This window comes from Larkinella fluvii (genome assembly GCF_051857545.1).
Lineage (GTDB): Bacteria > Bacteroidota > Bacteroidia > Cytophagales > Spirosomataceae > Larkinella.
This window is the reverse complement of sequence record NZ_JBPZHB010000007.1, coordinates 456,883-514,553: the sequence shown is the minus strand read 5'-3', so window position 1 is coordinate 514,553 and position 57,671 is coordinate 456,883. Positions and strand designations below refer to the sequence as shown.

The following is a 57,671-nucleotide window of genomic DNA, read 5'->3' as shown; positions in this document are numbered from 1 at the left end:
TTGGTGCTGTAGTGCAAATTGCCCGCCCAGTTCTTTAGTTTTTCATCCGCCATCCAGTTTGCCAAGGTTGAAAGTGAGGGTGTCGCCAGGAGAGACGACGACAGTTTGAGAAAGGTTCGTTTTTTCACGGTGACGGGTTTTAGGAGTCAGGAACAGGTCCTTTTTTGCCCGCATTTTCCGGCGGGATGTCTACAAAAGACAAGGTGCCGGTTTTCATACTGACCCGCCGAGCGTGGGAATTATACCGTAAACTAACGTTCGGAATTAATCTGCCAAAATGGAAAATTCCGGGCGGTATTCTGCGTATACTGGCAATATTTTTGACCATTTTTGATCGACTAATCAACGAAACGATGAAAGTAACGATTGAAACGACTCCTAAAGAAATAGAGATTATTCAGACGACACTAACCCGGCTGGTGAACGAGCTGAAAGGCAAACCAGACGTTCTGGCAAAATGGGGACTGAACCAGATCGACCTCGGCCGGATTGAGCGGTTTCGGGACACGATTCGCACGGCCCCGCAGACGGAGTGAGCGCATGTACTGAGCTACCCGAATGAAAACCAGCCGGTTGGTGTGACTTCCTGAGGGATGTTTCGTCTTATGAGTATGAAAATGCTCATGTTACTCATTTTGCTGATACCGGGACTTAAAGTACTGGATTACGCCTATACACAATCCGTAGAGTTGGATGCCAAACCGGATTCGGTAACAACTACTGCTTGGTCTGCACATACCGATGTTTACTTGCACATGCCGGCCGAAAGCAACCGCGAAAAAAAGGCAACTGTCTCGAAACCGTCAGACCGGGGCAAGTGGGTAACGAAGGGAGTGGTTGTATCGCTGGTCATTTTGCTCGCCGTTGGATTGGTTCGGGGACGATCGCGGTAAGAATGACCGGGTAGCTGGAAGTATAGGTAATTTATATGAGAATTCTTTTGTTTTATTTAACTTGTCTTCACGCAATCAAGCTATTGTTTTAGTTATTGCCGTGAATAAATTTTTCCTAAACTCCTATGGCTGAATACCAAACCCCGAAAGACCGTGCGTATACGAACACGCTCCTTTCGTCTGCTCCCAAAGAGTCTGCTGCCTTCTTAAACCTGAAATATACGGCTGAACGCAGCGATGGCGTCATTCCCGTCAAGTACCGGGAACTGATGTCGGTGGCCGTTGCGCTAACCACCCAATGTGCCTACTGCATTGAATCCCACATCCAAAATGCCGTTAAAGCCGGTGCCACGCGCGAAGAAATTGCCGAAACCGTGTTCATCGCAGCCGCGATCCGTGCTGGCGGTGCGGTTGGAAACGGGCTGATGGCGATGCGGCTTTTTGAAGAAGCGAGTGCGGGCAAGGAGTGAGCAAGTAATTGAATTTTTACGACTGAAGAGACGGTATACACCTTGTCTCTGAGTTTAGATTTTTTCAACATCCTTTATTGGGTATGACATAAATCACGTTGCCCGAAACAGACAAGTTGAAGCCATAATTCTCTGTAGGAGGAAGGATGTTGTTGCCATGTTTTGCTCCTGTCAGATGACCGAAATATACCATCTGAGCAACCACGTACTAAATACTTACCCATTTGTTTGATGGATAAAATTTGCGGTGAAGATTCAAGTAAGCCTACTTTTTTCATGAATGAACTACTCCAGGAAGGTTGAAGGCCTTCACTGAAGGCATTCCAGGTTTTTCCCTGGTTCGTTGATCTAAAAAGGCTGTTGCTGGAAACGATGAAAACGGTGCCTCCGGCCGCAGGCAGCCCTTTGCTAATGTCCTGCCAGGTTTGTCCGCCGTCCGTAGGTTTGAAAATGATGTCGACAATCCCCGCTGATTTACTCTCTTTTGGTGGTTTCTTTTATGCCTCCTTTTCTTTTAGCACAAAAGAATTTAGTAGAAGTGATACCAGCAGGATAGCCGGAATAAATACAGCTAATTTTTTCATTTTTCCATGATTTAAAGTAAAACCCTATTTCAACAAACCTACCAATCTTTGTGCTGAGATGCGTTGAAGGGTACGGTCCATACTTACTTGTTAGCGGACAATTAGCGGACAACATTTGTACGATTTCGGACACATATTTACTATTTATTATGATATTGGTCTGAAAGATAGCTAGTTATGTAATTGGCACTTTATTTGTTCAACAAGTATTAAAGAAATATGCTTTTTTAGCCCTTTTGGTATGAGTCGAACTTATCTGGGTGAATTTGAAGAGTTGGTCTTACTCGCCGTGGCCCTCTTGGAACAACAGACCACGGGGGCCTATGGCGTCACGATTGCCGATGAACTTCAGCAACGCACCCACCGCACCACGTCTGTAACGGGTGTGCATGTGGTCTTGTATCGCCTGGAGGAAAAAGGCCTCGTTGGCTCGGAATTAGGCGGAGCTACCCTCGCCCGGGGCGGACGGCGCAAACGGCTATTCACCCTGACGGCCGCTGGGCATCAAGTGTTGCGGGAGATGCGTCAACTGCGGATGGGTTTTTGGGAAGCCTTACCCACCCCTTTCTTTTCCTAAGCCATGAACACGCCTTCACCTGACCCAACTCCTCAGCCCCGGCGGCCGCCCCGCTGGGCCGACCGCCTGCTCCGCTGGTTGACGCCCGCTGAGCTGCTGGAAGAGTTGCAGGGGGATCTTGAGGAGCAGTTTGCCCAGCGGGTCGACCAGATCGGCCCCGGACGGGCGCGTTGGTGGTATGGCCTGGAAGCTCTAAAAGTCATTCGGCCCTATTACCTACGGCGTCGAGTAACCAGGCTGGCCTACGGGCTGAGGGGGCTCGTTCCGAAGCGACCTGCTACCTCCCGCCCTTACTTTACCCCTGACCATCCCTCGCCATCCCTAATCAATCCTGACATGATCCGAAACTATCTCAAAATCGCCCTGCGCAACGGATGGAAACACCGCCTGTTCTCGTTCATCAACATCGTTGGGCTGGCCGCCGGTATGCTCGTGTGCCTGGTAGTGCTAACTCAAATCAAAGGAGCCTTCGACTACGATGACTTTCACCCGAACCGCGCCCGCATCTACCGGGTGCTGACCGACGCGGTGGATGACCAGCAGAACCAGGCCGCGTTTGCCACCTCGCCCCTGCCCCTAGCCGACGTGCTCCGGCGCGAGTGGCACTTTGTGGAGCAGGCAACCCGCGTTGTACGGCTCAAAGGCGAGATAACCGTCCACCAAAAACACTTCGACAAGGTGCTCACGCAGGCGGTCGACGGCGGGTTCTTCCGGCTGTTCGGCTACCCCCTCGCGGCTGGTCAGGCGGCTACGGCTCCCAATACGGTGGTGCTCACGCACGAAACCGCCGAACGATTCTTTGGCCGGGCTAATCCGCTGGGGCAGCGGCTGGACCATGCCGAGGCCGGGCCCCTGACGGTGGTGGGGGTGCTGGCACCCCTGCCCACCAAATCGCACCTCCGGTTCGACGCGCTGGTGTGCGTATCATTGGCCCACCAGGAACGTTTCCGCCAGTCGCTGGCCGACTGGCGGCAGTACGGCATCGGCTATACCTACGTGCTGCTGAAGGCGGGCACACCCGCTCAAACCCTGCAAACCGCCTTGGCGAGTCTGGCCCGGCGCGTTGTCCGCGACGGAGCAGTCAGCTCAAGCCCGGCCACCCAACGGGATGAGCGGGCGTACAACTTTCGGGCCCAGCCGCTCATGGCCCTGTCGCCCAGCTTCGAGACGCTTCGTTTTCCGACCTACGAGCCACAGCTCGATGGCCTGCTCTTCGAGTCGGGCATCGGGCTGCTGACGCTGCTGCTGGCGGCTTTTAACTACGTGAATCTGACGCTGGCCCGCTCGCTGGGTCGCGCCCGCGAGGTGGGCATCCGCAAGGTCATGGGCGCGTTGCGGAGTCAACTGCAGGGGCAGTTCATGGCCGAGTCGGTGCTGTTGTCTATTCTGGCGCTGGGGCTGGCGTGGGTGGGCCTGCAGGTTGTTGAGCCAATGGCGACCTTGCAGAAGTATTTTATCGGTGGCGTTGCGCAGGACGGGCGGCTGTGGACAGTCTTCGTCGGGTTCGCCCTGGGGGCGGGCCTCCTGGCGGGGTGGGTGCCCGCCAGGGTGCTGTCCCGTTTCGAGCCGGCGGTCGTGCTGCGCAGCCGCACCGGGCTAAAAGTGCTGCGGGGGTTATCGGTCCGTAAATCGTTGATCGTGACTCAGTTTGCCATTACGCTGATCGCGGTTATTTTCCTGCTGACGTTCTACCGGCAGCAGCGGTTCATGGTCGAGGCCGATTATGGGTTTCGTCGGTCGGGAATTATAAATCTGCCGCTGCAGGAGGTGCCCCTGCAGCGGTTAAAAAACGAATTGGTGGGTTTGGCGGGCGTAGAGCACGTTTCGCCCACCTCGTCCATGCTGGGACATTACGGCGGAGAATGGGTGATGCTTCGATCGCAACGGCGCGGCCCCGACTCGGCGCGTGCCTCGCTGATTGCCGCCGACGCCGAGTTTGCGCCCGCCATGCAACTGAGCCTGCTGGCGGGGCGCAATCTGCCCGCCAATGACCCCAACGGTCGGTTTGTGCTGCTCAATGAAACGGCGGTACGGAAACTGACTGGCCGCGAGCCGGTGGATGCGCGCGCGATGGTCGGTCGTCAGTTGTGGCTCAATGACTCCACCGTTGTGCAAGTGGCAGGCATCCTGCGCGACTTTAAGTTTATGACGTTGGGCGAGCCGGTGTATCCGCTGGTGCTGCGGCAGCAGCCGGCGCAATTCCGCTACCTCAACGTGGTGGTGGTAGCGGGCCGCGAAGCCGTCGTGCTGGCTGCGGTTCAGCAGCGGTGGCAACAGCTGCACCCCTACGAGAAAACCTTCGGCGGACAGTGGTACGACGAGTACCTGGAGCAGCGCCATGGCCACCGCGACGAGCTGAATCTGGTGAGCCTGCTCATCGGCCTGGCCCTGTCGATTGCCGGGCTGGGGCTGCTGGGCATGGTGACCTACCAGACCGAAACGCGCACCAAAGAAGTGGGCATTCGCAAGGTGATGGGGGCCACCGTGACCCAGGTGGTGGGCTTGCTCTCGTGGGATTTTGTGAAATTGCTGGGGCTGGCCGCCCTGATTGCCTTGCCTGCGGGCTACGGGTTGGGGCTGCTCTTTTTGTCCAACTTTGCCTACCGCGTCAGTATTGGTCTGGAAACTCTGGGTGTTTGTGTAGCCGTGTTGCTGGTGTTGGGCGGAGCGACCGTGGGCTGGCGCACCTACCGGGCCGCGCTGACCAACCCCGCCGACAGCCTGCGGGCCGAATAAAGTGTCCGCATCACTGGTCGGCCTGCCCCTCAATAAAGGATCGCTGAAGGCAATAGCTCGAAGTCTAAGGGTTAGTTAGGGTTCTGGTACATACCAGAATGGAATCATCACCAGTTCATCGGCTTCTTTTTTTCGGGGGTCTTGGAGGGCCACGCGCAGCAGGTTACGGCCTGTTTTAAGATTGCCCGGCACTAATACGGTTTGCCAGCCGCGTTGCTCCTGGATCCCGGCTTGGGTAAACAGCAGGTTAGGCTGGGCACAGACTGAATCGTTGACGGTGATGCGAATCAGCTTGTTGATCTGCTGGTTGCTCCAGGAAGCATACTGCTGCCGACGCGCTTGCCTCGACAGCGTATCGCTCCAGACTGGTTCGGGTGCAACCTGCCTGAGCAGCTTGTCGAGCGATTTGGGATAGGCAATGAACAAGCGTAAGTACGGTTCCCGAATCACGTCTGACTGGATGGAAGCTACACCAATAAACGTACCCTCAGGACGCTGGTTGTCATAGGCCGTCGGTTCGATGTAGAGACTGTCGATTCGGGCCGAGTAAAGATGTCGGCTGTTGAAAAACGACACCCGCCCGTTGGTCCGTGAGATATCGTTAAAGTATTCGAGGAAGAACACTACAAAAAATACCAGCATGAAAATCGCTGCCGTCTGAAATAATTTGCCGGGCCGGATATTACTGTAAAACGTATTGGTAACATAGGAGGTATGTTTGTACATGCCCATCAGCATCAGTTGCCCCACCTTCATCAGCCGGTAGTTGAGTTGCATGCCCTTGGGGGTTTGTTTTACTTTCTTCTGATTCAACAAGATAATGGCTACGTAAAACACGGCAATCAGCGTGCCTAAAGCAATTTTGACTCCAAACCAGACGTTGGCGGGTACGTTGGGTTGAACAACCAGGTAGATTAGTAAGCCCAGCACGTAGAGTAGGGCTACCACCACCAGCAGGAACACGAACTGAAAAGCGAGGGCAAACACGATGTTGCAGCGTTTGTCGAGCCAGAGAATGTAGCGGTCCAGTGGGCCAAGCTCGTCGGCAAGGCGTCGCTGCGCATAAGGCGTAGAGAAGGGAATACGGTCGTAGTGGATGCCTGACGGAAAAACGGCCAGCAGACCTACCAGACCCACCCAAAACGCCCGCATCACAAAATTGGCCAGAAAAGCCGCAAACAAGACGTGACAGGTGGCCCGAATCAGGCTGTAGGCCAGTGACGGCAACATAGCCGCTGCATCATCGGTGTGGGTCATGTAATTATACCGGAGGTAGCTGAAGGCCGACTCCAGCAGATCGGGCAATTGCAGGATGGCGAACATGGCCACCCCGGAGATGGCTAATTCGAGGTTCCAGCTCTGAGTGGTTAATTCACGAAGCTTGTCTTGCTCGTCAGGTGTAAGTGGTGAAGCAGGCGGTGGGGTGTTATCAGACATGAATGATCGTGTGTGCTGATGGGTTACAATCTATGTTATATAATCATCTTTATCGTAGCCAAATTACGAAAACTTCAAGCTAAATACGCGTTGATACATCATTTCATTAAACGCCTGCTCGGGCACCGCCCGCGGCTCCATAGCTCTTCCTGGCCTAATCCAATTTGAAGGAAAACCCCTGACTGGGGAGGGTGAAATGACTAACCACAGCAATCGCTACGCTGACATCAGCCACCACAGCGCCGAAAGCGAGTGGGCCAGGTTCGGGCTATCGGTGCAGACCGATCTAAAACAAAGGGGAGACAACTTGCCAATCACATATTAGGAACCAAGAAAGTGCCATTGCAGCGCGTATAGGCACTTTCTTGAAATATTCGTGGTCCCACCGGGAATCGAACCCAGATCTAAAGTTTAGGAAACTTCTATTCTATCCGTTGAACTATGAGACCAGAAAAAACCTGGAAGGTCTTTCGGACCTTTCAGGTTTGAATATTCGTAGTATACGCAAAAATGCTTAGAAATCTGTTATTTACCAAAATTACCGGTATCATCGGCCTCCTCGGCCCAGTTGCCCAGCGGCACCTCCAGCCAGTTGGGGTAGATGGCGTAATGCTTCTCTTTCACCATGGCATACAGCAGGTTACGCAGCTCTTCGATGTTCTCGCGCGTCTCCGCCGAGATGAAAACAACGTGCTCCGCTTTTTGCGTTAAATACGTCTTTTTCAAATAATCGAGGGCGGTTTGTTTCCGAATCGCCACCGGCAGATCGTCGTCAAAATCGTCCTCCTGGTGCATCCACTCGTCGCGGGGTTCAAACTGGTCTATTTTGTTGAAAACCAATACCGTTGGTTTTTCTCCCGCCGGACCACCGACCCCGATTTCCGTTAGAATATCGTTGACGATCCCAATGTGTTCTTCGAACGACGGATGGGAAACATCCACGACATGCAACAAAATATCGGCTTCGCGCACCTCATCGAGCGTCGATTTGAAGGCTTCGACCAGCGTCGTAGGCAACTTGCGAATAAAACCGACGGTGTCGGTCAACAGAAACGGGATATTACCCAGCACGACCTTGCGAACCGTGGAATCGACCGTGGCAAACAGCTTGTTTTCGGCAAACACCTCCACTTTGGCGAGCGTCCGCATCAGCGTCGACTTGCCTACGTTGGTGTAGCCCACCAGCGAAACCCGCACCAGCCGGTCTCGTTCCTTGCGCCGGGTGTAGCTCTGTTTATCAATTTTTTCCAGCTTTTCCTTCAGAAACGCGATCCGATCCTGCACAATCCGGCGGTCGGTTTCGAGTTCCTTTTCACCCGGACCCCGCGTTCCCACCCCGGCTTTCATCCGGCTTAAGTGGGTCCACATCCGGGTAAGTCGGGGATACATATATTGATACTGAGCGAGTTCAACCTGCAATTTCGACTGGGCGGTTTGTGCCCGCATCGCGAAGATGTCCAGAATCAACAGACTCCGGTCCAGCACTTTGACGTCGGTGAAAGCCGCTTCCAGGTTTCTAACCTGCGAGGGCTTCAAATCGTCGTCAAAAATGACCATATCGACCGGGTTGTCAATCACGAACGTGCGAATCTCTTCCAGTTTGCCTTTTCCCACATACGTTCGGGTATCGGGCTGGTCGAGTTTCTGGATAAACGATTTGACGGTAATGACACCCAGCGTCTGGGCCAGAAAGGCCAGTTCGTCCAGGTATTCCTGGGTTTTTTCGGCCGACTGCTTCTGCGTTACCAGGGCCACCAGCACCGCAGTTTCGGGCTGTTTGTGATTTTCAATCATAGAGGAAACTAGTTAGGAAGGTACTGAACGGATCACAGCACCGATTCGACGCACGAATCGCCGATCCCGGGTCCAATAACCTTAAATTACGTGAGAATAAAGAATATAACCGTGGAATACACAAACGGTTTTTAGCGGAAGCGGAAGGGGCCGAAATCGGCAAATAGGTTCATGGGCGTACTACCTTTAAGCGGTACAAAGTTACGCTTTTATTCTCAAAAAAATAATACGTTTTCCTCAAACTTTCTTTTTTGGCTAAAATCTTTCAGTACATTTGCAGTCTCAAAGCGAAAAGCCCATGAACACCCTCACCCGCTAAGGGTCCCCTCCACGTTTCCTTCAATCGTCCTGTCTGACCGACCGACGATCTGACATTTCCTTATTCAAGCTGTGTATTACCCGGCGATTCCGTCGCCTGTTTCCCATTTTCATGCCATGACGAAATTTTTTCGCCTGTTACTAGCCGCTTTGCGCGGTACAGAAAATCATTATACGTCCGGTAGCATCAACCGGGCCATTTTCATGCTGTCGGTCCCGATGGTTCTGGAGATGGTGATGGAGTCTCTTTTTGCGGTCGTCGATGTCTTTTTTGTTGCCAAAATCAGTACGGAAGCCGTTGCCACCGTGGGCCTGACCGAGTCGGTTCTGACCATTGTCTATTCCATCGCCATCGGGCTGAGTACGGCCGCTACGGCCCTGGTGTCCCGGCGTGTCGGCGAAGGCAACGCCCGCGAAGCCGGCAAATCGGTGGCGCAGGTGATTCTCGTTTCCATCGGAATTGCCCTGGTCATCGGCATTCCGGGGGCGGTTTTTGCGGAAGATATTTTGCGGTTGATGGGCGGCAACGAGCAGCTTATTGCCAACGGCTCCGGTTTTACGCGGCTGATATTCGCTAGTTCACCCGCCATTATCCTGCTGTATACCCTGAGCGGGTGTTTGCGGGGCGCGGGGGAAGCTTCCACGGCCATGCGGTCGCTCTGGATTGCCAACGGACTCAACATTGCGCTTTGTCCCATTTTTATCTTCGGCTGGGGTCCAATTCCCGAGATGGGCGTGGTCGGTTCGGCCATTGCCACTACGATTGGACGCTCGGCGGGGGCGGTTTACCAATTGTATAGTCTGATGCGCAACGGCCGCATCGTTCAGGTCGCTGCCACGGATTTTCGGCCGCATACCGGCATCATCCGCAACTTGCTGGGCATTGCCGCCGGCGGAACGGCGCAGTTTCTGGTGGGTTCGGCGAGCTGGGTTTTCCTGACGCGGATCCTCTCAACCTTCGGCAGCGATGTCGTTGCGGGCTATACGATTGCCATCCGGATCATGATTTTCACGATCATGCCGTCGTGGGGCATGGCGAACGCGGCTGCAACGCTCGTTGGTCAGAACCTCGGCGCGGGACAACCCGAGCGGGCCGAAACCTCGGCCTGGCGGGCGGCTTTCTGTAACATGCTGTTTCTGCTGGGGGTCGGTATATTGTTCTACACCGGTGCCAGCGAAATTGTCGGCCTGTTCAACCGCGACCCGAAGGTGGTGGATATTGCGGTGCAGTGCCTGCGGATTTTCTGTCTGGGCTACGTTTTTTTCGCCTACGGCATGGTCATCAGCCAGGCGTTGAACGGAGCCGGGGACACCCGAACGCCAACGCTCATCAACGTAGTCTGTTTCTGGGTGATCGAAATACCGCTGGCGTACTTGCTGGCGAATACATTTAACTGGGGGCCGGAAGGCGTGTTCTGGTCGGTGGCCTTCAGTGAATCGTTGCTGGCGGTGATTGCAGTTTTGGTTTTCCGCCGGGGACGCTGGAAATTGGTGAAGGTGTAACAGGATTCGGTCAGCGGTTTTTCAGCAAAAACTGCTGACCGGCCTTCCCGCTAACCCACTACATACGCAAAATCTGTAAATAGGTCAGTTTCAACTCCTGTAGGTTCGCAGCCATGGGCGCTCCGTCGAATGCCTCCAGCGGCAAATCGGTTCGTTTTCCTTCCCGGTCGATCAGGAACGCCGAAATCATCTGAAAACCAGCAGTATACAATTGGTTGACGAGTTCTATTTGATGGTCGATCTCCGTTGAAAAGAGCTTAACCGTGAACTTCTCGCCGTGCGACGACAACAGGGAGATGTAGAGCCACATGAAAGAAAGGGTAGGATGGTATCACTAAAACCTGACAAATTTGAAGCCACGGCGGTCGGTAAACGGAAATAGTGAGTGAATGGTCCCTGGATACATAAATATTTGGCGTGGTGAGGAGTCAATCCTGTGTAGTTACAATCAAAGCTGTATTATTTTACGAAAAACCAGTCTTTTCCAATGAACCTTCGGTAAAACCTGATTTTTACAAACTTTTCCCTAAACTTGCTGCATTGTTCACCAGTTTCGAAACCCCATCCTGCATTTTTTGGGACCCATGAAAGATTACATTCGCCCGATTAATCGCCTGCTCGTCGCCAACCGGGGCGAAATCGCCATCCGCATCATGCGGGCCGCTACCGAGTTAGGAATCACTACTGTCGCCGTTTACACCTACGAAGACCGGTATTCACTTCACCGTTACAAAGCCGATGAAGCCTACCAGATTGGTCGCGACGACGAACCGCTGAAACCCTATCTGGACATTGAAGGCATCATCAAGCTGGCGAAACACAAAAAAATCGATGCCATTCATCCGGGCTATGGCTTTTTGTCGGAGAACGTGACGCTGGCGCGCCGGTGCCGGGAAGAAGGCATCATTTTCGTGGGTCCGACGCCGGAAGCCATGGAAGCGCTGGGCGATAAAGTCCGGGCCAAAAACTTGGCGACCAAAGCCGATGTGCCGATGATTCCCGACAGCCGGATCGATATATCAGACTACACCATCGCTATTTCCGAGGCCAAACGAATCGGTTTTCCGGTAATGATCAAAGCCGTTGCCGGTGGGGGAGGTCGTGGCATGCGTGTGGTTCGGGAAGAAGGGGAATTTGAAAAATCTTTCAATGAAGCCCGCAACGAAGCGAAGAATGCGTTTGGGGATGACACGATTTTCCTGGAAAAATTCGTCATTGATCCCAAACACATCGAAGTGCAGTTGCTGGGCGATACGCACGGAAATATTGTCCACCTCTACGAACGGGATTGCTCGGTTCAGCGTCGTTTTCAGAAGGTTGTCGAAGTAGCACCTTCGTTTGGTCTGAAGCAGCAAACGAAAAATAAACTGTACGAATATGCCCTGAAAATTGGGCGACAGGCCAATTATTCCAATGCCGGTACGGTGGAATTTCTGGTCGATAAACAGGAAAATATCTACTTCATCGAAGTCAATCCGCGGATTCAGGTCGAGCACACCATCACGGAAGAAGTAACCGGGATTGACCTGGTGCGGACGCAGATTCTGATTGCGATGGGGTATAAATTGTCGGACAACGGTATTTACATCAACCACCAGGACGAAATACCGCTGAACGGCTACGCCATCCAGTGCCGGATTACGACCGAAGACCCCGCCAACGGGTTCCGTCCCGACTTCGGCACCATCATTGCCTACCGCAACGCGGCCGGTTTTGGTATTCGGCTCGACGAAGGCAGCTCGTATCCCGGCGTAAAAATTTCGCCGTATTTCGATTCGATGATCGTGAAGGTTTCGGCCCGGGGTCGAACGCTCCGGGGAGCTACCCAACGGCTCAAACGGGCATTGGTCGAATTCCGGATTCGCGGGGTAAAAACCAACATCCCGTTCCTGCTGAACGTGATCGATCACCCGATTTTTCAGGCGGGTGATGCCCGGGTGTCGTTCATCGAAAACCACCCCGAACTGTTTGACCTCCGCAAACCGAAAGACCGCTCGACGCGTGCGCTGAATTACCTGGCTGATGTGATCGTCAACGGGAATCCGGAAGTGAAAGTGAAACCGGGATCGAAAGGGCCAACCCAAAAATTCCGGACGCCGGTTATTCCGATTTTTGACCGGTTTGGCGACTATCCGAAAGGAAACAAAGACCGTTTGACGGAACTAGGACGCGATAAGTTCGTGGAATGGGTGCGCGATCAGAAACCGGTTTTGTATACCGACACCACCTTCCGCGACGGCCACCAGTCGCTGCTCGCAACGCGGGTCCGAACGAAAGATTTGATGAATGTGGCCGAAGGTTTCGCCAAAAACCACCCGGAATTGTTCTCGATGGAAGTCTGGGGGGGCGCGACGTTCGACGTAGCCATGCGGTTTTTGCACGAAAATCCGTGGACGCGTTTGAAGAAATTCCGCGAAGCCATGCCGAATATGCTCCTGCAAATGCTGTTTCGCGGTTCCAATGCAGTGGGCTATTCAGCTTATCCGGACAACCTGATTGAGAAATTCGTGGAAAAATCGTGGGAATCCGGCATCGACGTTTTCCGGATTTTCGACTCCCTGAACTGGGTTGAAGCCATGAAAGTCAGCATCAAAGCTGTTCGCGAACGCACCGATGCGCTGGCCGAAGCCGCGATTTGCTATACCGGCGACATGCTGGCTCCCGATCAGAAGAAATACACCTTACAGTATTACCTCGATATGGCCCGGCAGTTGGAAGATGAAGGGGCTCATTTGCTGGCCATCAAGGACATGGCCGGTTTGCTGAAACCGCTGGCCGCCGAGGTGCTGGTGCGGGAACTGAAGCAGGCCGTTAACATCCCGGTTCACCTGCACACGCACGACACCTCGTCGATTCAGGCGGCAACGTATCTGAAAGCGGTCGATGCCGGAGTCGATATTGTGGATTGTGCGCTGGGCGCTTTGTCGGGGCTGACGTCACAACCCAATTTTAACTCGGTGGTGGCGATGTTGCAGGGCCATGAGCGCGAAAGTGCGATTAACCTAAATTCGCTGAATGCCTATTCCAACTACTGGGAAGATGTTCGGGAATGGTATTATCCGTTTGAGTCGGGCATGAAGGCCGGTAGTGCGGAGGTCTACCAGAACGAAATTCCGGGTGGGCAATACTCGAACCTGAAACCGCAGTCGATTGCACTGGGGCTGGGCGATAAGTTCGAAACGCTGAAGAAAAACTACGTGGTTGTCAACAAGATGTTCGGGGATATTGTCAAGGTGACACCATCGTCGAAAGTGGTGGGCGACATGGCGCTGTTCATGACGTCCAACAACCTGACGGCGGAGGATGTCATGAAGAAAGGCGCATCGCTTTCATTTCCGGAATCGGTCAAAGGCTTTTTCAAAGGCGAACTAGGGCAGCCCTACGGCGGTTTTCCGCCCGAACTTCAGGAGATCGTTCTGAAAGGCGAAGAACCGCTGACCGGTCGTCCGAATGAAAAACTGAGCCCCATTAATTTTGAGGAAGACTTCAAAACGTTTGAGGAGAAGTTTCCGATGAACGAGGGCTTTCTGGATTACCTCTCGTATCAGATGTATCCGAAAGTCTACGAAGAATATTACAAGGCCGTTCAGGAACACGGCGACGTCAGCATCATTCCAACCCCGGCCTTTTTGTACGGTTTAAAGGAAAACGAGGAAATCCTGATCGAGATCGATGAGGGCAAAAATATTCTTGTGCGGCTGTTGTATGTGTCGGAACCCGACGAACATGGTAACCGGATGGTAACGTTTGAACTCAACGGCCAAAGCCGCCAGGTTCAGGTGCGCGACCGGTCGCAGAAAGTCGAGTTTGAGGCCAATGCCAAAGTCAGCAAGGATGGCGACGTGGGTTCTCCGTTGCAGGGTCGTCTGACCAAAATTCTAGTCAAACCGGGTGATGTCATCGCCAAAAACCAGCCATTGTTCGTCATCGAAGCCATGAAAATGGAAAGTATCGTGGCCGCGCCGAAAGCCGGAACCGTCAAACAGGTGATCCTGAAAGAGGGCACGGTGGTGGTGCAGGACGACTGGGTTGTGGAATTGGCGTAACAGGAAAATAAAAAACAATCCCGTCGGGATGATTCATTTTGTCACAAACGCGTCCGCAGAAATCCAAACAACCCGGTAGGGTTGCCCGGCCGAATTGTTACAAAATGGAGCATCCCTGCGGGATTCATCTCTTTGTAAGAAGGTACGGTTTCTACAAGAAGGAACATTCCTACGGGATTCATCTCATTTGTAAAAGGGTACGGTTTCTACAAGAAGGAACATTCCTACGGGATTTATTTTCCTGTAAGCGGGCACGGTTCCGCTAAAGCCCCTTTAGAGGGTTGGGGGTAACTTATCCGAATGACCAAGCGATTTTTCCGGATTGACCACATCCCGGATCAGTTGCTTTAACTCCTTGATCTCCGGAAACCGCCCTGCTTCCTTCCGGTCGAAAATTTTCTTGCCATCAATCTGAACCGAAAACCGCCCACTGATTTCCGACGGGTGGAGCATTACACCGTGAACATCTTCGGTAAACGTGGTTAATATTTCCTGCGCCATCCAGGCCGAGCGCATCAGCCAGCCACATTTTGGGCAGTATTCGAGGGTAACAATGGGTTTCATTCTCTTTTCTCGGTTGGATTTTTGTGAACATCCCGAAAGCGTAACATGTCGCTCAACTGCTGTTCTTTGTCGTTGTCAAAACCACACGTTGAGGTGAACTCTTTCGGATTCTGATAGGTTCCAAACAGCATGTCCCACCAGACAATATCGCCGTAATTGTTGGTGTGTTTATTGTACTCGTGGTGAATCCGGTGCATTTCGGGGCGCTGAAAAATATAACCGATCCAGCGGGGTGTCTTTACGTTGGTGTGGTAAAAAAACTCACCCAAGGCGGTGCAAAGCGTGTAAATTGCACCAGCTTCGGGACTCAAGCCCAGTAACGTATACACCAGCAAACTGCCAATCACCGAGTTAACCGTCATTTCCAGCGGGTGTTTGTAAAACGAGGTAATAACTTCGATCCGTTGCGGACTGTGGTGAATCTGATGGAAGTGCGTCCAGAGAAAATCGACCGTATGCCGCCAGCGGTGCCACCAGTAAAATACAAAGGTAGCGATGAAATAGGCGATGATTCCACCCCAAACCGGATTGACATGGTCGGACAACGCGAACAGCGAATGGCTCGACAACCACTGTTCCCATGTATAACCCGCCAGCAGAACCACCAGCAACTGAATGAAATTAACCGCCAGGACGCGGATGGTCCAGGTCGGAACCGGCGGTAATTTCCAGCCGGGGAAAAACCGTTCGAGCAGAAAGCAGAAAGCGAAGGTGACAAAAATAACCGGTAGCATGGCCGTAGCGGGGTTTGGTGAACAGCCAAAGTAACCCACTGCCAGTCTGTGAAAAATTGATAAATATCAAATTCGGTTCGAGCCATTCAGGCTATATTGGCCCGTAACCGACTCACGGTTTCCGGTGACAAACCCAGGTGGGAGGCAATGTGTTTCAACGAAACCCGCCGAAATATATCCGGAAAATCAGCCAGCAACTGCGTATATCGTTCCTGAGCCGACTGCATCCGGAGATTCTGCGTCCGTCGTTCGCTCAGCAAATAATACCGTTCGGTCAGTAAGCGTCCAACTTTGTTAAATTCGGGGAAGACGTCGTACAACCGCTGAAGCTGGTCGTACGTTATGGACCATAACACGCTGTTTTTCAGTAATTCAATGTATTCCTGAGCGGGTTGTCGGGAATAAAAGCTAACGATGGAGATAATGAAATCCGACTCCTTCATAAACCAGGAGGTTACTTCCCGGTCGTCTTTCAGGTAATACCCGCGGGCGCCCCCTTTTTCGATGAAGAAAATCCGCTCGCTCACCTGTCCGGGTTGCAGCAGCCAGTGCCGCCGGGGCAGTTCGTGCCGCCGGAGCGTTTGCCGCAACGCGCTTTCCAAGGGTTCGGAGATGGGTTGCAGATGCCGGATGGCACTCAATAAGGTTTCCATTTCGGTAGATTGACCCAACGAAGGGATTTTTAAACAAAGATTGCAAAAATCATTTCTTTCCTCGTACTTGGTTGTTGTTAAATCACTTACGATCATGGAAAACCAACCCTACAACAACCCGCTGCCTCCGTCATCGGTGCCCCCCCTCAGTCCTTCCGACGAGCGCCTGTGGGGAATGCTGGCCCACCTCAGTGCTTTAGCCGGTTTTATCATCCCCTTTGGCAACGTCATCGGCCCCGTGGTGGTTTGGCAGATTCAGAAAGACAAATCGGCGTTCGTCGATTATCACGGCAAAGAAGCCGTGAATTTTCAGATTACGATGACGATTGCATTTTGCATTGCCCTGCTGTTGATCATTGTCGTCATTGGTCTTCCCATTCTGATTGTGTTGGGCATCCTGAGTCTTGTTTTCTCCGTGATTGCCGGGGTGAAAGCCAATAATGGCGAATATTACAAGTATCCGTTCACCTTTCGCTTTATTAACTGACCATTCGGTCGCCGATGTTTTTTTCGGGTAACGGGTTTCGTATTTTTGCTGGAAATTACGACACCAAGTCACCTTCAATGATCTCTACCTATTCTGGCCCGCCAACCGCGGTGAATAAATTTGTGCCTTTATCCGACGTTTTGCCCGGCCACGGTTTTTTGAAAATGGCCCGTCGATTGGCGGGATTGTGCTTATTTCTCTTTCCATATGCCGTCCAGGCACAGCCGAAACCGCAACCCTTGGGCACCTGGTTTATCGGCACGGTTCAACTTCCCGCCCGCGAACGGGGCTGGGGCGGTTTTGTCGAGGGTCAGGTGCGGTCAAATACCCTCTTCGATCAGGTCAATTACTACGAAGTAAAAGGAGGAATCAGCTACGATTTAGGCCCGGCTTTTTCGGCGATGGTGGCCACCGGTCGGTATCATACCTATAATTTCCGGGATCTGGCCGACGGCCCGCAGATTCTCGAAACCCGCCTGTGGGAACAGATTACGATGAGCCAGAATGTCGAGCGGTTGAAGTTCGAACACCGTTACCGGGTCGAGCAGCGGTGGTTTGGGGAATCGACACCGGAAAACGTGGCGATTCAGGGCCGGTTCCGCAACCGGGTTCGTTACCGGATGAACCTGATGATTCCGCTGAATGCCATGACCATCCAACCCAAAACCGTGTTCGTATCAATTTACGATGAACTGTTTCTGAACTTCAAGGCACCCCATCTCGAACGAAACCGGGTTTATGCCGGCCTGGGTTACCAGATCGACCGCAACTGGATCATTCAGGCGGGCTGGGTCAATCAATACGACCAGGCTCCGGTCAATATTGGCGATAAAAATAACGTAGTGCTATCGGTTATGTATCGTCTCCACCGCAAAAATGGCGAGCGGGTGCGGCTGCCGACGCAAATGGACTGACGGTTTACGGTATTCAGTATTCAGTTTACGGTGGCTGACGCAAGAGTAAGAAAGCATGCGTCATCCACCGTAAACCGTAAACTGAATACCGTAAACCAGTTCAAAACCACGGTCGGCGGACTTTGAAGGATCGTTTCATCCCGCGAATGAGCAGGAAAGCACCGAGGACGCCAAAGATGATGGCCAGGATGGTGATGTTCAGAATGGCAAAAACGATGGCGACACCAATAACTGGGATCGATGCCTTGAGTTGCCACGGGATGCGTTGCCACCAGTTGAGTTTCTTCCGGGGTTTCAGACCCAGAATTTCCCGCAGCGTTTTCTTCTTGCCGGTTTTAGGCCGGGGTTGTGGTAAGGCATTCGTTTCGGATGTGCTCAATCCTTGATTGACCAGCGTTGACGTAGCTTGCCGGGCGTGGTGCTGAACCGACCGGCTGGGCGGAACCACGGCTGACGATGCGTGAAATTCCGGCAGCGGAGCTTCGGATTCTTCGGGAGCTTTTGCAACTCGGGGCCATTCGATGGCTTGAACGACAACCGAATCGGTTTCGGCGATCACCGGTTTGGGGATGCCGGACGAGCGAAACGACTCGACGGGGATGGGCTGGTATCGTGCATAGGGACGATGACAGGAAGCGGTAACGAAACAGAAAAGGGCGGCAATCGGCGCAAAGGCACTTTTTTTCATCAGGCTGGACGAAGATTCAGGATGCAAAACCTGCCTTTACAACGAAACCGATCCGCGGGTTTATACTTTCTGAACCAGAAAATATGATCAAAAAAAGACCTGCATGGTGGATTAGTCCCTACAGGTCTGAAAGTCAATGGCTTAGATTTTCTGAAATTTTCCGGGCGGAGCGGATTATTTAGGTGCTGTTCCGCTTTGGGGTGCCGTTGCCGGAGCCGCTTGTTGTTGAGCAGGCGCTTGCAAACCAGCTCCCGGAACCGTTTTCGTAGCCGCAGCATCCACATTGGCGCTATTAATGGTGGAGCCAACGGGATTCCGGTCGATCACGATGTAGGTAGAAAGTGTCAATACCATGATGGCGATACCGAGTCCCCAAGTAATCTGTTCCAGCAAATCGGTGGTTTTTTTAACCCCCATCAACTGGTTGGAGCCGAGGCCACCAAATTCGCCGGACAAACCGCCCCCTTTTGAATTTTGAATGAGTACTACTAAAATCAGAAGTACGGTACAGATACAAATTAATACAATGATTGCCGTTAGCATTTCGATTTGCCCTTGCGGTTATTTAAGTAAGCGTATTGTTAAGTAAAAGGAGTCGTTTATTGATCTTTTGGCTTCTTCAGGGCCTCAATTTTCTCCGCAAAATAAACCTTTTTTTCCGGATTTTTCAACATAAGTTTCACGTAAATGTCAATCGCGCGCTCCGACTTCCCTTGCCGGGCCAGAATCTGGGCGAAGGCTTCCGTAATGGGGGCTCCCGAATTCGCCGGCATCCGGCGGGTCAGGTCTTCCTGGTCGGCCTGCTCGCTGGTGTGCATCCGTGGACGTTGGATCATGGGTTCCCGTTTGATGAAATCCTCGATAATCAGGAGTTGACGGTGTCGCTCGGGGTCCGGCACCGAATCCGGTTTTGGATCCTCGATGGTCGCTTCCTGTTGTTCCAGCGTCGTTTGGAGGACTTTCTCCGCAATAATCACTTCGTCGATCATCGGTAAAATTACTTCCTTTGTCTCAGGGGGGCTGTCGACCTCGTCCTCGGGGCTTTCCACGACCGGCAGTTCGCCCACCGATTTGGCAAAATCAAAAATGGGATTGGCGAAAAACGTATGGGTTTGCTCCGCTTTCCGTTTGAACAATTCGTAGCTTTCTTTCGTGTAATCGTCGGGAATAGGCACCTGCTTGAGCGACAACTCATTCAGGCGACTCAACAGGTTTTCAGACCACTGAAATTCATTTTCGATCAGTTTTCGCAGCGCATTGCGGCTCAGGGCATGGGCGGCAGCCTGCCGGACATACTCAATGGCGTGACTTTTCTGGTGCACAGAGGTGGCTTTGGCCGCGAGCAAGTACAGCGACTGACAATAGGGGTAAGCGGCAATGGCCTCCTTTAATTGTTGTAAATCAGTGGGTAACAGTTCTTCGGGGTGAGTTACCCAGAAGGAAAAGGTTTCTTTGTCCAATTTGTTCATTGGATGGAAGGGTAGGGAGGTGGTGTCGCTTTGGTCAAATTTAACAAAATGAAACCGGGTTTCTACCAGTCTGCGGCTGTTTTATTGAAAATATCCAACACCAACTGATCCTGAATTTTGGGTACCAGCCGACTTTCGCTCTGGGTGAGCGTCTGGTTGGCCGGAAAATCCTGGTAAAATGAAAAAGGCTGGTCAAAATTCTTCGTTTCGTCTTTCGAATTGGAAAACCGCACCTGAACGGTGACCTGCAAACGGTTCTGTGCCGCCTGATCCGAAGCCGTTGCCGCCACGGGCAAAACGTCGTAGCCGGTAATGGAACCTTCCAGTACAATGTCGCCGTTGGACGGCACCACTTTCATGTTGGTATACCGCTGGTAATATTCTTTCAGCTTCTCCGTAAACGTCAACGTCAGGTTGGCCGGGCCGCCAGCCGCCGAAGTCGTGAAGGTGTTGACGGTGATGGTCTTGATATTCGGATCGAGCGTTGTGCCGGTAAACGAATACTTTCCGCAGGAAAGAGTTAAGAGTGAAGAGTTAAGAATGAAGAATAAAACCAACGCTCTAGCACTGTAACTTTTAACTTTTAACTCATAACTCTTAACTTTTCTAGTCTTCTTCATCGATTTGATATTGTTTAATCTTCCGGTATAACGTCCGTTCGGAGATGCCGAGTGCCTGGGCTGCGTATTTCCTTTTGTTGTTATTCCGGCGTAAGGCTTTGACAATCATTTCCTTTTCCTTTTTCTCCAGCGACAGCGAATCGTCTTCTTCGGTTTCGTGGGTGATGTCTTCCACCGTCACATCATTGGTAGCGTCGGTTTCGTCATACTCATCCACGTCGATCAGATTGGCGGGCGGCAGCAGGCGGGGTAAGGCTGGCTCCGGTTCCGGCGTCAGCTCGCCCGCCTGAAGCGTATCGAACAAATCCTTGTGGTTATTCAGGATTTCGTGGCCGTTTTTTTCGTTTTTCAACACATCGAGCACCAGCCGTTTCAATTCGTTCATATCCCGGCGCATGTCGAACAACACCTTGTACAGCAATTCGCGCTCGGAGAAATTGTTGTCAGAATGGCCGCCCGGCAGCACCATCGGCGACTGGGACGATTGTGACGAAACCGGCGGCAGATACTTCGCCAGGGTTTCGGCTTCGATGACTTTATTGTTTTCCGATTCGAGAATGGAAATTTGCTCGGCAAGGTTCTTAAGCTGGCGAATGTTCCCCGGAAACGGATAGCGCAGAAGCACCTGTTTGGCGGCTTCCGACAACTGAATCGGTTTAATACGATACCGTTCGGCGAAATCCGTCGTAAATTTCCGGAACAGCAACTCAATATCGTCACCCCGTTCGCGCAGGGGCGGCACGTAAATCGGCACGGTATTCAGGCGGTAATACAAATCCTCCCGAAACTTGCCCTGCTCGACGGCCGCCAGCAGGTTGACGTTGGTGGCCGCTACCACCCGCACATCGGTTTTTTGCACTTTCGACGAACCCACGCGAATGAATTCCCCGTTTTCGAGCACCCGCAAAAGCCGGGCCTGGGTGCCCATCGGCATTTCGCCGATTTCATCCAGAAAAATGGTGCCGCCATTGGTGGTTTCAAAATAGCCTTTCCGCTGATCGACGGCCCCCGTGAACGAGCCTTTTTCGTGGCCGAAGAGTTCCGAATCAATTGTCCCCTCGGGAATGGCTCCGCAGTTGATGGCAATAAACTGGCCGTGTTTGCGGCTGCTGAGGCTGTGAATAATCTTCGAAAAAGACTCTTTGCCGCTGCCGCTTTCGCCCGTGATCAGTACGGTCAAATCGGTGGCTGCGACCTGAATTCCCACGTTGATGGCGTAGTTCAGGGCCGGTGCGTTACCAATGATACCGAACCGCAGCTTAACCGACTGGATTTCTTTTACATTCATAAATACTGGAAAAGGGGAACTCTTAAACCGTAACGCCCCGCAGCGTGGCCGCCGTGCAATCCGTTACCAACACGTTGACATACTGACCTTTCTGATAATCTCCTTTCGGAAAAACTACCATTTTGTTGTGGTCATTCCGCCCGCAGAGGAAATCGTCGGAGCGTTTGGAAAACCCTTCGATCAACACCCGCTGAACCTGACCAATGTGCCGCTGGTTGCGTTCGAGCGACAACTCCCGCTGCAGGGCGATGATTTCATTCAACCGGCGGAGTTTAATGTCATACGGCACATCATCGGCGTATTTTTTAGCAGCCGGGGTGCCGGGGCGTTCCGAGTAAGCAAACATGTAGCCGTAGTCATACCGGACGTATTCCAGTAACGACAGCGTATCCTGGTGTTCTTCTTCCGTTTCGGAGCAAAAACCGGAAATCATGTCGTGCGAAATACCGCAATCTTCGCCCAGAATGGCCCGGATCCGGTCAATTTTCTGCATATACCAGGCGCGGTCGTAGGTCCGGTTCATCAGCTTGAGAATCCGGTCGTTACCACTCTGCGCGGGCAGGTGAATGTATTTGCAGATGTTGTCGTATTTCGCCATCGTGTACAGCACCTCGTCGGTGATGTCTTTCGGGTGCGAAGTCGAAAACCGGATGCGGAGGTCGGCATCGACCAGGGCTACGCGTTCGAGCAGTTGGGCAAAGTTTACTTTTTCCAAACCGTCTTCCGACGTCCATTTGTAACTGTCGACATTCTGCCCGAGCAAGGTAACTTCTTTGTAACCAGCCGCAGCCAGGTCGCGGGCTTCCCGAACGATGGAGTGCGCATCGCGGCTCCGTTCGCGACCCCGGGTGTAGGGCACCACGCAGAAACTGCACATGTTGTCGCACCCGCGCATGATGGAGATAAACGCCGTTACGCCGTTGGAATTCAGGCGGATGGGTGAGATGTCGGCGTAGGTTTCTTCGCGCGACAGGAAGACGTTGACGGCTTTCTGGCCCGACTCGGCTTCTTCCACCAGCTTCGGAATGTCGCGGTAGGCATCCGGCCCGGCCACGATGTCCACCATTTTCTCTTCTTCCAGCAATTTGGCTTTCAGCCGTTCAGCCATACAGCCCAACATGCCGACCAGCAACTCCGGTTTCCGTTTTTTGAGGATGTTCAATTGCTTGAGCCGGTTGCGGACTTTCTGTTCGGCATTGTCGCGGATGGCGCAGGTATTCAGGAAAATCACATCGGCGTCGTCGGCGGAAGCCGTGGTGGCAAAACCCGCATTCCGCATCACCGAAGCGACAATTTCACTGTCTGAAAAATTCATCTGGCAACCGTAGCTTTCAATATACAGCCGCTTCTTGCCCACGGCCAGTTCTTCTTCCAGCACCCGTGGTTCGTCCGCGCCCGTTTTATCCGCTTCCGTCAGTATGGCTAATGTCTCCGTAATGCGTTCCATAAGTTGTATTGTCATCGACTGGAAATCCCGTTCCTGTTTTAGATTTCCAAAACACGTCATGGGAGTAACCGAAAACTCCTAAAATTGAGTTTCAAAGTTACGAAGATTTTGGGGAACTGTGACAGTTTGTCAGGTAATGACTTGTGATATTAGAACGGATAGCCAATCCCGAAGTTGATAACGAGTGGGTTGGGACCTTTGAACATTTTATCGAACCGGAATTTGGGGAGAAAATACCGCTCGTCGATGAATTCGCCTGGCCGCTTTCCCTCCACAACGTACCCATTTCGGTCAGGTTCATAGATGAAATAGCGGGCGGGATCGTAGACTTTAATGGCCCCATCCAGTCGGATAATGAAGAAAGAGAAGTCGATCCGCAGACCAATGCCGGTTCCCACCGCAATTTGCTGGAGGAAATTGCGGGACAGGTATTCGCTGGGGGATTTTCGCACCTGGAAGTTTTCGCCCAGCCGGTTGGGGTTGTCGCGGAGCGTCCAGACATTCCCGGCATCGATAAAAAAGGCTCCGTTGATATCACCGCCTAAATGAAACAGATGCGTTCGCAGTTCGGCCGAAGCTTCGATCAGGACATCGCCGGGTTGCTCAAAATCGTAGCGAAACTGACCAGGACGTCTGGGGTTAAATTGAGGCAGCAAAATATCGGTGTCGTCGGTATACGGAATGGCCGAACCCTGACCGAGTCGGCGGGGGAGCCAGGCCCGGATGCTGTTGCTACCACCGGCAAAAAAGAGCTTTTCATAGGGCGCGGTTTTGTTTTCTCCGTAGCCAAAGACAAGTCCGGTATTGAGCCGAAAAGCCAGGGTGGTTTTGGTGCGCAGGGGAATGTAATGCCGGTAGTCAACATTGCCCCGCAAATACTTGTAATATTGCAAACCGGATGTGGCCGTGGTATTGAAAAAACTCTCAAGCTGCTGGTTACTGAAAAAGTTTAAGGTAGTGCCTCCTGATTCAAATGACAAGCGAAGGAAATTAGCGCGACGGTTTTGCCCCAGAATATTCGTATTGTACGTATACGTAAAACCGATACTGGAAGAAAATGCACTCAAAAAGCTTTTTCGAATCGTACTTCCTAAGGAGTCCTGGGTGTTTAAATAATTCAGGAAAGCGAGCCCATCTTCTCCCGGCTTTATCGTCGCTTTTAAGTAGTTGATCTCGGCAACCGTAAAATTATATTGATGGGTATTGTTTTTCAGCCAGTTATAAGACAATGCTGTCCTTAAAAGCCGTCGTCCGTAATCGGGGCGGCTGGTATAGTTATAGCCGAGGCTAACTTGTGTGCGGGGGTTGAGTTGGCTAAAGATAAATCGGGCTTTTCCCGGGAAAAGGATATGAGGGAAAATCAAGGAAGTGTTTACGCCCAATTCCTGGGCAAAACCAATTCCGCTGCTGTTTAATGAAAAACCGGTCTGTGCTTCAAAACCGTATCGCAATGCCGTCTCGAAGGTTCCCAGCCCACCAAAAATATTATGGACCCGGAACGAAGCTGTCCCGAAAGGCCCCGGATAGCCCTGTCCCTGATACAAAACAAAAACCCCGCCTTCGCTGCTGAGTTCGTATTTGTCGATGGGTACCAGATTAAACCGCGTCCGTAACCGTCGGCCGGTCGTGTCCGTGAAGCTGATGTTGGCAAACCGGAACTGGTTCAGTAAGAACAATTGCCGCTGGGATTCCTGGTAATTTTTAAGCCGATAGACACTGTCGGGGCGCAGGAAAATCCGGCTGTCGAGCAGGCGGATCGCGTAGTTCTGTTTGCCCAGCAGAAATTTCAATCCCCGGTACTGAACCGTATCGAGCGACGAGCGGTCTTCGGCCCGCGCCACCCGGACTTCCACCTCGCCGATCGTATAAACCGGATGCTGCGGCTGGCCGGGCGGGTTGGCAATCCGCAGCCACATATTTAGCCTGTGAGGTTTTGAATCAATGCTGTCTTTTTGGGCCGAATCTACATCAAGTACATCGAGAGGAAGCGGAATGTATTGCCGGGTGAAGCTGTAATACCCGTTGTTGCGCAGCAGTTCTTCAATCCGAATGCGTTCGTTTTCAACTTTTTCGGCGTTGTAACGCTCCCCGGATTTCAAAACTGAGCGGTTGAGCGTGGGCCGCACAATGGAATCGACCCGTGGATCGGCAATCTGGTAGGTAATCTGGTTGAGGTGAAACGGAACGTTTTCGACGATGTTATAAGTCACCCGCACCCGGCGTCCAAGCGTTTTGCTGCTATCGACCGAATACGACGCTTTGCCCAGAAAAAAACCGTTGTTGAACAAAAACCGCTGCATTTTCTGCGCGTTTTCCTTGGCCTCCGTTTCAACAAAAAAGGCGGGTGGTTCGCCCAGCGAACGCATCACCCAGTTGCCTTCTTCGGCTCTCCGGCGCAGGCGCGTGAGCTGACGGTTGTAGCGCCGTTCTTGTTTCCGGTATGATTTGGTGGAGTCCGGTTTTTCGGTAAACTGGTCATATTCTTTGCGTTTGGCTTCGAGCGCGCGCTGGGCGGCTTCCTGATCGTAGGTTCGTGATCCCAGGCGGTAGAACCAGAGCGCGGGGGTAATGGGTAGCCGCAGAATCCGGCGGTTGGGTTTCTGCGGAATGAGGGCTTCAAAGTCGGAACTGGGCAGGGTTCGGTTTCCCCGGACGGTCTGACTAAAGAGCAGATACTGGTTTTTTTGTAAATTTTCCGAACTTACGCAGCCCGAAAGGGAAACGCCCAAAACCAGGCAAAAAACTAAAAAATAGACGGTACGAATGGCAAATTGCGGCTTACGGCACAGCAGGCTTCTCCCTAATTCATCATTTGTACCCTTTACTTCGTAATTTCTTCCCATGATTTCCAAATCGCTCAGCAAATATATTCAGTCACTCCATCAGAAAAAATACCGGCAGGAACTGGGGGCTTTTTTGGTCGAGGGTGCCATCAATGTCCTGGAACTGTGTGCGTCGGATTATCAGATTGAAGTATTGCTGGTCACGGAGCCCTTTTACAAAGAAAACGCGCTGCTGCTGGATAAACAACGGGTTCGGCTGGAAATGGTTTCGGCCGACGACCTCAAACGCGTGGGCTCGCTGGTGGTCAACGACAGTGCACTGGCCGTAGTCAAAACGAAGGAAAACCGGTTTTTAGTGGCCGATCCCGACGAATTTGTGCTGGTTCTGGACGACATCCGCGACCCCGGCAACCTGGGAACCATCCTCCGCATTGCCGACTGGTACGGAATTCGTAAATTGATCTGTTCGCTTTCAACCGCCGATGTATACAACCCCAAAGTGATCTCGGCCAGCAAAGGCTCTTTTACGCGGGTAGCCTGGTATTACTGCGATTTGAAGACGTTTCTGGCCGAGCAGGCACAGAGCCCGGTCTACGGCGCTTTTCTGGATGGGACTTCGGTTCATTCGCTCGACTTCGGAACGGCGGGGTATCTGGTGATGGGAAATGAAGCGAACGGGATTAGTGCGGAGGTGGAGGGGCTTGTTAGTCAACGGATTACCATTCCCCGCTTCGGAGAGGCCGAATCGCTGAATGTCGGTATTGCCACGGCCATTATCTGTGATAATCTTCGGCGGGGGGAAACCGGTCGGGAGGGCATAAAATAAAAGTAGCCCTGTTCAACGCAAGGCTACTTTTACTGCTTTCTTAACCTAAACTAAATGTACATATTGTTTACAAAAATACGACCGAAGACTTGCACGACATTTAACCCAATATGGGGGATTTATTAAAAACAGGATAAGGCGTAAATTTGTGAAACTGGGGGATTTTCTCCCCCAAACCCGATGAGAACACTTTTAGGCATCCTATTCCTCTGCGTCAGTTGGGTGACCGCATTCACCCAGGCGGTTAAAAGTTTGCCGTCGGGAAATTCCTTTGAATCGCGGGGGCCGGTGATGCAGTTTCTGGATCAGATTTCGGTCGATAACGGCCTGTCCCAAAGCGAGGTGTATTGTGTCTTGAAAGACAGTCGCGGTTACGTCTGGTTCGGAACGCAGGATGGCCTAAACCGCTACGACGGTTATCAGATCACCCACTACAAGCACAATCCGTTCGATAGCAGCTCGGTTTCACACGACCAGATCATGTCGTTGTATGAGGACGCCCGCGGAAAAATCTGGGTCGGCACCGTCAACGGCCTGAATCAATACGATCCGGTTACCGGAAAATTCCGGCGGTTTTGGGATTTGCTGGAACCCAAACAACGTCGATACGGCCTGACGACTATCAACGCCATCACCGCCGACCGTTTCGGAACCCTGTGGCTGGCTACCAGTTGGGGGCTCAAACGGATGGTTTTCAAAAATGCGACGCAATACGAAGTCGTTCAATACACCATCGAAAGCGAGGAAGACCGACGCGCCCAGATGGTCAACGCCCTGCTGGCCGACCGAAACGGCCTTTTGTGGGTGGGCACCGCGAGCGGTCTGGCGCAGTTGCCCATCACCCCGCCGAACCTGAAGCCATCCCGACCGTTGCCCGTTAAACTCGTGGCCTGCACCTCCGGGCTGCCGTATCAACTCCCCGATGCCTGGGTGAAAACCTTGACTCTGGATACGTTCGGGACGATTTGGGTGGGAACGCCCGGTGGCATCGCTCGCATCAATCCGGGATTGAAGCAGTCGGAAATGTACCCGGAAATTGGCGAACGAATGGGTGATAGCCCCATCACCTCAATCCACATCGACCGCTACAACGTGCTGTGGATCGGAACCCCCCAGCACGGGATCTACCGCTTTAAAATCGTCAGTGATCAGCACATTCGCTACATCAACAGCATTCAGGAGGATTTATTTGGCAAAAAAGGGCTGAAAACCGGCGCCATCAACGTGGTTTACGAAGGCCCTGCACCGCTGGAAGACATCGTCTGGATCGGCACACACGACGCGGGGGTACAGCTCTACAGCCGGTCTAAAAACAGCTTTCGGCAGTGGCCCACGATCACCAACCGGCAGCAGTCGTCGGCGGCCGGGCTGGTGTTTGCCGTCACGACGGATCATGCCGGGAAGCTCTGGATTGGAACACACGAAGGGCTGATCCAGGTGGATCGGCTGACATCGGCCGTTCAGCGGTTTCGGGCCAATCCGGCCGATCCGCACACCCTCGGCAGCGACCGGATTCAGTGTTTGCACGAAGACCGCCGGGCGAATTTGTGGATCGGCACCACGGAAGGACTGTATCGGTATGACCGGCAGAAAAACCGGTTCGAGCGTCGTTTGGCCGGAATGGGAAAGGAGATGAGTTCGCGAAGCAGCGAAAAAGGCGACGGCGTTCTGAGTCTGTACGAAGACAAAAAAGGCAATCTGTGGGTGGGTGGCTACTCCAGTTTACGGCGGATCGATGCGCAAACCGGGCAGGTGACGACGTATCGTCATGACCCGAAAGACCCCAACAGTTTGCGGGCCCTGATCGTCTACGCCGTGCAGGAAGACCGGAACGGAATGATTTGGGTGGGAACGGGATTCGGACTGAATAAACTGAATCCGGCAACCGGGAAAATCACCCATTATCAAAACAACCCCAAAGACCCCAACAGCCTGATTGGCGAACAGGTGCTGGGGTTCCTGCGCGACAGCAAAGACCGGTTCTGGATTTGCAGCAACAAAGGGTTCAGTAAAATGGTGTATGGCGAGAAGGGCGAGGAGAAGTTTATTCACTACACCGAACGCAACGGACTGCCGAATGAGCTGGTCTACGGGGCGCTGGAAGACGCCCGGGGGCGCATCTGGATGAGTACGAATCTGGGGCTGTCGTGTTTCGATCCGCAGACCGAGAAGTTTGAAAATTACGACATCAACGACGGGCTGACCATCAACGAGTTTAATATGAATGCCTACCACCAGGCCGCAGACGGTGAGCTGTTTTTTGGTGGTATTGGCTCCCTGGTCAGCTTTCTGCCAACGCGCATGGTGAAAAACCGGCACCTGCCCCGCACGGTGCTGACCTCGTTTCAGAAGTTTGAAAAACCGGTGAATGTCGATAGCGTGCTGGCCAGGAAGGGGCGGATCGAGATCCGGCCGGGCGAGAATTTCTTTTCTTTTTCGTTTGCCGCCCTGGATTATACCAACTCGCACAAAAACCAGTATGCATATATGCTGGAAGGTTTCCACGACGGCTGGATTGAAAGCGGGGTGCGCCGGTATGTGAGTTTTACGAATCTGAAACCCGGCGATTATGTGCTGAAAGTGCGGGGTTCCAACAGCGACGGCGTCTGGAGCGATGCCAATATGCTGCGAATTCCGATCACGGTTTTGCCGCCTTTCTGGCAAACGTGGTGGTTTCTGGCGATTGTTGTCACCGTGATCGGCGGAGCAGTCTGGCTGGTGTATAATTACCGGGTCAAAGTGAAAGTGAAACACCTGCTGGAACTGGAGCGGGTGACACTGGAAGAGAACGAGCGCGTGCGGAAAATGGCCGCCCAGGATCTGCACGATGAGTTTGGCAACACAATCACCCGGATTTCGATGCTGACCGAAATCATCAAGAGCAAACTGAACGGCCACGGCGCGGAGATTTCGCCCCTGCTGACCAAAATCAGCGACAACAGCAACCGGCTGTATCAGGGCACCAAGGATTTCATCTGGGCGATCAACCCCGAACACGACAATTTTCTGGAAATTGCCATCCGGCTGAAAGATTTTGGGGATGACGTTTTCGACCGGAGTCAGATCACGTTCGAGGCCATTGGCATCACCGACGATCTGCGGAAGGCCATTCTGCCGGTTGGCACGAGCCGCCACCTGATTTTTCTGTTTAAGGAAGCCATGAGCAACACCCTCAAACATTCCCACGCTACGGTTTCGCAGATTCACTTTGCGATGCTGCACCGGCGGATCGAAGTGTTGTGGAAAGACAACGGCATCGGTATTCAGGAAAATAACAAGGCCAAAACGGGCAACGGTTTGTATAACATCCGCAGCCGGGCCGAAAAAATTGGCGGAAAAGTAGATATTCAGTCCGAAATGATGGAAGGAACCACGGTTATTTTCCGAATGGACATCCCGCACATTGGGTGAAAGCCCGAGCCCCCGCTTCATCGACTTCCTTTCGTAAAGACAATTGCCCCGTTGGTGTAATAACGGTGGAACATGCCCTAAATAAGTAGTTAATTACCTTGCAAACTCTAATGAACACACTATGAATGGAACTCAACTGTTACGCAGTCCGCAAACGATCCGGATTTGCATTGTGGAGGATGACAATCTGATTCGCGACGGGTTCGCCTTGCTCATCAATAGTACGTACGGTTTTAAGATCATCAATACGTATTATCGTTGCGAGGATGCCTTAAAAAACATTCATTCCGACTCGCCGGATGTGGTTTTGATGGACATCGAACTGCCGGGCATGAACGGAATCGAGGGGATTGCCAGAATCAAGAAGCTCCGCCCCAAAACCAACATCATCGTGGTAACGGTCTACGAAAATGACGAGCTGGTTTTCAAAGCCTTGTGCGCCGGAGCAGGCGGTTATCTGACCAAAAACATGCAGCCTACGCGCCTGCTGGAAGCCATTCGGGACATTCAGGAGGGGGGCGCGCCGATGAGTACCAACATTGCGCGGATGGTGGTGGCGTCGTTTCAGAAAAACCGCAATTCACCCCTGACGGCCCGCGAAACCGAGGTGCTGGAGTTGCTGTCGAAAGGCAAAAGTTACACCACCATCGCCGAACAACTGTTTGTTGACAAAGAGACCATCCGGACGCACATCAAGAACATTTACTGGAAACTGGAAGTCCATTCCAAAGCCGAAGCCATCGAGAAAGCCATCAAAGAAAGGCTGATTTAGGCGGTAAAATCCCCTCTAATGGGGTAGAGTGCTGCCCAGTCGTTGCTGTACTTTTGTGATGTTGATGCGTGGGCAGGGCAAATGCAATGTGCGTTTCGACAAAAAATGAAGTCAGGTTCCGAGCCTTCTGAACCTACTCTATGAGATGAACGTAAATAGAAAAACCAGTCGATTCGGCTGGTTTTTTTTGTTTTAAAAAATCCCCCTTCCTGCGGGATTTCCACACTGGTTAGGTTCGTGACCTTTGTGACAGACACTAATCAGCAAACCAATGAAAATACTGCTACGAGCGATCGTACTGGTGCTCTTATGCTACCAGTATGGGCTTTCCCAATCAAAAACCGTGTCCGGTACCATTCGGAGTGCGTCCGACAACCTGCCGATGCCCGGGGTGACCATCGGCATCAAGGGGACCACCCAAGGGGCCACCAGCGACGGAACCGGCGCCTTCCGCATCAGCGGAATCCCGGACAATGCCACGCTGGTGTTTTCGTTCATCGGCTACAAAACCCAGGAAATCAGCGTTGGAAACCGGACGAACTTCGACATTGTGCTGGAAGAAAGTGCGGCCATTCTGAACGAGGTGGTGGTGACGGCGTCGGCCATCGAGCGCGAGAAAAAGACGCTGGGCTATGCGGTGACCAACGTGAAAGGCGAGGACCTGATCCGCGCCAATGAGTCGAACATGCTGCGGTCGTTGCAGGGCCGGGTGCCGGGGGTTCAGATTTCGAGCGCGTCGGGAGCCGCCGGGGGCGCCACGCGCGTGGTAATTCGCGGGGCGCAATCCTTCAACGGAAACAACCAGCCGCTGTATGTTGTCGATGGAATTATTGTCAGCAACAACAACACCACTACGGCCATCATCAACGGAAACGGAACGCTGTCGGCGGCCGGAACCGGTGGCGACCTCAACAACGGCGTGGATATTACCAACCGTGCGGCCGACATCGACCCCAACAACATCGAGTCGGTTTCGATTCTGAAAGGCCCGGCTGCTGCTGCACTCTACGGTTCGCAGGCGGCTTCGGGAGTGATCATCATCACGACCAAAAACCGCAGCAAGGCCGTCACCGACAAACCCCAGATCAGCCTGAACAGCTCGGTCAATTTTGAAAATCCGCTGCGTTTACCCGACTACCAGAACACCTTTGCCGCCGGTTTCGACGGGGTTTATGACCTCAACGATGCCGGAAATGTGAGCTGGGGGCCAAAAATTCAGGGCCAGAAGGTGGCCGACTGGCGTACCTACGGTTTGTATGCCCTCGGGCAACTGGACAATCCGGATTCGATTCCGCTGGTGGCCAGGCCCAACAACGTCCGCAATTTCTTCGATACCGGGGTGACGCTCAACAATTCGTTTTCGGTGCGGAACAACAACGGAACGTCCAATTACATTCTGACAGTTTCGGATGTCAACACCAAATCCATGATTCCCAACACGAACTACCACCGGACGGCGGTGAACGTGGGGGCCGGAACCAAGTTCTTCAACAACAAGGTGTCAGCCAATCTGTCGGCCACCTTCACCCGTTCCGGTGGTGACCGGGGTGTTCAGGGCCAGGGCCGGTCGAACATCCTGCAAACGATTTACAACACGCCCCGCGACATTGAAATTACGGATCAGAAAGATTTTAACGATCCGCGCTACAACCTGGAAGGCTATTACCTGGCCGGATTTCGAAACAATCCGTACTGGCTTCTGGAGAATAACCTGCTGAAAGACAAGGTGAACCGGTTTTTTGGAAATGCCCAGATTAGTTACGACCCGGTACCCTGGCTGAATTTGATGTACCGGATCGGAACCGATATGTACTCGGATTTACGGACGCAGCGGTTTGCGCAGGGTACCATTGCCACGGTTGGCGGCCGTTTCGTAGAAGACAACACGAACTTCCAGAGTCTGCTCTCGGACTTTATCGTTACGGCCAACCGGGATCTGAGCCCCAATCTGAATCTGAAAGTGATCCTGGGCCATAACCTGCAGGATTACAACTCGTCGCGGGGCGTTTACGATGGTCAGCCCTTGATTGTTCCGGGTTTCTACGACCTCAGCAATGCCAGCACGATTGTCACCACACGGGTTGATAGCCGCACGCGGCTGTACGGGATCTATGGCGATGTGCAGTTGGCCTACAAGGACTACCTGTTTGTGGATGTAACCGGGCGGAATGATTATTCCTCGACGTTGCCGAAGAAAAACCGGTCGTTTTTCTATCCGGGTGCCAGCGTGAGCTTTATTCCCACCTCGGCTTTCCTGGATTTGAGAAACAATGCGCTGAGTTACATGAAACTCCGGGCCAACATCGCCCAGGTGGGGAAGGTGGCCAACGCCTACCAGATCAACCCGGTATTTACACGAACGGCGACCACCGACGGGTTTCAGGCAGCGTATCAGTTTCCGCTCAATGGCATTGCGGGCTTCTCGGTCGGCAACATCCGGGGCAATCCGGATCTGCGCTCGGAGCTGACCACCTCCTGGGAGATTGGGACCGAAATATTGTTCTTCAACAACCGGCTGGGCATCGATTTTACGTATTACAACTCCAAAAGCGAGCAGCAGATTGTGAATGTGCCCATTTCGAGTACGTCCGGTTTTCTGGCGCAAACGCTGAACGCCGGGGCCATGACCAACAAGGGCATCGAATTGCTGCTGACGGGAACACCGGTGAAATCGACCTCCGGATTCCGCTGGGATGTTTCGCTGAACTTCACCCGCAACCGCAACAAAGTCACCGAGTTGTATAATCCGCTGGCGCCGGTTGGCCTGGGCGGTTTGTCTTCGCCGAGTTTGCAGGCCCGGTTGGGAGAACCGTACGGGGCGTTTTTTGGTAGCAAAATGCTGCGCGATCCCGAAGGTCGCGTAGTCGTTAATGCAACCACCGGCCGACCACTTACCGATCCGGTTTTGCAGGTGCTGGGCAACATTCAACCCGATTTTTCAGCCGGTCTGAGCAACACGGTTTCCTTTAAAGGGCTGGCTTTCAATGTGCTGGTGGATACGCGTCAGGGTGGTAAATTCTTCTCCCAAACCGCAAACCTGGGTCGGTTTGCCGGTTATACCAAAGAAACGACCTACAACGACCGCGAACCGTTTGTCTACCCAAACTCGGTGATTCAGAACCAGGACGGCACCTTTACGCCCAATACGACCGTCAAAACGAACGGCGGATACGAGTATTGGTCGACGGTGTCGAACTTCGGAGAAAATACGCTGTTCGATGCCTCGTTTGTGAAACTGCGCGAAATGAGCCTGAGCTACGCCCTGCCAAAATCGCTGATTGGCAAGACGCCGTTCTCCACGATTCAGGTATCGTTGATTGGCCGGAATCTGATGTTGTGGACCCCCAAATCACAGCCCAACGTCGATCCGGAAGTAAGTTCATTCGGCACCGGCAACAGCCAGGGTTACGAATACCTGGCCTATCCGTCGACCCGGAGCTACGGAGCCAGTCTGAAAATTGTGTTATAACCGATTCCTGATTTTTCAAACGATATGAAACGGATCCTCTTAAAAGCGGTTTTGCTGTCCCTGTTTGTCGGACTGAACACCGCCTGTGAAAAAGATTATTTAGACATTAACACTGACCCCAACAACCCCTCCATAGCGGACATCAACCTGACGTTACCGGCGGGTCAGGCGCAGGTGGCCTTTATCGTGGGCGGGCAACTCAACATCCTCGGCGGTATTCTTTCGCAATACTGGTCGATCCCGAGAGGGGGAAACCAGTTTCGGACCTGGGACCAGTACAACATCACCTCCTCCACACTCGACGGACAGGGTGGGCAGTTTGCCAATTTCTACGCGGGGGCTTTGCAGGATTTTCAGTACGTCATCAACCAGGGTAGTCAGCAGAATGAGTGGCGCATGGTGGGGATTTCGAAAATCATGAAGGCCTACGGCTTCGGTGTGCTGACGGATTTGTACGGGGACATTCCGTTTTCGGAAGCCCTCGATGCCGACAAAACCATTATTCCCAAATACGATGCTCAAAAGGATATTTACGCCGGTTTACAAACGCTGCTGGATGAGGCCAAAACCGACATAGCGAAGCGGCAGGGGCGCTTTCCGGGAACGGCGGACATGCTGTATCAGGCCGGTAATGAAGCTGGTATGGATCGGTGGATTCGGTTGGCCAACACGCTGAAACTGAAGTTTTACCTGCGGATGAGTCAGGTGGACCCGACGGCGGCCCGAACCGGCGTTCAGGCCCTGTATGCTGCCAGCGGAACGGCTTTTATGCGAACCGGCGAAAGCCTGCAACTGGTGAACGGAACCGTGACGAATTCGGAAAATCCGCTCTGGCAGGCCAATTTCCGTTCGCCCAATAACCTGACGGCCAGCACGACCATTGGCAACCTGATGCAACCGAACAACGATCCCCGGATGCCGGTCTTTTTTCTGGATGCCGATTTGCGGACGCCCGAAATCGAGTACGTGTTTACGCCCAACGGCACGACCTCGACCAATACGGCGGTCCTCAGTTCGTATCCGGGTAAGTATTTTATCGGACAACGGTTTCTCAACGGAGCGATCAACGGGACCGCAGCCACCAGTGGGGTAACGACGTCGGACGACAATGCGGCCAAGGCGCGACCGGTGGTTTTTTTGGCCTACGAAGAAAGCCTGCTGCTGCGGGCCGAAGCCATTGCCAGAGGCTGGGCCGGAACCACCGCCGATGATCCGGCCAAACTCTACAACGAAGCCATCACCGCGTCGATGACCCGATTTGGGGTTCAACCCGGTGATTACCTGACCAAACCGGGTGTTGATTACACCAAACAAACCGATAAAATCAAGGCGATCATTACTCAAAAATATTTGGCTTTGTACGGTTTGAATGGAGTAGAAGCCTGGGTGGAACAACGCCGGACCGGTTTCCCGGCACCGACCCTGCCGGTGGTGAACCTGACCGGTAACCGATTTATGAAAAGGCTGCCGTATGTCGATTCGGAACTCCAGCGAAATCCGAGTATCACGACTACCGGCATTGCGCCCGGCGACGTGCTTACCCCCGTTTGGTGGGATGTCGATTGAGTCAAATTTGTGTTTTCAATGCATAGAGAACGATGATTTTTCGATCAAAAACCAGTCAAATCGGCTAGTTTTTTCTTTATCCGCTCTCACGACCACTCATCACACTTCCGGCGCATCCCCCTAAAATCACCTCATTTGCGGTACGTGGAGCAGGTGCAATTCGGGTACTTTTAGCCCATTGAAAGTTTGCCGAGAATGAATCATTGGTCACTAAAACAACAAATACTATGAATCGTATTCTAAAAGCAGTTGCTCTGGTTCTCATCCTGAGTGCTCCAGTTTTGGCCGGAACCGTGTCGCCAACACCGATTCCCGGCGACGATAAAGAAACCGGGTCGGTCTCGGCCGCGCCGAACGTAACCCGGACCAAATCCATGGGGGTTGCCATTTACCGGTCCATCAATACCGCCAAGATGAACCTGATGATCGAAAACTACATTGAAGTTCCGATTCAGGTTACGTTAATGAATGAGAACAAAGAAGTGCTTCACGCCGAGAAAGTGGGGAAACGGCTGAAAAAATACTGGCGGAAATTTGATATGGAAACGATGAAAGACGGGTTGTATACCTTCGAAGTGAGTGATGGATTCACCAAAATCACGAAGGCTTTCCGGCTTGAAACGCAAAAAGTGGAGGTAAAGCAACCCACCCGGTTTGTGTCCCTGCTGAATGAATGACCGGTTTCTCCGGCCTGATCAATCCCTCGCTGACGAAGGTGACGTGCGTAAAAGAAGGCCGCTCTTTTATGTCGTTCTTTGCTGCGGGGGATTTATAATTAAAGAGTTATTTCGCGGAGTTTAGCAGAGTTAAAAAGAGTTAAGCGGAGAAAAAACTCTGCTAATCTCATCTACGTTCTGCTAAACTCCGCGAAATAACTCTTTTTCTTTACTCCGCTGGTTCCAGATTAATCAGATCCAGCACAATTTTCCACTGTCCCTGGCTATCTTTTTTCCAGATTCGGAGGTAATTGCCACTCTGTTTAACGGCTTTGCCGGCTACCGTTGCCATCACCTGCGAATTTCCGTACACATATCCCAAATCACCCGATTCGGCTACGGAGGCATTCAGCGGTAAGAAACCCAGGGTGACGGGCTGTTTTAGAAGCGAGTCGATTGCGGTGCGTTCAACGAAAGGTTGCTGGTTCATTCGGTACAGTCGGGCCTGGGGGGCGAGGTATTGCTTGTAGGTCGCGGCTGCTCCGCTTTTTTCCAGCACCTTGATAAACTGGTTGTCGAAAGCCAGCAGGGCTTCCCGGTTTTTGGCCGTGTCGGGGCTCGTCACGCTGCGAATACCGGTGGCAGCCCGAATGGTGTTGACGGGTGGCGTGGGTGGGGCCGGGTGGGTGATGCCGATGTCCAGGGCAATCCGCCAGGAATTATCGTTCTGTTTTTCCCAAAGCGTTACATAATGGCCATAGCCCGTTGGCTTGTCCGCCAGGGTTTTCGGCCGGGATTCCCAGGGGCCGGTCGTGTAGCCCAGATCGCCCGACGCCGACACATCGGCGGCAATGGGTTGCCAGGTCAGCTTTCCGGGGCTTTCGGGGCCTTTTTCAAACAACTCCCGCCCGTTGGTCACTTTGCCTTTGGTAAACAGAATACCGTCCGGAGCCAGATACGACAAGAAGGCCGCTTTGGTCGTGCTATCTCTGGATTGCTGGGCAAATTTCTTTTCCGTGTTGACCAGGGTCAGCAACGGGCTCTGAGCCAGGGCCGAACCAGCCACGGTCAGGAGGGCAACAAACAGGAAAACGGTTTTCATACTACATAAACGAACTCATACTCGATTCGTTTGCCAATTCTTTGGCGTGTTCTTTCCCGAGATAGTTATCGATCAGATAGTGAGCGACATAGAGAATGGGGGTAAGCGCAACGGCAATAAAAAACTTGTAGATGTAATTGACAATGGCAACGGCAATGACCTGTTTAAAAGGCCAGTTTCCGAAAACGTAGAAAGCGATGGTCAGCACGACGAAGCTGTCGATCAACTGCGAAACGAGCGTCGAACCGGTGGCGCGGAGCCAGATTTTGCGGCTGCCGGTAATTCTTTTCAGCGACTGAAAAACCGTGGCATCCAGCAACTGCCCCACCATGAAGGCCGTAATCGAACCGATGATGATGCCGAGACCCTGCCGGAAAATCATGGCAAACGCGTTGTTGATGTTTACCGGATTTCCAACGGCATCGGTTTTGTTGACGTCGAGCCAGAATTGGGCCGGGGGAAGGGTGGTGACGAAGTAAATAATAAAAAAACTATAAGCGATAAATCCGGCAGTAATGTAAGAGATTTTTTTAACGCCTTTAAAACCATAGTATTCGTTGATAATGTCGGACGTTATAAACACGAAAGGCCAGATCACGACGCCCGCAGTCAGATTAAAATCCAGCACGAAATCGCCGAGCAGGTGCAATTGCGCCGGGGGAACGCCCAGCAGGGTTTCGGCAGAGAAAATTTTGACCCCAATAATTTCGGCAATAATCGCATTGGTTAAGAAAACCGCACAAAGAAAGATGTAGAGGTTGGTTTTTTTGCTGGTAAAAGAGGCCATCAGGGAGTTAAAAGTTATGAGTGAAGAGTTACCGGTGACGAAAGCAATGACAAGATATAACGCAGAATGCTTAACTCATAACGCTTCATTCAGAACCCCGGACCGATTTGTATTTCCCCCGGAATCTTCCCCGGAAGTACTTCGTATTTTGACTAATTTTGAGGACAGAATATAGATTGTCAACGGAATTTACCCAAATCGTCCGAATACAGGTGTCAACCGGATGGAAAGGCTTTAATCCATCTTTACCTTTGAGGACTACCAAAATTCACCTGCATGAGAAAGATTACAGTATCGGCCACATTCGGTTGCCTGTTTGCATTGCTGATTACCCTCCCCGTCGGATTGGCCGTTGCTCAGACTAACCCCGTGGCTCCTAATCCCCCCTTTGAACTTAAAAACGGCGACCGGGTGGTTTTCCTGGGAAATTCACTTTTCGAGGACGACATGCAGTTCGGTTATCTGGAACTCGCCCTGACCACCCGCTTTCCCGACCGTGATGTTACCTTCCGCAACTTGGGCTGGACCGGAGACAACGTTTTTGGTGTAGCCCGAAGCACCATCACCAACCCGCCCACCGGCTACGATCTGCTGATGGAACACCTCACGAAAGCCAAACCAACCCTGGTATTTCTTGGATTTGGGGGCATTGAAGCCCAGGATGGCGAGGCCGGTCTACCGGTTTTTCGCGACGGTTTAGCCAAACTGATCGACAAGATTGACCAGTTGGGCGCCAAAACCATTCTGTTGTCACCCATTCCGATTCTCTCCGCCGACACGCCCGAAAACCGGGCCAAACGCAACGCCATGCTGGAAGTGTATGCTTCGGCGATGGCTAAAATGGCCTCGGAACGGAGCACGCCGTTCATCAATCTCTTCAAACCGATTCAGGAGGTGAGCCAGAAAACAGCGATCACCGAAGACGGAATTCACCTCAACGAAACCGGTTATTATTATCTGGCGACCCTTTTGGAAAAAAGCCTGGGACTTCCGGCCAGAACCGGGAATATTGCAATCACGGTTTCTAAACAAGGGGCCGAAGCGGCAGCGCCCGTTAAGATCCTGAACCCGGATCAGGAAAGTGCCAATTTGAAGTTTACGCTCGACGAACGTTCCCTGCCGCTTCCGTTGCCGGAAACCGTGGAGGCTGTGCGCGTCATTAAAATTACCGGCCTCAAGAAAGGCTTTTATACCCTTACCAATGACAAAACCGATGTGATCACGGCTTCGGCAAAAGACTGGGCAGCCGGGGTGCCGATCCGTCAGGGAGCAGTATTTGAACAGGCCAGCCGGTTGCGGGAGATGATCCTGAAAAAAAACGACCTGTTTTATTTTCAATACCGCCCCCTGAATACGACCTACATTCTGGGCTTCCGTTCCTATGAACAGGGGCGGCATGTGAAGGGCCTGGAGGAGCAGAATATCCTGATCAAGTGGCTGGAAAGCCAGATTGCCCTGAACCGAACGCCCAAAGCGAGCGTGTATCAACTTACCCCTTTGAAGTAACATGAAAGTCATGAAAAATACCCGAACCCTGAACATCGTACGAAGGCTCGTTATCATACCGCTGGTTCTGCTCATTACCTCTTCTGTAAATCAGGACGACCGGAAGGAAAACCCGGACCCGGATGTGAAGAAAGAACTGGAGTCGTTTAAAATTGCAGACGGTTTTGAGGTGACCCTGTTTGCTGCCGAACCACTCGTCGCCAAGCCCATCCAGATGAACTGGGATGCCGACGGGCGGTTGTGGGTGGTGAGCAGCACGGCCTATCCGCACCTGAAAACCGGCGAAGAAGCCAACGACAAAATCTTTGTCATCGAGGATACGGACGGCGACGGCAAAGCCGATAAATCCACCATTTTTGCGGAAGGCTTGCTGACGCCCACCGGAATTTTGCCCGGCGACGGGGGCGTTTACGTCGCCAATTCGACCGAAATTCTGCATTTTGCTGATACCGATGGTGATGGCAAAGCCGACAAAAAACGCCGGATTCTGAACGGTTTTGGCACAGCAGATACCCACCACCTGATTCATACGTTCCGCTGGGGACCGGAAGGACGGCTGTATTTCAACCAGTCGATCTACATTTACAGCCACGTGGAAACGCCCAAAGGCATCCGGCGGCTGGAAGGGGGCGGTGTCTGGCAATTAAATCCGCAAACGCTCGATCTGGACATCTACGCCAAAGGCCTGATCAACCCGTGGGGCCTTCAGTTCGACCGCTGGGGGCAGTCGTTCCTGACGGACGGCGCGGGGGGCGAAGGCATCAACTACGCCTTTCCGGGGGCAACCTTCGTGACCTCACCGGGGGCCGCCCGAATCATCCGGGGCTTAAACCCGGGTCAACCCAAACACAGCGGGCTGGACGTGATTTCGGGTCGTCACTTGCCGGAATCGTGGCAGGGTAGCGTGATTACCAACGACTTCCGCGCCAACCGCATCAACCGGTTCAAACTGGAAGAACAGGGCAGCGGGTATGCTTCCCGGCAGGTCGAAGATTTGATGTGGACGGACAACGTCGCGTTTCGGCCCGTCGATATCAACGTCGGACCCGACGGCGCCATTTATGTGGCCGACTGGTACAACCCAATCATTCAGCACGGCGAAGTCGATTTCCACGACCCACGCCGGGATCAGGAACACGGGCGCATCTGGCGGATTGTGGCGAAAAACCGTCCGTTGGTTAAAAAAACGCCTTTGAGCAAAGCCACGATCGCCGAGTTGCTGGAAACATTGAAGTTGCCGGAAGACTGGACCCGTTCGCAGGCCAAGCAGGTGTTGAAAGCCCGGGGCGCCAAAGACGTAATCCCGGCACTGCAAAAGTGGGTGCAGGAACTGGACAAAACCAACCCGGATTACGAACACAATCTGCTGGAAGCCCTTTGGGTGTATCAGACGTTGGATGTGATCAACGAACCGCTGCTGTCGACGCTCCTCGATGCCAAAACCCACAACGCCCGGGCGGCTGCCTTGCGGGCGCTTCAGTTGTGGCACACTAAAATAAGCAACGTGCCAACTCGGCTGACCAAAGCCGTGGGCGACCCTCATCCCCAGGTGCGGCTGGAAGCCGTCATTGCCCTTCGGAACGTGAAAACGGCTGAAGCGGCCAAAACCGCCTTGTCGGTTTTGGAGCAGCCGATGGATGAATTTCTGGATTTTGCCCTGTGGCAAACCGTTCGGGAACTGGAGCCGTTGTGGATGGCCAGCCTGAAAGCGAAGCCCGATTTTTTGGGTGATTCCCGAAAAACCGCCTTTGCGCTTAAGTCGGTGAGCAGTCCCGAAGCGGTTTCGCAACTGGCGCAGTTGTACCAGAAAGACCAGATTCCGGCCGAGTACCAGAAAGACGTGCTGGGGTCGATTGCCAAATTTGGCAGCACCGCCGATGTGACGCTTCTGTTCAATAAAGCCGTAGATGGGAATAAAAACGGAGCTGCTCAACTGGGCGCACTTGAAGAAGCCGCCCGCCGGGGCGTGAAACCCAGCCAGGATCTCAATCGGATTTCCGGTTTTGTAGAGAGCGATGACGATGCCGTTGCCACCAGTGCCATTCGGTTGATGGGTTTGTGGAAACTGGAAAACCTGAGCGGAACACTGGTGAGCCTGGCTCAAAAAGGAGATAAGAACGCGCAAAAAGCGGCATTGGGCGCTTTGGCAGCATTGAATACGGACAATAGCCGAAAGTTATTGATGGATTTGACCGGGGCAAAGAATCCGGCCGATTTACGGCTGGCCGCGACGTCGCAACTGGTTGCAGTGAATGCTTCGGAAGCAGCCCGAATCGGGGGCGACCTGCTGCGGAGCCTGCCCGCTCAGACGGATGTCTCCGACCTGTTCAAGGCTTTTCTGTCCAATAAGCAGGGGGCCAAAGCCCTCGCTGATGAACTGACGGCCCGGAAAATACCGGAAAGTATGGCAAAAGCCGGGCGGCAACTCTTGCAACGCCAGGTGCCCTACAACCGCCGGAACGATGAAACCGTCAAACTGCTGACCCAGGCGCTGGAAGCGTCGGGCGGGGTTCTGCCGGTGGAGCGAATGGCGCAGGAACTGTCCGGCCCGGAAATCAGCAGCCTGGCCAAAACCATTCAGGAAACCGCGGACCCCGTGAAAGGCGAACTGGTGTTCCGGAAGGCGGCCCTGACCTGCCAGACGTGTCACGCGATTGGCGGAGCCGGGGGGCGCATTGGCCCGGATTTGAGTAGCTTAGGAACCAGTTCACCGGTTGAGACGATCATCCGCTCGTTGCTGTATCCGAATCAGTCCATTAAGGAAGGCTACGAATTGCAGCGGATCGCGAAAAAAGACGGAAGTGAACTCATGGGCTACATTGTCAGCAACGGAACGTCGGATATTGTGATTCGGGATGTCGCCGGGATGGAGGTTTCGGTTCCTAAAAGCCAGATCAATGTCATCGAAAAAGTGCCCGGTTCGCTGATGCCTGCGGGTTTGACGGCCAGTCTGGAGAAGCAGGAATTCATCAACCTGGTTGGTTTTCTGTCCAAAATGGGCGAATCGGGTCAGTTTCGGGTACCGACAACCCGGTTTGTGCGTCGCTGGAACACGGTTTTTCCGACGAAGGAACTGACTAAAAAAATCCGCGAGGAAGGGTTGGGGTATGTAACAAAGGATAATGCGAAAGTATCCTTTCAACCGGCGTACAGCAAAGTGGTGGGGGAACTGCCGCTCGACGAACTTCCGGTGGTGGAAACGGCCGCCAGCAAGCGTCACAGCATTGTCCGGTTTGACATCGAAGTGGTGAGCAAAGGCAACGTCAATCTGGTGTTCGGTTCAACGGCGGGCGTTACGGCCTGGATTGGTTCAAAACCGGTCAAACTCACTGAGCAAGGCATTGTAGCCGATCTTCCGCAGGGCATTCATACGGTCACGCTGGCCATTGACCGGGCCGTGCAAGCGAATGGAGCCTTGAACATCCAGCTCCAGGATGCCGAACGTTCGCCAGCCCAGACGCGGTTGGTTATGGGGCGATAAAGGAGAAAGGGAATGTTAAATGTTAAATGATGAATGTAAAATGTAAAAGTCTCGCAATCCAGCACTTTTACATTTTACATTCATCATTTAACATTTGATATTCCCTTTTTTAATTAATAAACTGATTTCCTACTTCCGACGGCTTTCCAGAAACGCTTCGATGCGGTCGATGGCGGGGTTCAGGTCATCGACGGAGGGCAGGCAGACGATCCGGAAATGGTCGTCATGGACGTAATTGAACCCCGTTCCGGCCACCACCAGTACCTTCTGTTCTTCCAGTAAATCGTACACAAAATCGTCGTCGTTGGCAATCCGGAATTGCGACAGGTCAATTTTCGGGAAGATGTACAGCGAGCCTTTGGGCTTCACGCACGTCAGACCCGGAATGGCCGTAATGCGGTCATACGCAAGCTGAATCTGCCGGTATAGCCGTCCGGTGGGCATGATCAGGTCGTTAATGCTCTGGTAACCACCCAAAGCGGTTTGAATGGCGTATTGGGTCGGGACGTTGGCGCAAAGCCGCATACTGGCCAGCAACGTTAGCCCTTCGATGTAAGATTTGGCCCGGTGTTTGGCCCCGCTCAAAATGAGCCACCCGCCCCGAAAACCGGCCGCGCGATAGTTCTTCGACAAACCGCCCATCGAAATGCAGAGCGTGTCTTCCACCATCGTCGCCATCGGATAATGTACGGCACCGTCGTACAGAATTTTGTCGTAGATCTCGTCCGAAAACAAAATCAGCTGGTGCTTCTCCGCAATTCGTGCGATGCCTTGCAGAATATGTTTGTCGTATACCGCGCCCGTGGGGTTGTTGGGGTTAATGACCACGATAGCCCGCGTGCGGGAGGTGATTTTGCTTTCCAGATCTTCCAGATCCGGGTTCCAGTCGGCCTGTTCGTCGCAGAGGTAATGCACCGGTTTTCCGCCGGAAAGTGCCACGGAGGTCGTCCACAGCGGGTAATCCGGCGACGGTACCAGCACCTCATCGCCTTCGTTGATGAGGGCCTGCATCGTGAGCAGAATCAATTCGCTTACCCCATTGCCTATAAACACATCGTTGATCGCAACATCCTTAATCCCCAGATTCTGCGTATAATGCATCACCGCTTTCCGGGCCGCAAACAGCCCCCGCGAGTCGGAATACCCTTGTGCATTGCGGATGTTCAGGATGATGTCGTGAACAATTTCATCGGGCGCGTCGAATCCGAACGGAGCCGGGTTGCCGATGTTCAGCGAGATGATTTTATAGCCCTGACTTTCTAATTCAAGCGCTTTCTCGTAAACCGGTCCGCGAATTTCGTAGCGTAAATCATTGAGCCGGTTGGATTTCAAAAATGTCATAATGGGTAATGGAAACAGAAGTGGGGCAAAGGTATAAAAAAAGAAAAAGCCGCCGGTCGTCAAACCGGCGGCTACGTAGTATCGTTTTCCGTGGTCAGACCGTCGCGAACATCGACTTGGCTTTCGCTTCCAGTTGGCTTTCACCCATCAGGAAGAGGTCGGCCGCTCGCGCGGCTTCACGGCCTTCGGAAATGGCCCACACCACCAGGGATTGTCCCCGGCGCATGTCTCCGGCGGCAAATACCTTCGGATTAGTGGTTGTCTGGTAGTTAACGGCTTTGACGTTGCCCCGCTCGTATTCCAGTTCGAGCGCATTCAGCAGGCCTTCCTGTTGCGGATGCAGAAAACCGGCTGCCAACAGCGCCAGTTCACACTCAATATCGCGTTCCGAACCCGGAACTTCGACCATGTTCATGCGTCCGTCGACGTTTTGCCACTCCAGATCGACAATGCGCAGGGCTTTCAGGTTGCCGTTTTCGTCACCAATAAAGGCTTTCGTGTTGATCGACCAGTGCCGTTCACAGCCTTCCTCGTGGGAAGTCGAGGTACGGAGCATCATCGGCCAGTTCGGCCAGGGCGTGCTTTCGGCCCGATCGGCCGGGGGCATCGGCATCAACTCAATCTGGGTTACCGATTTGGCACCGTGGCGGTTTGACGTTCCCACACAGTCGGAACCCGTATCACCACCCCCAATGACCACGACATTTTTGCCGGTAGCCAGCAGGTCGCCGTTTTCGTATTTGGCACCCCGGTGGTCAACCTCAACCGGGCGTTCGGCCACCCGTTTGTTTTGCTGACTCAGGAATTCCATCGCAAAATGAACGCCTTTCAACTCCCGGCCCGGAATTGGCAGATCGCGGGGAACCGTGGAACCGCCCGTCAGTAAAATGACGTCGAAATCAGAAAGGAGTTCTTTTGCTTTGATGTGTTCACCGACATTGACGCCGGTTTTGAACGTGATGCCTTCGGCTTCCATGACGGCCAGCCGACGGTCGATCACCCATTTTTCCAGCTTGAAATCGGGGATACCATACCGCAACAAACCACCGATCTGGTCGGCCCGTTCGAAAACCGTCACGTCATGACCCGCTTTGTTCATCTGGGCAGCCGCAGCCAGCCCAGCCGGACCGGAACCCACAATAGCCGCCTTTTTACCCGTCCGTTTGGCAACCTTACCGGGTTGAACAAACCCCCGCGCAAAGGCCGCTTCGGCAATGGATTTTTCAATGAATTCGATGGCGACCGGCGGTTTATTGATCCCCAGCACACAGGCTGACTCGCAGGGGGCGGGGCAGATGCGGCCGGTGAATTCCGGGAAGTTGTTGGTCGATGCCAGAATTTCGTAGGCATATTCCCAGTTCTGTTCGTAGACGGCGTCGTTGAACTCCGGGATGATGTTGCCCAGCGGACACCCGTTGTGGCAGAAGGGAATCCCGCAATCCATGCAGCGGGCTGCCTGTTTCTGGGTATCTTCAACGGCGAACGGTTGTTCGATTTCCTTGTAATCATGAACCCGTTGCTGAACGTCGCGTTTCTTCGGCAGTTCGCGGGTGAATTCTAAAAATCCAGTGGGTTTTCCCATGTAGATTAAAGCGTATACGGTTTTTCAAATACTTCGTCCCAGGTCAGTTGAATGCCTTTTGCTGACACATCCGTTTCAGTCTCAGCTTCGTCAAGAGCTTCGATGAAGGCTTCTTCCCAAATGCTATTGATGAAGTTCTCATTCAGAGAAGGTGTGTATTTTCGCAAACCGGCAATTTCATAGCGGGCGTTTTTGATCGATATAATCCAGCTTTTGGATCGTTTTTCCGGCTGAATTTTCCACTTGATGATGTGGTGCATTAACCGAACGAGCTGGCTTTGCAAAGCCCGGCGCTCCGAACGTGACATCGTTTCAATTAACTGATTCAGACCGAGAGCCGCATCTTCCAGATCACCCTCATCCCAGGAACGTTTGATTTCCTCGGCTGCCAGTAATTCGGATGTGGAAGCAATTTCATCCCAGTTTTTCATGCTATTACCTTGTTTTTAAACAAAGATAACGAAAGAAAATCAGTTGTTATCCGTGTGCCACGTCCACGACGATGTCCTGATACACCACATTTTTGTCGCGGATCTGGTCGGCCAGGGAAATCCCGCGTCCGGCCAGCGCCTTGCGGAAATCGCTCGGCATCACTTTGACAAATTGTTTGATGAGGTTGTCCCAGTCCTGAATCAGTTGCAGGGCTACATTGCTGGTGGTATACTGGAAGTGTTTTTCGACGAATTCTTTGATGAGAGCGACGTCTTCACTGTCCAGGGCTTCGAGGTTGACCATTTCGCCGTTCACTTTGGAAGCAAAATCGCCTTCCTGATCCCAGACGTAGGCTACCCCGCCGGACATCCCGGCTGCGAAATTTCGGCCCACCGAGCCGAGAATAACTGCTAAACCGCCCGTCATGTATTCCAGACCGTGATCACCAATGCCTTCGACCACCACTTTTGCCCCAGAGTTCCGGACACAGAACCGTTCGCCCGCCATCCCACGGATGTAAGCTTCCCCGGAGGTCGCCCCGTAGAACGACACGTTTCCGACGATGCTGTTTTCTTCCGGTTTGAACGGTGCCATGCGGTCGGGATACACAATCAACTGCGCTCCACAAAGTCCTTTGCCAAAATAATCGTTGGCATCGCCTTCCAGTTCGAGTTTGATTCCGTGGGTGTTGAACGCGCCGAAGCTCTGCCCGGCCGTTCCCCGGAATTTGAAGTGAATCGTGCCTTCGGGTAGTCCCTTTCCGGCGTATACTTTCGAGATTTCATTCGATAAAACCGTCCCTACTGCCCGGTTCAGGTTGATAATCGGATATTCAGCATAGACTGATTCACCGGATTCCAGCGCGGGTTTGGAGACTTTCAACAGTTCCCAGTCCAGAATATCGGTCATTCCATGATCCTGATCTTCCTGCTTGTAGAGGGCCACGTCCAGGTTGTTGGCATCCTTGAACAACACCGCCGACAGATCGACGTGGTCGTATTTCCAGTGCTTGATGTCCTTGCGCATTTCGAGCATCTGCGACTGACCCACCATTTCGTTGATGGTCCGGAAGCCGAGTTCGGCCATGATTTCGCGCAGTTCCGTTGCCAGGAAGGTGAACATGTTCACGACGTGTTCCGGTTTTCCGGTAAACAACGCCCGCAAGTCCTTGTTCTGGGTGGCAACGCCCACCGGACAGGTATTCAGGTGACACTTCCGCATCATGATGCAACCGACGGAGACGAGCGCAGCGGTGGCGACACCAAATTCTTCGGCACCGAGCAGCGCGGCAATGGCCAGGTCGCGGCCCGTCCGGATTTGACCGTCCGTCTGCACCGTCACGCGGCCCCGCAGTTTGTTGCGAACCAGCGTCTGGTGGGTTTCGGCGAGTCCCAGTTCCCAGGGAAGACCCGCGTGGCGGATCGAACTCAGGGGGGAAGCCCCCGTTCCGCCGTCGTGACCCGAAATCAGGATGTGGTCGGCGTGGGCTTTGGCAACCCCGGCGGCAATGGTTCCAACCCCAGCTTCCGATACCAGCTTGACGCTGATTCGGGCAGCCCGGTTGGCATTTTTGAGGTCGAAGATGAGCTGCGCCAAATCCTCAATGGAATAAATATCGTGGTGGGGCGGGGGCGAAATCAAGCCGACACCTGGTGTTGAATGACGCGTGCGGCCAATCCAGTCATCCACTTTATGACCGGGCAACTGGCCTCCTTCACCAGGTTTGGCACCCTGCGCCATTTTGATTTGCAGTTCGCGGGCGTTCGTCAGGTAATGACTCGTGACGCCAAACCGGCCCGAAGCCACTTGTTTGATGCCCGAATTCATGTTGTCACCGTTCGCCAGGGGCGTATACCGCAGTTCGTCCTCACCGCCTTCGCCGGAATTGCTCTTGCCGCCAATGCGGTTCATGGCAATGGCCAGCGTCGTGTGGGCTTCCCACGAAATGGAACCGAACGACATGGCTCCCGTTGCAAAACGGGTGAAAATGCTTTCAATCGGTTCTACTTCTTCAATGGGAACCGGGTTGCCTTTTTTGAACTTCATCAAACCGCGAAGCGTCAGCGCTTTCCGGGTTTGGTCGTCGATCAGGTTGGCGTATTTCTTGTAAATCTGGTAGTCGTTTTTCTTGGTCGCCTGTTGCAGCAGGTGAATCGTGTCGGGGTTGAAAATGTGCGCTTCCCCGCGTTGTTTCCACTGATACACCCCGCCCACTTCCAGCCGTGGATTGAGGACGTTGTTCTCCGGGAAAGCCTGCCGGTGACGGACCAGAATTTCGCGGCCGATCTGTTCCAGACCCATGCCACCAATCCGGGAAATCGTTCCCGTAAAATACTTGTCAACCACTTCCTTGTTCAGACCGAGGCACTCGAAAATCATGGCACCCTGGTAAGACTGAAGCGTCGAGATGCCCATTTTCGAGAAAATCTTGAGCAACTCTTTGTTGACGGCTTTGATGTAGTTCTGGTGGAGTTTTTCAACCGGGTAGTCGACCTGAATCAACCCGCGCTCCTTCATGTCCGTGATGGTTTCGAACGCCATGTAGGGGTTGATGCCGGAAGCACCGTAACCAATCAGGGTCGCGAAATGGTGCGTTTCCCATACATCACCGGCTTCGACCAGAATACCGACCTGACCACGGAGTCCCCGGCGAATCAGGTGGTGGTGAATGGCCGAGGTTGCCAGCAACGACGGAATCGGTGCGTGGTCGGAATCGATGGCGCGGTCCGACAGGATGATGATTTCAAACCCGTCTTCGATGGCGTCTTCGGCGTAGCGGCAAATCCGTTCCAGGGCGCGTTCGAGGCCCGTGCTGTCGTCGGCGCGGAAATACGTATTGATGGTTTTGGCCTGGAAGTGGTTTTTATCGACAAACCGCAGTTTGTCAAACTCTTCGATGGTCAGAACCGGCTGTGTCAATTCGATCAGGCGGCAATGTTCGGGGTCTTCGCTCAGCAGGTTGCCGGTGGCGCCGACAAACGAGATCAGCGACATGATGGCCCGTTCCCGGATCGAGTCGATCGGCGGGTTGGTCACCTGGGCAAAAAGTTGCTTAAAATAATTGGCCAAATGCTGGCTTTGCTCCGACAGGATGGCCAGTGGCGAATCGGTGCCCATTGATCCGAGGGCTTCAAGACCGGTTTCGGCCATGGGCGCCAGAATCATGCGGAGGTCTTCGGACGTAAATCCAAACGCCTGTTGCCGCTGCGTGATGTCCTGTTTCCGCATGTGGCTGAACGTGCGGACTGGTTTCGGCAACTCGGTGATTTTGATTTTATATTCGTCGAGCCATTGCTTGTATGGCTGGCGTGAGCAGATGTCTGCTTTTACTTCTTCATCGCTGATGATACGGCCCTGTTCCAGATCCACGACAAACATCCGGCCCGGTTGCAGACGACCCTTTTTGACCACCCGTGCGGGGTCGATGTCGTTGACACCCGCTTCCGAAGCCATGATGACCACGTCCTCGTCCGTCACCCAGTAACGCGAAGGCCGTAACCCGTTCCGGTCGAGGGTAGCACCCACGATGCGACCGTCGGTGAACGAGATCGACGCGGGACCGTCCCACGGTTCCATAATGGCCGCGTGGTACTCATAAAAAGCGTGCCGTTCGGGGTCCATGCTTTCGTTGCCGTCCCAGGCTTCCGGAACCAGCATCATCATCACGTGCGGCAACGAGCGTCCCGCCATCACCAGCAATTCGATGGCGTTGTCGAGGTTGGCCGAATCCGACTGATTGAGGTTACAGATCGGGCGGAGCATGGCCAACTCTTCCGGCGAAAACAGCTTTGATTCAAGCATGGCTTCCGCCGTTTTCATCCAGTTGACATTCCCCTTCACGGTATTGATTTCACCGTTGTGGGCAATGTAGCGGAACGGCTGCGCCAGTTTCCAGGAGGGGAAGGTGTTGGTCGAAAACCGGGAGTGAACCACGCCCAGGGCCGAAACCAGTTCTTCCCGCTGCAAATCCGGGAAGTAGTCGCGGAGTTGTTTGGTCGTTAACTGACCCTTATAAGTAATAACCCGGCTCGAAAGCGAGGAGTAGTAGAAATTATTCTCAACGCCGGCAACGGTTTCGTTGATAATCCGGCTGCTGTAGTTTCGTACGATGTATAATTTACGCTCAAATTCGTCGGAAGTCTGGGTTTCGGGTTTTCGAATAAAGACCTGTTCCATCACCGGTTCCACCGAACGCGAACCGTTGCCAAGATCGGAAGAATCGACCGGAACGACGCGGTAGCCGATCAATTCCAGGTTCAGTTTTTTGATGGTTCGGTTGAGAATATCGCGGCATTCTTTCCGCAGACGCTCGTCTTTGGGCATGTAGATCATCCCGACACCATAATCGCCGGCCGACGGCAGGGAGAAGCTCAGCTTCCGACATTCATCGACGTAAAGTTCGTGGGGAATCTGAATCAGAATTCCGGCGCCATCGCCCGTATTGGGTTCGTAGCCAACCGCACCCCGGTGATCCATGCGTGTAAGCATCGTAAGGGCATCCTCGACAATTTGATGCGACTTGCGACCTTTGACATGCGCTACGAATCCAATTCCACAGGCGTCGTGTTCAAACTCAGGCCGGTACAGACCCTGTTGCGGTGCGTTAGAAGAAGACATCGGCGTAAATTCGTTTGTGGTTTTGTTATTGAAAAAATGGCAAATCAAAATATCTGCAGGCGAGTAACGAAAAAACGAACTATAATCAGCAGACACTACTGTTTTTGCGTTGGATGTGCAAGTTACATTAAAATATATTTTGCGAAAAGTCCAAAACACAAAATTTCGTTTGCATAGCCAATTTTATAATTTTGGTGCAAAATTGTCTTGGTTAGTGAATAGATTTTAGTAAAAATAGACTTGGATTGAAGAAATTAAAACGAACTGTGCGGGTCTGGTTTTGCTTAAAAACAACTACTAAGAATGTAGTTAAGGGCTCTTTTGAATCAATACACTTGCTAGATGTCCGGAAATGTACGTGTGCTGTTGAAATGATGTAGTTTTTTGTAAAAACTATCTATTTTGCTATTAATAGGTTTATTTTTTGGCTTTAAATGGATTGTTTTGTACCAAAAATGGCTAAAATTAGTTGAAAAATAGCCTATTTTTTTGAAATGCCTATTTTCGATTTTCAGTGTTATTTTCCACTGGTTCGGAACGGCGAATTTCTTCAACAAGTCCACCGGAAAAGCCACTCCGGTGGGGTCTCTCTCAAAACTGCAGACGACGTGCTGTTCAGCCACCACAAACCGCTTGCTCAACGACCTACGCTTCAACACCCGTTTTTGACGGCTCATGCATTGAATGGTAGCAGAAGGGGCAGTTTGCCTGCTACATTCGCTTCGTTCAGAAAAAGCCGCACCATGCTCAAATCTTTTATTCTCGGATTGCTCATCCTGGCCGCTACCGGGCTGTGCCGGGCGCAAACCGGTTCCAGTTATCCCTATACCTACAAAAATCGGCAGATCATGATCGGACAGGGGGGCGGCATCACCGGTGCGTCAACGGTCTACTACTGGCTGGAAAACGGATACCTATACGTCAAGTCTGACAACGACTCGCTCTTCACCCGGCTGGGCCGAAAACCAGCGGCTACCACCCGGCGGTTTTTCAACGAACTGGAGAAAGTATGCCGGATCAAAACCACCCGGTTTAACCAGCCGGGAAACCGCTACCAGTTTGTGAGCTGGAAGAAAAACCAGCAGGAATTTACCGTAAGCTGGGGTGACCCGCGACAACCGCCCCCGGCCCGGTTTGTCACGTTTTACCAGTCGTTTCTGGCGCAGATGCCAAAACCGAAACGTTAGCATTCATTTTTACCAACAACAAATACATCCATGAAATCAATTTTATTCAGTCTTCTGCTGGCATCTTCGGTCGGTGTGCTGGCGCAATCTCCGCATTCCGGTTTCGGGCGAAAAATCAAAACCCAAGCGCCGACGCCCGGTTTGGCGCAAAAACTGAAAGCCGATGTGGCTCCGGTTTCAACCCGAACGGGCAACTTCCGGCTCGCAACATCTACAAGTAATCCCCAATTTGATGCCCGGTCGCTGAAACTCCGGATTGTCCGCGACACGGCGACGAACCTGCCGGTTTACATCGAAAACCGTTCGCCCGTTTCTTCGGATAAAGGCGCCCGCATGAGCGCCCGCGCGTCGGCTTTCTCGTTCATGAGCCAGATCAAATCGCTGTTGAAGGTCGAAAAACCGGAAGAGCAATTTCAGATTACCAAAACCGAAACCGATCACCTGGGGCAAACGCACATCCGGATGGCGCAAACGGTTCAGGGCATTCCGGTGTATGGGAGCGAACTGGTGGCGCACCTGACCAACGGAACGGTGACGCTGCTGAACGGGCAATACCGGGTTGCCAAACCGGTTTCGACCACGCCCCGGCTTTCGCTTCAGCAGGCAACCGACCGGGCTTTTCAGGACATCGGCCAGGAGTCGATTGTTCGGCCATTCGGCCAGAACCTGTTTAACCTCAAACCTTCGGAAGGAACCTTGTGTCTGTATCCGGTGGGCGACAAACTGGCGCTGGCCTATAACCTGACAATTCGGCCCAATATGCTCGAACGGTGGCAATATTTGGTCGATGCACAAACCGGCGCGGTGCTGAACAAGTACAACAACACCTGCGGGGTGGACGGTCCGGTGAAAGCATCGGGCAAGGATTTGAACGGAGTAATGCGGAATTTTCAGACGTATCAGTCGGGAGCAAACTATTACCTGCTGGATGCAACGCGGGCGATGTACGATGCCAAGAAATCGACGGTTGCCAAACCGGTGGGAGCGATCGTAACCTACGACGCCAGAAACAAGCAGGAAGCCGATGGCGGTTTTCGGTTCTACGATGTCACATCAAAGAATAACAACGACTGGAATGCCAACGCCATTTCGGCCCACACCAACGGGAGTCTGGCGTACGAATATTACGAAAAAACGCACAAGCGGAATTCACTGGACGGCAAAGGAGGAACGATGGTGTCGATTGTCAATGTGCTGGAAGACGGGGAAGCAATGGACAACGCCTTCTGGACGGGGGATTTTATGGTGTATGGAAACGGAAAGACGTACTGCAAACCGCTGGCGGGTGGGCTGGATGTGGCCGGACACGAAATGACCCACGGGGTGATCGATCACACGGCGAATCTGATTTACCAGGACCAATCGGGGGCCATCAACGAGTCGATGGCGGATGTTTTTGGCGCAATGGTCGACCGGGATGACTGGTTGATTGGGGAAGATGTTGTCCTGAAAAGCAAGTATACGTCCGGGGCGATGCGCAGCATGTCGAACCCGAATCAGAATGGAAAAGGGACGCTGGGGTATCAGCCCAGAACGATGGCCGAATTTATCGTTACCAAAGACGATAATGGTGGGGTTCACCGGAACAGCGGAATTACCAATCATGCTTTTTATCTGTTTGCCACCAAAATCGGGAAAGAAAAAGCCGAGCAGGTGTATTACCGCACGCTCACCAACTACCTGACGCTGAACTCGAAATTTCTGGATCTGCGGCTGGGGGTGATTCGTTCGGCGGGGGATTTATACGGCGAGAACAGCGCAGAAGCCAAAGCGGCCAGGGACGCGTTTGACGCGGTCGGCATTGTGGAAACCACTCCGCAGCCGGACGAACCGAAAGATGTGCCGGCCAACAACGGTCAGGACATGATCATTCTGTATAGCATTGGCGACCAGAAGTTGTATACAGCGCCCGTCAGCACGGGCAATCTGACGGCCCGGATCAAGGCGGAAATTAGCCACCGCCCGAGCATTACGGACGACGGAAAAGCCGCTTATTACGTGACGACCGACGGCCGGATTCGGGCCGTGACCCTGACCGGGGCGGCTCAAGAAGTCATAATTTCCGACGAGCCGATCTGGGATAATGTGGCCATTTCACGGGATGGCACCAAGCTGGCGGCTTTGACGAAAGAGAAGGATAAATCCATCTGGGTCTACAGCTATGACCTGAAAAAATGGAAGCAGTTTCCGCTGAGCAACCCCACCTCCGCCGAAGGAATTTCGACGGGCGAAGTAGAGTATGCCGATTCGTTCGAATGGGATTTTGCCGGCGAGGTATTGGTATATGACGCCTTTAATAAACTGAAAAGCGGTGACGGTGAGGATATTGACTTTTGGGATGTCGGTCTGTTGGATGTGTGGAGCAACGCGCAGAAAACGTTTAGCGACGGTGCCATTCTGAAACTGTTCAAGAATCTGGAAGACGGTGAAAGCGTCGGTAACCCCAGTTTTTCCCGGAATTCGCCCAACATCATTGCCTTTGACTATTACAATGCCGTCGACGACAGCTACAAGGTTTGGGCGGGAGATCTGAAGACTGGTACATTGAACACGGTGTTGACCAATGTCACCTTAAGCTTTCCGGCCTATTCACGACTGGATGATCGACTCGTATTCAATACGCTGAGTTCGGGGGGCGACAAAGAAATGGTGGCGTCGCTGGACTTGCAGGCTGATAAAATGACGGCGAAAGGGGAGGTGAAGGCGTTGTATGAAAATGCGAAGTGGGCGGTTTGGTATGCCGCCGGAACGCGGGCTGAAACCGGCAAAACCGCTCAGACCATCACGTTCAATGCTTTGCCGGATCGGTATGCCGATGATGGTTCGTTCAACCTGACGGCCACGGCCTCGTCTAAACTGACCGTCAGTTTTGAAATCGTTTCCGGATCGGCTACGCTCTCGGAAAACCGCCTGACGCCAACAAAACCGGGGGTGGTGACGGTTCGGGCTACGCAGGCCGGAAATGAGCAATTTTCGGCGGCCACGCCGGTCGAACGGAAATTCAACGTGCTGGCCGTTACGGGAAATGAACCAACCTGGGCCGACGTCCTGAAGGTCTATCCGAATCCGGTCGGTGCGTCGCTCACGGTCGAATTGCCGACGGGCGAGTTTTTTGAAGGCGTAACCCTGACCACGGTTTCGGGAGCAACCCTGCTGGAACAGCCTTTGAAAAACCGGGCCAGTCAGACGACGCTGGATACGAGCCAGTTGCCGTCTGGTTTGTATATTCTGAAAGTTCAAACGCCAAAAGGCGTGGTGCATCGGAAGGTGGTGAAACCGTAAAATTACACCTCCGTCGTTTCCCCTTCCACCGCCAGAACCGTTTTCGGGAAAACCGACCGGGCCTGAAGCAGAAACTCGTCGGCGGTTTTGTAGCGCGAGGAGAAGTGACCAATCATTAACCGGCCCACTTCTGCCTGAACCGCCGTTAAAGCCGCCTGACGGGCCGTGGAATGGAAGTATTTTTCACTCAACGCTTCCATATCGTCCAGAAACGAGGCTTCGTGGTATAGCAAATCCACCCCCCGAATCTGGTCGAACATGGCCTCATTGTAGCGCGTATCGGAGCAAAACGCGTAGGACCGGGGCGGGGGAGCGGGGATGGTGTAGTCTTCGGCGCGGTACAAAACCTGCCCCAAATCATCCAGAACATCATTTCCGTCTTTTAAATGCCGGTAAAAAGCCACCGGCAACTCCGCGGGCAGTTTTTCGGCAATCAGCTTTCGTTTGCGATTTTTCTCCCGAAACAGAAAACCGGTGCAGTCGATGCGGTGTTGCAGCGGAATGGTTTCGACCCGGACGTTCGGGTGGTTGAGAATCTGCGTCGGCTGGTGCGGGTCGGTTTCCTGAAAGTGAAGCGGATAATTCAGCTTTGTATCGGAATACCGGAACTGCGTGGTGATAATCTCCCCAAGCCCGCGCGGACCGAACAGCCAAAGGTCGTCGGTGCGGCCGGATAGATTCAGACTCGACAGCAGCGGAACGAGCCCGAAGTAGTGGTCGCCGTGGAGATGGCTGATAAAAATATATTTAAGCCGACCGGGGCGGAGGTGGTTTTCCATCAGGCGGTATTGCGTACCTTCTCCGCAGTCGATCAGAAAATAATCGCCTTCAATCGCAACGACCTGGGCGGTCGGGTGGCGATTCAGGATGGGCGTTGCTGAACCGCTGCCAAGTATAGTCAGGTTGAATGTCATATTTTTTGTAAACTTGCCGGTAATCCATACAGTTTCCAAATCTCAATTTATTCTTTCATGGATGCGAATCGGATTCATAAACCGCAACCTGTTCAACCAACTCTATGCTGCATCTCGGTTTTGTAAGTGCCATTCTGGCGGACTACGATCTGGAACATGTGTTACAATTTGCGTCGGAGCAACGCTTCAAATGTGTGGAGGTCATGTGCTGGCCGACGGATCACGCGGACGCCCGGCGGTATGCGGGCGTGTCGCACATCGACGTCGACAACTTGGATGTCAAACACATTCAGTTACTGACGCAGAAATATGGTGTTTACATTTCGGGCCTGGGCTATTATCCGAATCCGCTCGATCCGGAACCGGAAAAAGCCGCCTACTTCCGCGAACACATCAAGAAAGTGATCCGGGCGGCTGCGAAGCTGAATGTGCCGGTGGTCAATACCTTTATTGGTCGGAATCCGTCGCTCAACATCGCGGAAAACCTGAAGCTGTTTGCGGCCCACTGGCCCGAAATTGTGAAAGTTGCCGAGGAAAACAATGTAAAAATTGGCATTGAAAACTGCCCCATGTGGTTCACGAATGATGAGTGGCCGGGCGGGAAGAATCTGGCGACGACGCCCGCGATCTGGGACCGGATGTTCGAGATCATTCCGTCGCGGATTCTGGGTCTCAACTACGATCCGTCGCACCTGATTTTTCAGATCATGGACGAAGTGCGGCCCATATACGACT

Annotated in this window: 43 protein-coding genes and 1 tRNA gene (2 of these 44 only partly in view); 20 read left to right on the top strand and 24 right to left on the bottom strand. The window is 52.9% G+C overall.

The window, feature by feature from the left end:
* Nucleotides 1–128: the 5' end (the start) of a D-arabinono-1,4-lactone oxidase gene (locus tag ACS5NO_RS21175; RefSeq protein WP_439416985.1), read on the bottom strand. Its footprint begins 1,219 nt before the window's first position; 128 of the gene's 1,347 nt are visible here — the first part of the coding sequence; its start codon is at nucleotides 126–128; the stop codon falls past the left edge of the window.
* A 225-nt stretch (nucleotides 129–353) separates the two neighbouring features.
* Between ACS5NO_RS21175 and ACS5NO_RS21170 the strand changes: the two genes are divergently transcribed.
* The 3 genes from ACS5NO_RS21170 (at nucleotide 354) to ACS5NO_RS21160 (ending at nucleotide 1,363) form a co-directional block, all read left to right on the top strand.
* Nucleotides 354–536 carry a hypothetical protein gene (locus ACS5NO_RS21170; protein ID WP_439416984.1) on the top strand — a complete coding sequence of 61 codons (183 nt, stop codon included), beginning with the start codon at nucleotides 354–356 and terminating at the stop codon, nucleotides 534–536.
* A gap of 87 nt (nucleotides 537–623) precedes the next feature.
* On the top strand, nucleotides 624–893 hold the full coding sequence (locus ACS5NO_RS21165) for a hypothetical protein (RefSeq protein ID WP_439416983.1): 270 nt from the start codon (nucleotides 624–626) through the stop codon (nucleotides 891–893).
* 125 nt (nucleotides 894–1,018) lie between these two features.
* Nucleotides 1,019–1,363, top strand: coding sequence for a carboxymuconolactone decarboxylase family protein (locus ACS5NO_RS21160; RefSeq protein WP_439416982.1), 345 nt, complete (start codon nucleotides 1,019–1,021; stop codon nucleotides 1,361–1,363).
* A gap of 74 nt (nucleotides 1,364–1,437) precedes the next feature.
* On the opposite strand, the gene ACS5NO_RS21155 is transcribed toward ACS5NO_RS21160, so the two are convergent.
* Nucleotides 1,438–1,587 (bottom strand): hypothetical protein, encoded by a 150-nt coding sequence (locus ACS5NO_RS21155; RefSeq protein ID WP_439417007.1) that lies wholly within the window; start codon nucleotides 1,585–1,587, stop codon nucleotides 1,438–1,440.
* 601 nt (nucleotides 1,588–2,188) lie between these two features.
* Between ACS5NO_RS21155 and ACS5NO_RS21150 the strand changes: the two genes are divergently transcribed.
* A complete protein-coding gene (locus tag ACS5NO_RS21150) occupies nucleotides 2,189–2,524 on the top strand; it encodes a PadR family transcriptional regulator (protein ID WP_439416981.1) in 336 nt (111 codons plus the stop codon).
* 3 nt (nucleotides 2,525–2,527) lie between these two features.
* Complete coding sequence (locus ACS5NO_RS21145) at nucleotides 2,528–5,260, top strand: ABC transporter permease (RefSeq protein ID WP_439416980.1); 2,733 nt, start codon at nucleotides 2,528–2,530, stop codon at nucleotides 5,258–5,260.
* A gap of 75 nt (nucleotides 5,261–5,335) precedes the next feature.
* Here ACS5NO_RS21145 and ACS5NO_RS21140 read toward each other — a convergent pair whose 3' ends face one another.
* From ACS5NO_RS21140 to hflX, 3 genes are all read right to left on the bottom strand, one after another.
* Nucleotides 5,336–6,697: a hypothetical protein gene (locus ACS5NO_RS21140; protein WP_439416979.1), complete on the bottom strand. Its 1,362-nt coding sequence runs from the start codon at nucleotides 6,695–6,697 to the stop codon at nucleotides 5,336–5,338.
* A gap of 377 nt (nucleotides 6,698–7,074) precedes the next feature.
* A tRNA-Arg gene (locus ACS5NO_RS21135) sits at nucleotides 7,075–7,146 on the bottom strand.
* Nucleotides 7,147–7,222: 76 nt separating this feature from the next.
* Nucleotides 7,223–8,491: a GTPase HflX gene (hflX, locus tag ACS5NO_RS21130; protein ID WP_114409768.1), complete on the bottom strand. Its 1,269-nt coding sequence runs from the start codon at nucleotides 8,489–8,491 to the stop codon at nucleotides 7,223–7,225.
* Nucleotides 8,492–8,926: 435 nt separating this feature from the next.
* Between hflX and ACS5NO_RS21125 the strand changes: the two genes are divergently transcribed.
* The gene (locus ACS5NO_RS21125) at nucleotides 8,927–10,312 is read left to right on the top strand and encodes an MATE family efflux transporter (protein ID WP_439416978.1); all 1,386 of its coding nucleotides are present in this window, start codon (nucleotides 8,927–8,929) and stop codon (nucleotides 10,310–10,312) included.
* Nucleotides 10,313–10,370: 58 nt separating this feature from the next.
* On the opposite strand, the gene ACS5NO_RS21120 is transcribed toward ACS5NO_RS21125, so the two are convergent.
* The gene (locus ACS5NO_RS21120) at nucleotides 10,371–10,622 is read right to left on the bottom strand and encodes a hypothetical protein (protein ID WP_439416977.1); all 252 of its coding nucleotides are present in this window, start codon (nucleotides 10,620–10,622) and stop codon (nucleotides 10,371–10,373) included.
* 274 nt (nucleotides 10,623–10,896) lie between these two features.
* Here ACS5NO_RS21120 and ACS5NO_RS21115 point away from each other — a divergent pair, with 274 nt between their 5' ends.
* A complete protein-coding gene (locus ACS5NO_RS21115; protein WP_439416976.1) occupies nucleotides 10,897–14,358 on the top strand; it encodes a pyruvate carboxylase in 3,462 nt (1,153 codons plus the stop codon).
* Between the two features lie 273 nt (nucleotides 14,359–14,631).
* On the opposite strand, the gene ACS5NO_RS21110 is transcribed toward ACS5NO_RS21115, so the two are convergent.
* The 3 genes from ACS5NO_RS21110 to ACS5NO_RS21100 form a co-directional block, all read right to left on the bottom strand.
* Nucleotides 14,632–14,922 (bottom strand): Rdx family protein, encoded by a 291-nt coding sequence (locus tag ACS5NO_RS21110; RefSeq protein ID WP_439416975.1) that lies wholly within the window; start codon nucleotides 14,920–14,922, stop codon nucleotides 14,632–14,634.
* A complete protein-coding gene (locus tag ACS5NO_RS21105) occupies nucleotides 14,919–15,656 on the bottom strand; it encodes a sterol desaturase family protein (protein ID WP_439416974.1) in 738 nt (245 codons plus the stop codon). Before ACS5NO_RS21105 ends, ACS5NO_RS21110 begins: the two co-directional genes overlap by 4 nt.
* An 86-nt stretch (nucleotides 15,657–15,742) precedes the next feature.
* On the bottom strand, nucleotides 15,743–16,309 hold the full coding sequence (locus tag ACS5NO_RS21100; protein WP_439416973.1) for a Crp/Fnr family transcriptional regulator: 567 nt from the start codon (nucleotides 16,307–16,309) through the stop codon (nucleotides 15,743–15,745).
* A 94-nt stretch (nucleotides 16,310–16,403) separates the two neighbouring features.
* Here ACS5NO_RS21100 and ACS5NO_RS21095 point away from each other — a divergent pair, with 94 nt between their 5' ends.
* The gene (locus ACS5NO_RS21095; protein ID WP_439416972.1) at nucleotides 16,404–16,796 is read left to right on the top strand and encodes a DUF4870 domain-containing protein; all 393 of its coding nucleotides are present in this window, start codon (nucleotides 16,404–16,406) and stop codon (nucleotides 16,794–16,796) included.
* A 122-nt stretch (nucleotides 16,797–16,918) separates the two neighbouring features.
* Nucleotides 16,919–17,710, top strand: coding sequence for a DUF2490 domain-containing protein (locus ACS5NO_RS21090; RefSeq protein WP_439416971.1), 792 nt, complete (start codon nucleotides 16,919–16,921; stop codon nucleotides 17,708–17,710).
* A 100-nt stretch (nucleotides 17,711–17,810) separates the two neighbouring features.
* On the opposite strand, the gene ACS5NO_RS21085 is transcribed toward ACS5NO_RS21090, so the two are convergent.
* The 7 genes from ACS5NO_RS21085 to tamL all read right to left on the bottom strand — a co-directional run bounded on the left by ACS5NO_RS21085 (nucleotide 17,811) and on the right by tamL (nucleotide 26,065).
* Nucleotides 17,811–18,398, bottom strand: coding sequence for a hypothetical protein (locus ACS5NO_RS21085; protein ID WP_439416970.1), 588 nt, complete (start codon nucleotides 18,396–18,398; stop codon nucleotides 17,811–17,813).
* 174 nt (nucleotides 18,399–18,572) lie between these two features.
* Nucleotides 18,573–18,941, bottom strand: coding sequence for a preprotein translocase subunit SecG (gene secG / locus ACS5NO_RS21080; protein WP_439416969.1), 369 nt, complete (start codon nucleotides 18,939–18,941; stop codon nucleotides 18,573–18,575).
* Between the two features lie 56 nt (nucleotides 18,942–18,997).
* Nucleotides 18,998–19,867: a DUF8458 domain-containing protein gene (locus tag ACS5NO_RS21075; RefSeq protein WP_439416968.1), complete on the bottom strand. Its 870-nt coding sequence runs from the start codon at nucleotides 19,865–19,867 to the stop codon at nucleotides 18,998–19,000.
* A 62-nt stretch (nucleotides 19,868–19,929) separates the two neighbouring features.
* Entirely contained in the window at nucleotides 19,930–20,424 is a 495-nt protein-coding gene (locus tag ACS5NO_RS21070; RefSeq protein WP_439416967.1) for an LptE family protein, read from the bottom strand.
* 49 nt (nucleotides 20,425–20,473) lie between these two features.
* Entirely contained in the window at nucleotides 20,474–21,775 is a 1,302-nt protein-coding gene (locus ACS5NO_RS21065) for a sigma-54 interaction domain-containing protein (protein WP_439416966.1), read from the bottom strand.
* Nucleotides 21,776–21,797: 22 nt separating this feature from the next.
* On the bottom strand, nucleotides 21,798–23,222 hold the full coding sequence (miaB, locus tag ACS5NO_RS21060) for a tRNA (N6-isopentenyl adenosine(37)-C2)-methylthiotransferase MiaB (protein WP_439416965.1): 1,425 nt from the start codon (nucleotides 23,220–23,222) through the stop codon (nucleotides 21,798–21,800).
* Between the two features lie 149 nt (nucleotides 23,223–23,371).
* Nucleotides 23,372–26,065 (bottom strand): translocation and assembly module lipoprotein TamL, encoded by a 2,694-nt coding sequence (gene tamL / locus ACS5NO_RS21055; protein WP_439416964.1) that lies wholly within the window; start codon nucleotides 26,063–26,065, stop codon nucleotides 23,372–23,374.
* Between tamL and ACS5NO_RS21050 the strand changes: the two genes are divergently transcribed.
* The 6 genes from ACS5NO_RS21050 (at nucleotide 26,064) to ACS5NO_RS21025 (ending at nucleotide 36,726) form a co-directional block, all read left to right on the top strand.
* Nucleotides 26,064–26,831, top strand: a complete 768-nt coding sequence (locus tag ACS5NO_RS21050; protein WP_439416963.1) for an RNA methyltransferase — start codon at nucleotides 26,064–26,066, stop codon at nucleotides 26,829–26,831. The two genes, tamL and ACS5NO_RS21050, sit on opposite strands and share 2 nt — an antisense overlap.
* Nucleotides 26,832–27,011: 180 nt before the next feature.
* Complete coding sequence (locus ACS5NO_RS21045) at nucleotides 27,012–30,242, top strand: ligand-binding sensor domain-containing protein (RefSeq protein ID WP_439416962.1); 3,231 nt, start codon at nucleotides 27,012–27,014, stop codon at nucleotides 30,240–30,242.
* 121 nt (nucleotides 30,243–30,363) lie between these two features.
* Nucleotides 30,364–31,014 carry a response regulator gene (locus tag ACS5NO_RS21040; protein ID WP_138994049.1) on the top strand — a complete coding sequence of 217 codons (651 nt, stop codon included), beginning with the start codon at nucleotides 30,364–30,366 and terminating at the stop codon, nucleotides 31,012–31,014.
* Nucleotides 31,015–31,285: 271 nt separating this feature from the next.
* Nucleotides 31,286–34,483: a SusC/RagA family TonB-linked outer membrane protein gene (locus ACS5NO_RS21035; RefSeq protein WP_439416961.1), complete on the top strand. Its 3,198-nt coding sequence runs from the start codon at nucleotides 31,286–31,288 to the stop codon at nucleotides 34,481–34,483.
* Between the two features lie 24 nt (nucleotides 34,484–34,507).
* Nucleotides 34,508–36,049 (top strand): SusD/RagB family nutrient-binding outer membrane lipoprotein, encoded by a 1,542-nt coding sequence (locus ACS5NO_RS21030; protein ID WP_439416960.1) that lies wholly within the window; start codon nucleotides 34,508–34,510, stop codon nucleotides 36,047–36,049.
* Nucleotides 36,050–36,276: 227 nt separating this feature from the next.
* Nucleotides 36,277–36,726 (top strand): hypothetical protein, encoded by a 450-nt coding sequence (locus ACS5NO_RS21025; RefSeq protein ID WP_439416959.1) that lies wholly within the window; start codon nucleotides 36,277–36,279, stop codon nucleotides 36,724–36,726.
* Between the two features lie 208 nt (nucleotides 36,727–36,934).
* Here ACS5NO_RS21025 and ACS5NO_RS21020 read toward each other — a convergent pair whose 3' ends face one another.
* A complete protein-coding gene (locus tag ACS5NO_RS21020; RefSeq protein WP_439416958.1) occupies nucleotides 36,935–37,807 on the bottom strand; it encodes a YybH family protein in 873 nt (290 codons plus the stop codon).
* Between the two features lies 1 nt (nucleotide 37,808).
* Nucleotides 37,809–38,594: a queuosine precursor transporter gene (locus ACS5NO_RS21015; protein WP_439416957.1), complete on the bottom strand. Its 786-nt coding sequence runs from the start codon at nucleotides 38,592–38,594 to the stop codon at nucleotides 37,809–37,811.
* A gap of 276 nt (nucleotides 38,595–38,870) precedes the next feature.
* Between ACS5NO_RS21015 and ACS5NO_RS21010 the strand changes: the two genes are divergently transcribed.
* Both ACS5NO_RS21010 and ACS5NO_RS21005 read left to right on the top strand, forming a co-directional pair.
* A complete protein-coding gene (locus ACS5NO_RS21010) occupies nucleotides 38,871–40,100 on the top strand; it encodes an SGNH/GDSL hydrolase family protein (protein WP_439416956.1) in 1,230 nt (409 codons plus the stop codon).
* Nucleotide 40,101: 1 nt separating this feature from the next.
* Complete coding sequence (locus ACS5NO_RS21005; protein WP_439416955.1) at nucleotides 40,102–43,581, top strand: PVC-type heme-binding CxxCH protein; 3,480 nt, start codon at nucleotides 40,102–40,104, stop codon at nucleotides 43,579–43,581.
* Nucleotides 43,582–43,710: 129 nt separating this feature from the next.
* Here the strand turns inward: ACS5NO_RS21005 and ACS5NO_RS21000 are convergent, their stop codons facing one another.
* The 5 genes from ACS5NO_RS21000 to ACS5NO_RS20980 all read right to left on the bottom strand — a co-directional run bounded on the left by ACS5NO_RS21000 (nucleotide 43,711) and on the right by ACS5NO_RS20980 (nucleotide 52,230).
* Complete coding sequence (locus ACS5NO_RS21000) at nucleotides 43,711–44,922, bottom strand: pyridoxal phosphate-dependent aminotransferase (RefSeq protein WP_439416954.1); 1,212 nt, start codon at nucleotides 44,920–44,922, stop codon at nucleotides 43,711–43,713.
* 94 nt (nucleotides 44,923–45,016) lie between these two features.
* On the bottom strand, nucleotides 45,017–46,504 hold the full coding sequence (locus ACS5NO_RS20995) for a glutamate synthase subunit beta (RefSeq protein ID WP_439416953.1): 1,488 nt from the start codon (nucleotides 46,502–46,504) through the stop codon (nucleotides 45,017–45,019).
* Nucleotides 46,505–46,509: 5 nt separating this feature from the next.
* Entirely contained in the window at nucleotides 46,510–46,935 is a 426-nt protein-coding gene (locus ACS5NO_RS20990; RefSeq protein WP_114409804.1) for a DUF29 domain-containing protein, read from the bottom strand.
* A 46-nt stretch (nucleotides 46,936–46,981) separates the two neighbouring features.
* Nucleotides 46,982–51,553 (bottom strand): glutamate synthase large subunit, encoded by a 4,572-nt coding sequence (gltB, locus tag ACS5NO_RS20985; protein ID WP_439416952.1) that lies wholly within the window; start codon nucleotides 51,551–51,553, stop codon nucleotides 46,982–46,984.
* A gap of 338 nt (nucleotides 51,554–51,891) precedes the next feature.
* On the bottom strand, nucleotides 51,892–52,230 hold the full coding sequence (locus ACS5NO_RS20980; RefSeq protein WP_439416951.1) for a hypothetical protein: 339 nt from the start codon (nucleotides 52,228–52,230) through the stop codon (nucleotides 51,892–51,894).
* 66 nt (nucleotides 52,231–52,296) lie between these two features.
* On the opposite strand from ACS5NO_RS20980, the gene ACS5NO_RS20975 reads away from it, so the two are divergent.
* Nucleotides 52,297–52,740, top strand: a complete 444-nt coding sequence (locus tag ACS5NO_RS20975) for an FAD-binding oxidoreductase (protein WP_439416950.1) — start codon at nucleotides 52,297–52,299, stop codon at nucleotides 52,738–52,740.
* Between the two features lie 30 nt (nucleotides 52,741–52,770).
* Nucleotides 52,771–56,022, top strand: a complete 3,252-nt coding sequence (locus ACS5NO_RS20970; protein WP_439416949.1) for a M4 family metallopeptidase — start codon at nucleotides 52,771–52,773, stop codon at nucleotides 56,020–56,022.
* 2 nt (nucleotides 56,023–56,024) lie between these two features.
* Here ACS5NO_RS20970 and ACS5NO_RS20965 read toward each other — a convergent pair whose 3' ends face one another.
* Nucleotides 56,025–56,936, bottom strand: coding sequence for a ribonuclease Z (locus tag ACS5NO_RS20965; RefSeq protein WP_439416948.1), 912 nt, complete (start codon nucleotides 56,934–56,936; stop codon nucleotides 56,025–56,027).
* Nucleotides 56,937–57,040: 104 nt separating this feature from the next.
* On the opposite strand from ACS5NO_RS20965, the gene ACS5NO_RS20960 reads away from it, so the two are divergent.
* On the top strand, nucleotides 57,041–57,671 hold the 5' portion of the coding sequence (locus tag ACS5NO_RS20960; protein ID WP_439416947.1) for a sugar phosphate isomerase/epimerase family protein. It continues 281 nt past the right edge of the window; the window shows 631 of its 912 coding nt (coding positions 1–631); it begins with the start codon at nucleotides 57,041–57,043; the stop codon falls past the right edge of the window.

Bases quoted from the DNA above. Each gene is read 5' to 3' on its own strand.
- ACS5NO_RS21170 (WP_439416984.1), top strand. From the start codon at position 354: ATGAAAGTAACGATTGAAACGACTCCTAAAGAAATAGAGATTATTCAG.
- ACS5NO_RS21165 (WP_439416983.1), top strand. From the start codon at position 624: ATGTTACTCATTTTGCTGATACCGGGACTTAAAGTACTGGATTACGCC.
- ACS5NO_RS21160 (WP_439416982.1), top strand. From the start codon at position 1,019: ATGGCTGAATACCAAACCCCGAAAGACCGTGCGTATACGAACACGCTC.
- ACS5NO_RS21155 (WP_439417007.1), bottom strand. From the start codon at position 1,587: ATGGGTAAGTATTTAGTACGTGGTTGCTCAGATGGTATATTTCGGTCA.
- ACS5NO_RS21150 (WP_439416981.1), top strand. From the start codon at position 2,189: ATGAGTCGAACTTATCTGGGTGAATTTGAAGAGTTGGTCTTACTCGCC.
- ACS5NO_RS21145 (WP_439416980.1), top strand. From the start codon at position 2,528: ATGAACACGCCTTCACCTGACCCAACTCCTCAGCCCCGGCGGCCGCCC.
- ACS5NO_RS21140 (WP_439416979.1), bottom strand. From the start codon at position 6,697: ATGTCTGATAACACCCCACCGCCTGCTTCACCACTTACACCTGACGAG.
- hflX (WP_114409768.1), bottom strand. From the start codon at position 8,491: ATGATTGAAAATCACAAACAGCCCGAAACTGCGGTGCTGGTGGCCCTG.
- ACS5NO_RS21125 (WP_439416978.1), top strand. From the start codon at position 8,927: ATGACGAAATTTTTTCGCCTGTTACTAGCCGCTTTGCGCGGTACAGAA.
- ACS5NO_RS21120 (WP_439416977.1), bottom strand. From the start codon at position 10,622: ATGTGGCTCTACATCTCCCTGTTGTCGTCGCACGGCGAGAAGTTCACG.
- ACS5NO_RS21115 (WP_439416976.1), top strand. From the start codon at position 10,897: ATGAAAGATTACATTCGCCCGATTAATCGCCTGCTCGTCGCCAACCGG.
- ACS5NO_RS21110 (WP_439416975.1), bottom strand. From the start codon at position 14,922: ATGAAACCCATTGTTACCCTCGAATACTGCCCAAAATGTGGCTGGCTG.
- ACS5NO_RS21105 (WP_439416974.1), bottom strand. From the start codon at position 15,656: ATGCTACCGGTTATTTTTGTCACCTTCGCTTTCTGCTTTCTGCTCGAA.
- ACS5NO_RS21100 (WP_439416973.1), bottom strand. From the start codon at position 16,309: ATGGAAACCTTATTGAGTGCCATCCGGCATCTGCAACCCATCTCCGAA.
- ACS5NO_RS21095 (WP_439416972.1), top strand. From the start codon at position 16,404: ATGGAAAACCAACCCTACAACAACCCGCTGCCTCCGTCATCGGTGCCC.
- ACS5NO_RS21085 (WP_439416970.1), bottom strand. From the start codon at position 18,398: ATGAAAAAAAGTGCCTTTGCGCCGATTGCCGCCCTTTTCTGTTTCGTT.
- secG (WP_439416969.1), bottom strand. From the start codon at position 18,941: ATGCTAACGGCAATCATTGTATTAATTTGTATCTGTACCGTACTTCTG.
- ACS5NO_RS21075 (WP_439416968.1), bottom strand. From the start codon at position 19,867: ATGAACAAATTGGACAAAGAAACCTTTTCCTTCTGGGTAACTCACCCC.
- ACS5NO_RS21065 (WP_439416966.1), bottom strand. From the start codon at position 21,775: ATGAATGTAAAAGAAATCCAGTCGGTTAAGCTGCGGTTCGGTATCATT.
- miaB (WP_439416965.1), bottom strand. From the start codon at position 23,222: ATGGAACGCATTACGGAGACATTAGCCATACTGACGGAAGCGGATAAA.
- ACS5NO_RS21050 (WP_439416963.1), top strand. From the start codon at position 26,064: ATGATTTCCAAATCGCTCAGCAAATATATTCAGTCACTCCATCAGAAA.
- tamL (WP_439416964.1), bottom strand. From the start codon at position 26,065: ATGGGAAGAAATTACGAAGTAAAGGGTACAAATGATGAATTAGGGAGA.
- ACS5NO_RS21045 (WP_439416962.1), top strand. From the start codon at position 27,012: ATGAGAACACTTTTAGGCATCCTATTCCTCTGCGTCAGTTGGGTGACC.
- ACS5NO_RS21040 (WP_138994049.1), top strand. From the start codon at position 30,364: ATGAATGGAACTCAACTGTTACGCAGTCCGCAAACGATCCGGATTTGC.
- ACS5NO_RS21035 (WP_439416961.1), top strand. From the start codon at position 31,286: ATGAAAATACTGCTACGAGCGATCGTACTGGTGCTCTTATGCTACCAG.
- ACS5NO_RS21030 (WP_439416960.1), top strand. From the start codon at position 34,508: ATGAAACGGATCCTCTTAAAAGCGGTTTTGCTGTCCCTGTTTGTCGGA.
- ACS5NO_RS21025 (WP_439416959.1), top strand. From the start codon at position 36,277: ATGAATCGTATTCTAAAAGCAGTTGCTCTGGTTCTCATCCTGAGTGCT.
- ACS5NO_RS21020 (WP_439416958.1), bottom strand. From the start codon at position 37,807: ATGAAAACCGTTTTCCTGTTTGTTGCCCTCCTGACCGTGGCTGGTTCG.
- ACS5NO_RS21015 (WP_439416957.1), bottom strand. From the start codon at position 38,594: ATGGCCTCTTTTACCAGCAAAAAAACCAACCTCTACATCTTTCTTTGT.
- ACS5NO_RS21010 (WP_439416956.1), top strand. From the start codon at position 38,871: ATGAGAAAGATTACAGTATCGGCCACATTCGGTTGCCTGTTTGCATTG.
- ACS5NO_RS21005 (WP_439416955.1), top strand. From the start codon at position 40,102: ATGAAAGTCATGAAAAATACCCGAACCCTGAACATCGTACGAAGGCTC.
- ACS5NO_RS21000 (WP_439416954.1), bottom strand. From the start codon at position 44,922: ATGACATTTTTGAAATCCAACCGGCTCAATGATTTACGCTACGAAATT.
- ACS5NO_RS20995 (WP_439416953.1), bottom strand. From the start codon at position 46,504: ATGGGAAAACCCACTGGATTTTTAGAATTCACCCGCGAACTGCCGAAG.
- ACS5NO_RS20990 (WP_114409804.1), bottom strand. From the start codon at position 46,935: ATGAAAAACTGGGATGAAATTGCTTCCACATCCGAATTACTGGCAGCC.
- gltB (WP_439416952.1), bottom strand. From the start codon at position 51,553: ATGTCTTCTTCTAACGCACCGCAACAGGGTCTGTACCGGCCTGAGTTT.
- ACS5NO_RS20980 (WP_439416951.1), bottom strand. From the start codon at position 52,230: ATGAGCCGTCAAAAACGGGTGTTGAAGCGTAGGTCGTTGAGCAAGCGG.
- ACS5NO_RS20975 (WP_439416950.1), top strand. From the start codon at position 52,297: ATGCTCAAATCTTTTATTCTCGGATTGCTCATCCTGGCCGCTACCGGG.
- ACS5NO_RS20970 (WP_439416949.1), top strand. From the start codon at position 52,771: ATGAAATCAATTTTATTCAGTCTTCTGCTGGCATCTTCGGTCGGTGTG.
- ACS5NO_RS20965 (WP_439416948.1), bottom strand. From the start codon at position 56,936: ATGACATTCAACCTGACTATACTTGGCAGCGGTTCAGCAACGCCCATC.